The organism is Microbulbifer aggregans, from assembly GCF_020524005.1.
In the GTDB taxonomy this organism is placed as follows: Bacteria; Pseudomonadota; Gammaproteobacteria; order Pseudomonadales; family Cellvibrionaceae; genus Microbulbifer; species Microbulbifer aggregans_A.
This window is the reverse complement of sequence record NZ_JAIVKK010000011.1, coordinates 1-57,671: the sequence shown is the minus strand read 5'-3', so window position 1 is coordinate 57,671 and position 57,671 is coordinate 1. Positions and strand designations below refer to the sequence as shown.

General features: G+C 56.2%; 47 protein-coding genes and 1 rRNA gene. 22 read left to right on the top strand and 26 right to left on the bottom strand.

Annotated features, from left to right (window positions below; translation table 11 throughout):
* Window positions 1-234: 234 nt before the first annotated feature.
* Complete coding sequence (locus LC093_RS17390) at window positions 235-1,302, bottom strand: branched-chain amino acid aminotransferase (RefSeq protein ID WP_226667846.1); 1,068 nt, start codon at window positions 1,300-1,302, stop codon at window positions 235-237.
* A 721-nt stretch (window positions 1,303-2,023) separates the two neighbouring features.
* On the opposite strand from LC093_RS17390, the gene LC093_RS17385 reads away from it, so the two are divergent.
* Window positions 2,024-3,340 carry a tetratricopeptide repeat protein gene (locus LC093_RS17385; protein ID WP_226667845.1) on the top strand — a complete coding sequence of 439 codons (1,317 nt, stop codon included), beginning with the start codon at window positions 2,024-2,026 and terminating at the stop codon, window positions 3,338-3,340.
* A 305-nt stretch (window positions 3,341-3,645) separates the two neighbouring features.
* Here the strand turns inward: LC093_RS17385 and LC093_RS17380 are convergent, their stop codons facing one another.
* Both LC093_RS17380 and LC093_RS17375 read right to left on the bottom strand, forming a co-directional pair.
* Window positions 3,646-3,978 (bottom strand): hypothetical protein, encoded by a 333-nt coding sequence (locus LC093_RS17380; protein ID WP_226667843.1) that lies wholly within the window; start codon window positions 3,976-3,978, stop codon window positions 3,646-3,648.
* Window positions 3,979-3,993: 15 nt separating this feature from the next.
* Entirely contained in the window at window positions 3,994-4,449 is a 456-nt protein-coding gene (locus tag LC093_RS17375; RefSeq protein ID WP_226667841.1) for a hypothetical protein, read from the bottom strand.
* Between LC093_RS17375 and LC093_RS17370 the strand changes: the two genes are divergently transcribed.
* The 13 genes from LC093_RS17370 (at window position 4,397) to glpQ (ending at window position 19,104) form a co-directional block, all read left to right on the top strand.
* Window positions 4,397-4,870, top strand: coding sequence for a hypothetical protein (locus tag LC093_RS17370; RefSeq protein ID WP_226667839.1), 474 nt, complete (start codon window positions 4,397-4,399; stop codon window positions 4,868-4,870). The two genes, LC093_RS17375 and LC093_RS17370, sit on opposite strands and share 53 nt — an antisense overlap.
* A gap of 17 nt (window positions 4,871-4,887) precedes the next feature.
* Window positions 4,888-6,111, top strand: coding sequence for a hypothetical protein (locus LC093_RS17365; protein WP_226667837.1), 1,224 nt, complete (start codon window positions 4,888-4,890; stop codon window positions 6,109-6,111).
* Between the two features lie 77 nt (window positions 6,112-6,188).
* Window positions 6,189-7,757, top strand: a complete 1,569-nt coding sequence (locus LC093_RS17360; RefSeq protein ID WP_226667836.1) for a carboxypeptidase-like regulatory domain-containing protein — start codon at window positions 6,189-6,191, stop codon at window positions 7,755-7,757.
* Window positions 7,758-8,106: 349 nt separating this feature from the next.
* Window positions 8,107-10,197 carry a PEGA domain-containing protein gene (locus tag LC093_RS17355; RefSeq protein ID WP_226667834.1) on the top strand — a complete coding sequence of 697 codons (2,091 nt, stop codon included), beginning with the start codon at window positions 8,107-8,109 and terminating at the stop codon, window positions 10,195-10,197.
* Window positions 10,198-10,219: 22 nt separating this feature from the next.
* Complete coding sequence (locus tag LC093_RS17350; protein ID WP_226667832.1) at window positions 10,220-10,513, top strand: hypothetical protein; 294 nt, start codon at window positions 10,220-10,222, stop codon at window positions 10,511-10,513.
* A gap of 105 nt (window positions 10,514-10,618) precedes the next feature.
* Complete coding sequence (locus tag LC093_RS17345; RefSeq protein WP_226667830.1) at window positions 10,619-11,413, top strand: MotA/TolQ/ExbB proton channel family protein; 795 nt, start codon at window positions 10,619-10,621, stop codon at window positions 11,411-11,413.
* Window positions 11,414-11,478: 65 nt separating this feature from the next.
* Window positions 11,479-12,783 (top strand): hypothetical protein, encoded by a 1,305-nt coding sequence (locus LC093_RS17340; protein ID WP_226667828.1) that lies wholly within the window; start codon window positions 11,479-11,481, stop codon window positions 12,781-12,783.
* Window positions 12,773-13,855 carry a vWA domain-containing protein gene (locus LC093_RS17335; protein ID WP_226667825.1) on the top strand — a complete coding sequence of 361 codons (1,083 nt, stop codon included), beginning with the start codon at window positions 12,773-12,775 and terminating at the stop codon, window positions 13,853-13,855. Before LC093_RS17340 ends, LC093_RS17335 begins: the two co-directional genes overlap by 11 nt.
* A complete protein-coding gene (locus tag LC093_RS17330; protein ID WP_226667822.1) occupies window positions 13,855-14,856 on the top strand; it encodes a vWA domain-containing protein in 1,002 nt (333 codons plus the stop codon). Before LC093_RS17335 ends, LC093_RS17330 begins: the two co-directional genes overlap by 1 nt.
* Window positions 14,857-14,881: 25 nt before the next feature.
* Window positions 14,882-15,538 carry a hypothetical protein gene (locus tag LC093_RS17325; RefSeq protein ID WP_226667819.1) on the top strand — a complete coding sequence of 219 codons (657 nt, stop codon included), beginning with the start codon at window positions 14,882-14,884 and terminating at the stop codon, window positions 15,536-15,538.
* A 49-nt stretch (window positions 15,539-15,587) separates the two neighbouring features.
* Window positions 15,588-16,250 (top strand): hypothetical protein, encoded by a 663-nt coding sequence (locus LC093_RS17320; RefSeq protein ID WP_319004946.1) that lies wholly within the window; start codon window positions 15,588-15,590, stop codon window positions 16,248-16,250.
* A 66-nt stretch (window positions 16,251-16,316) separates the two neighbouring features.
* A complete protein-coding gene (locus LC093_RS17315; protein ID WP_226667817.1) occupies window positions 16,317-17,771 on the top strand; it encodes a M48 family metalloprotease in 1,455 nt (484 codons plus the stop codon).
* Between the two features lie 166 nt (window positions 17,772-17,937).
* On the top strand, window positions 17,938-19,104 hold the full coding sequence (glpQ, locus tag LC093_RS17310) for a glycerophosphodiester phosphodiesterase (protein WP_226667815.1): 1,167 nt from the start codon (window positions 17,938-17,940) through the stop codon (window positions 19,102-19,104).
* Between the two features lie 6 nt (window positions 19,105-19,110).
* Here glpQ and LC093_RS17305 read toward each other — a convergent pair whose 3' ends face one another.
* Both LC093_RS17305 and LC093_RS17300 read right to left on the bottom strand, forming a co-directional pair.
* Window positions 19,111-20,994: a diguanylate cyclase gene (locus LC093_RS17305; protein ID WP_226667813.1), complete on the bottom strand. Its 1,884-nt coding sequence runs from the start codon at window positions 20,992-20,994 to the stop codon at window positions 19,111-19,113.
* A gap of 314 nt (window positions 20,995-21,308) precedes the next feature.
* The gene (locus tag LC093_RS17300; protein WP_226667811.1) at window positions 21,309-22,088 is read right to left on the bottom strand and encodes an enoyl-CoA hydratase; all 780 of its coding nucleotides are present in this window, start codon (window positions 22,086-22,088) and stop codon (window positions 21,309-21,311) included.
* A 410-nt stretch (window positions 22,089-22,498) separates the two neighbouring features.
* Here LC093_RS17300 and LC093_RS17295 point away from each other — a divergent pair, with 410 nt between their 5' ends.
* Entirely contained in the window at window positions 22,499-23,281 is a 783-nt protein-coding gene (locus LC093_RS17295; RefSeq protein WP_226667809.1) for a tryptophan 2,3-dioxygenase, read from the top strand.
* 155 nt (window positions 23,282-23,436) lie between these two features.
* Here the strand turns inward: LC093_RS17295 and LC093_RS17290 are convergent, their stop codons facing one another.
* Both LC093_RS17290 and LC093_RS17285 read right to left on the bottom strand, forming a co-directional pair.
* On the bottom strand, window positions 23,437-23,868 hold the full coding sequence (locus tag LC093_RS17290) for an ExbD/TolR family protein (protein WP_226667806.1): 432 nt from the start codon (window positions 23,866-23,868) through the stop codon (window positions 23,437-23,439).
* Window positions 23,869-24,036: 168 nt separating this feature from the next.
* Entirely contained in the window at window positions 24,037-24,507 is a 471-nt protein-coding gene (locus LC093_RS17285; RefSeq protein WP_226667804.1) for a methylglyoxal synthase, read from the bottom strand.
* Between the two features lie 135 nt (window positions 24,508-24,642).
* On the opposite strand from LC093_RS17285, the gene LC093_RS17280 reads away from it, so the two are divergent.
* A complete protein-coding gene (locus LC093_RS17280; protein ID WP_226667801.1) occupies window positions 24,643-25,047 on the top strand; it encodes a hypothetical protein in 405 nt (134 codons plus the stop codon).
* 138 nt (window positions 25,048-25,185) lie between these two features.
* Here LC093_RS17280 and LC093_RS17275 read toward each other — a convergent pair whose 3' ends face one another.
* On the bottom strand, window positions 25,186-25,764 hold the full coding sequence (locus LC093_RS17275) for a hypothetical protein (RefSeq protein ID WP_226667799.1): 579 nt from the start codon (window positions 25,762-25,764) through the stop codon (window positions 25,186-25,188).
* A gap of 382 nt (window positions 25,765-26,146) precedes the next feature.
* Here LC093_RS17275 and LC093_RS17270 point away from each other — a divergent pair, with 382 nt between their 5' ends.
* The gene (locus tag LC093_RS17270; RefSeq protein ID WP_226667797.1) at window positions 26,147-27,016 is read left to right on the top strand and encodes a hypothetical protein; all 870 of its coding nucleotides are present in this window, start codon (window positions 26,147-26,149) and stop codon (window positions 27,014-27,016) included.
* Window positions 27,017-27,094: 78 nt separating this feature from the next.
* Here LC093_RS17270 and LC093_RS17265 read toward each other — a convergent pair whose 3' ends face one another.
* From LC093_RS17265 to LC093_RS17255, 3 genes are all read right to left on the bottom strand, one after another.
* Window positions 27,095-30,265 carry an efflux RND transporter permease subunit gene (locus tag LC093_RS17265; protein ID WP_226667795.1) on the bottom strand — a complete coding sequence of 1,057 codons (3,171 nt, stop codon included), beginning with the start codon at window positions 30,263-30,265 and terminating at the stop codon, window positions 27,095-27,097.
* The gene (locus tag LC093_RS17260; RefSeq protein ID WP_226667793.1) at window positions 30,262-31,452 is read right to left on the bottom strand and encodes an efflux RND transporter periplasmic adaptor subunit; all 1,191 of its coding nucleotides are present in this window, start codon (window positions 31,450-31,452) and stop codon (window positions 30,262-30,264) included. The genes LC093_RS17265 and LC093_RS17260 overlap by 4 nt, the downstream gene beginning before the upstream one ends.
* 299 nt (window positions 31,453-31,751) lie before the next feature.
* On the bottom strand, window positions 31,752-32,453 hold the full coding sequence (locus LC093_RS17255) for a cyclic nucleotide-binding domain-containing protein (RefSeq protein ID WP_226667791.1): 702 nt from the start codon (window positions 32,451-32,453) through the stop codon (window positions 31,752-31,754).
* Window positions 32,454-32,858: 405 nt separating this feature from the next.
* Between LC093_RS17255 and LC093_RS17250 the strand changes: the two genes are divergently transcribed.
* From LC093_RS17250 to LC093_RS17240, 3 genes are all read left to right on the top strand, one after another.
* Window positions 32,859-34,067: a TonB family protein gene (locus LC093_RS17250; protein ID WP_226667789.1), complete on the top strand. Its 1,209-nt coding sequence runs from the start codon at window positions 32,859-32,861 to the stop codon at window positions 34,065-34,067.
* Window positions 34,068-34,335: 268 nt separating this feature from the next.
* Window positions 34,336-36,414, top strand: coding sequence for a M13 family metallopeptidase (locus LC093_RS17245; protein ID WP_226667786.1), 2,079 nt, complete (start codon window positions 34,336-34,338; stop codon window positions 36,412-36,414).
* 151 nt (window positions 36,415-36,565) lie between these two features.
* Complete coding sequence (locus tag LC093_RS17240) at window positions 36,566-38,452, top strand: MFS transporter (protein ID WP_226667784.1); 1,887 nt, start codon at window positions 36,566-36,568, stop codon at window positions 38,450-38,452.
* A gap of 10 nt (window positions 38,453-38,462) precedes the next feature.
* On the opposite strand, the gene LC093_RS17235 is transcribed toward LC093_RS17240, so the two are convergent.
* The 7 genes from LC093_RS17235 to LC093_RS17205 form a co-directional block, all read right to left on the bottom strand.
* A complete protein-coding gene (locus LC093_RS17235) occupies window positions 38,463-39,293 on the bottom strand; it encodes an MBL fold metallo-hydrolase (RefSeq protein WP_226667782.1) in 831 nt (276 codons plus the stop codon).
* Window positions 39,294-39,502: 209 nt separating this feature from the next.
* The gene (locus tag LC093_RS17230; RefSeq protein WP_226667779.1) at window positions 39,503-40,141 is read right to left on the bottom strand and encodes an RpiB/LacA/LacB family sugar-phosphate isomerase; all 639 of its coding nucleotides are present in this window, start codon (window positions 40,139-40,141) and stop codon (window positions 39,503-39,505) included.
* Window positions 40,142-40,555: 414 nt separating this feature from the next.
* A complete protein-coding gene (locus LC093_RS17225; RefSeq protein ID WP_226667777.1) occupies window positions 40,556-41,962 on the bottom strand; it encodes a M20/M25/M40 family metallo-hydrolase in 1,407 nt (468 codons plus the stop codon).
* A 27-nt stretch (window positions 41,963-41,989) separates the two neighbouring features.
* The gene (locus LC093_RS17220; protein ID WP_226667775.1) at window positions 41,990-42,343 is read right to left on the bottom strand and encodes a hypothetical protein; all 354 of its coding nucleotides are present in this window, start codon (window positions 42,341-42,343) and stop codon (window positions 41,990-41,992) included.
* 3 nt (window positions 42,344-42,346) lie between these two features.
* The gene (locus LC093_RS17215; protein WP_226667774.1) at window positions 42,347-43,114 is read right to left on the bottom strand and encodes a TSUP family transporter; all 768 of its coding nucleotides are present in this window, start codon (window positions 43,112-43,114) and stop codon (window positions 42,347-42,349) included.
* A 17-nt stretch (window positions 43,115-43,131) separates the two neighbouring features.
* A complete protein-coding gene (locus tag LC093_RS17210) occupies window positions 43,132-43,758 on the bottom strand; it encodes a 1-acyl-sn-glycerol-3-phosphate acyltransferase (RefSeq protein WP_226667772.1) in 627 nt (208 codons plus the stop codon).
* A gap of 41 nt (window positions 43,759-43,799) precedes the next feature.
* Window positions 43,800-45,383, bottom strand: a complete 1,584-nt coding sequence (locus LC093_RS17205) for a peptide chain release factor 3 (protein WP_226667771.1) — start codon at window positions 45,381-45,383, stop codon at window positions 43,800-43,802.
* Window positions 45,384-45,695: 312 nt separating this feature from the next.
* Between LC093_RS17205 and LC093_RS17200 the strand changes: the two genes are divergently transcribed.
* On the top strand, window positions 45,696-47,465 hold the full coding sequence (locus LC093_RS17200; protein ID WP_226667768.1) for an aminopeptidase P family protein: 1,770 nt from the start codon (window positions 45,696-45,698) through the stop codon (window positions 47,463-47,465).
* A 70-nt stretch (window positions 47,466-47,535) separates the two neighbouring features.
* Here the strand turns inward: LC093_RS17200 and LC093_RS17195 are convergent, their stop codons facing one another.
* The 7 genes from LC093_RS17195 to LC093_RS17165 form a co-directional block, all read right to left on the bottom strand.
* Window positions 47,536-48,540 carry an alpha/beta fold hydrolase gene (locus LC093_RS17195; RefSeq protein ID WP_226667766.1) on the bottom strand — a complete coding sequence of 335 codons (1,005 nt, stop codon included), beginning with the start codon at window positions 48,538-48,540 and terminating at the stop codon, window positions 47,536-47,538.
* Complete coding sequence (locus LC093_RS17190) at window positions 48,537-49,925, bottom strand: MATE family efflux transporter (protein WP_226667764.1); 1,389 nt, start codon at window positions 49,923-49,925, stop codon at window positions 48,537-48,539. The genes LC093_RS17195 and LC093_RS17190 overlap by 4 nt, the downstream gene beginning before the upstream one ends.
* Before the next feature lie 54 nt (window positions 49,926-49,979).
* On the bottom strand, window positions 49,980-50,459 hold the full coding sequence (rimI, locus tag LC093_RS17185; protein WP_226667762.1) for a ribosomal protein S18-alanine N-acetyltransferase: 480 nt from the start codon (window positions 50,457-50,459) through the stop codon (window positions 49,980-49,982).
* A gap of 47 nt (window positions 50,460-50,506) precedes the next feature.
* On the bottom strand, window positions 50,507-51,310 hold the full coding sequence (locus LC093_RS17180) for a hypothetical protein (RefSeq protein ID WP_226667760.1): 804 nt from the start codon (window positions 51,308-51,310) through the stop codon (window positions 50,507-50,509).
* A 27-nt stretch (window positions 51,311-51,337) separates the two neighbouring features.
* Window positions 51,338-52,873 (bottom strand): 2-isopropylmalate synthase, encoded by a 1,536-nt coding sequence (locus tag LC093_RS17175; protein ID WP_226667757.1) that lies wholly within the window; start codon window positions 52,871-52,873, stop codon window positions 51,338-51,340.
* Between the two features lie 452 nt (window positions 52,874-53,325).
* Window positions 53,326-53,796: a MarR family winged helix-turn-helix transcriptional regulator gene (locus LC093_RS17170; RefSeq protein WP_226667755.1), complete on the bottom strand. Its 471-nt coding sequence runs from the start codon at window positions 53,794-53,796 to the stop codon at window positions 53,326-53,328.
* Entirely contained in the window at window positions 53,796-54,275 is a 480-nt protein-coding gene (locus LC093_RS17165; protein ID WP_226667753.1) for a glutathione peroxidase, read from the bottom strand. The genes LC093_RS17170 and LC093_RS17165 overlap by 1 nt, the downstream gene beginning before the upstream one ends.
* A 161-nt stretch (window positions 54,276-54,436) precedes the next feature.
* On the opposite strand from LC093_RS17165, the gene LC093_RS17160 reads away from it, so the two are divergent.
* Complete coding sequence (locus LC093_RS17160; RefSeq protein ID WP_226667750.1) at window positions 54,437-56,353, top strand: cytochrome c/FTR1 family iron permease; 1,917 nt, start codon at window positions 54,437-54,439, stop codon at window positions 56,351-56,353.
* A gap of 1,003 nt (window positions 56,354-57,356) precedes the next feature.
* Here LC093_RS17160 and rrf read toward each other — a convergent pair.
* Window positions 57,357-57,472 (bottom strand): 5S ribosomal RNA (rrf, locus tag LC093_RS17155).
* Between the last annotated feature and the right edge of the window lie 199 nt (window positions 57,473-57,671).

The following is a 57,671-nucleotide window of genomic DNA, read 5'->3' as shown; positions in this document are numbered from 1 at the left end:
CAAAGTGAGGGATACCGCCCAAGGCATTTCCCAAAGTTCCAGTTTCTTATTATTCGCATTATGAAGTTGTATCACCTCGGTCACCCAAGTCAACGCAATCGCAAAAATTGGCGCGAATAAAAAAACGGCCGTTTCCGAGGGAAACAGCCGCTTTTTCCGAAGTGCTACAAATTCACTCGAAACCAACCACCAGCGTAATCTGTCGCAGCTGAGGCGAGTGATCTCCAGGCAGGGCTATCCGTTCTCCGCGACGTCGACGGTTTGCATCCAGCCAAAACGGTCATCTGCCCGTCCTTCCTGAATATCCAGCAGCGCTGCGCGCAGGCGCTCCGCGACCGGGCCCGGCGCCTGTTTCAGCTTATAACGTTGCTCGCCATCACCCAGCTCGCTTATCGGGCTTACGATGGCCGCAGTGCCACAGGCAAACGCTTCACTGCAGGTTCCGGATTCCACCAGTTTGAGTAAATCATCTACGTCGATTTCTCGCTCGTGCACCTCCAGCCCCAACTCCTTCGCCAGTGTGAGAATGGAATCCCGGGTGATCCCCTCCAGGATGGAACCATTCAGCGCCGGGGTATGCAATGCACCATCCATCACTGCAAAGAAATTCATGCCGGAAAGTTCATCAACGGTATGGCGGTTGCCAGGATTCAGCCACAGTGACTGGTCGTAGCCACGTTCCTTGAGGTGCGAGACACTGAGCAGCGAGGCCGCATAGTTACCACCCACCTTGGCATCGCCGGTGCCTCCGACTGCCGCGCGGGAGTCCTCACGCTCGATCCACAAGCGCATATTGCCTGCGTGGTAAGCCTCGGAGGGGCTCGCTATCACATAGAACTCGTAGGCCCGGCTCGCCGTCACCGACAGGTCTGGTTGGGTGCCGATCAGAAATGGACGGATATAGAGTGACTCGCCGCTACTCGCCGGGATCAAATTGGCGCAGTAGGCAGCGATGGTGCGTACCCCATCGAGAAACAGTGACTCTGTCACTGGCGGCATGCACAGGCGCCTGGCGGAATGCGCCATACGCGCGGCATTGCGCTCGGGGCGGAATAGACGCACCTCGGCGCCTTTACGGTAAGCCTTCATCCCCTCAAAGCAGGTCTGCGCGTAATGCAGCACCTTGGCAGCGGGATCCAGGGCCAGCGGGCCGTAGGGGATCAACTCCCCGTCACTCCAGCGGCCGTCCTGAAACCGGGCGTGAAACATCACCGGGGCCATTACGGTACCGAACCCCAGCCTTTCTGGCAGCTCAAACCCGCGCAAGCTGGCGATGGCTTCCGGTTGTATTTTTATGCTCACTAAAGCTCTCCCAATAACAATGCACAGGAATACTGAAACCTGCGAATTATGGCGCTTATCCGCGCCCAATCCAAACCCTCCGACCAACATAAAGAACATTTACGCAACGTCTGGTAATCCCTGGCGCCATATTTAGGAGAAATATTGCGCAAGACGGACAATGAATCCCCATACAAACACGAGCTCCTCGGCTCAGCGGCCTCAGGCCATCTACAGGCCTCGCACGCCCCTCCCGACGACTAACTTAGTCCGCCCACACGTTTCTTGCGCTGCCGCTTGCTCTAGAAACGCGCCACCCGCTCCGCACGGAAAATTACTGGCACTCAACTGCTCAGGAACTTCCGCCTTTTCATCTCACTCCGTTCACGAGCTGCCACACTTTTCCTTCACAAAAAAACAAACCGTTTTTCATCAGGCGTCGCAGCCATCTCCAATACCCCAAGGCGGAAAATTTCGTTGGCTATACTCAAAAATACACGGACGGTGCTTGCCAAATGCAAGGGAATCCAATGCCAAAACCACGGCTAAAAAAATTCCCGCGTCACCAAAGTCCGGAATACGAACAGACACACCGGTAACCCGGCAGGAAAGTGAACGAACCACACTTCAGGGAGAGAAAAACCGCGCGACTTTTTTCCAGTCGCCGGAACTCGAGCTTGTCCGTACCCCCTAACTGGGGTCGGGGCGGGTCAACACAACATGGAATGGAAGTGGTTCTACCGTGACACAGACAGAAATCAGCAATGCGATAGCGATCGGCTTGATGTTTACAGCCTCAGCTCTGCTGTGTGGCTCTGTATCGGCGCAGGAATTTTCAGCAAATGACTCTGCCAATAACCCTGTAATTCACAATGGTGCGCCGCCAGCGGCCTATATAGAAGCGGCTTCTAAACCACTGGAAAAGCCGAAACGAATACTCGTCCCTTCCCGCGCCGCCGATGACTACCGGCAACGGATCGAAGAAATGGAAGCCGAATACGGCGCGTACGGCGCCGGCCTCGATGAACAACTGATCGGCCTGGGCACAATCCTGCAGCGTTCCGGCAACCACGAAGAAGCGATTTCCCAGTTCCGGCGCGCCATGCTGATAAACCGGGTGAACGAGGGGCTCTATTCACTGAACCAGGTGCCAATGATCGAGCGTATGATCGAAAGCCAGATCGCGCTGAACGAGTGGGAAGAAGCCAACGACAATCACGAATATCTTTTCTGGCTACATGCCAAAAACTACGGCGAAAACGACCCCCGTATGCTGCCGGTCATCAATGAATTGAGTAGCTGGCATCTACAGGCCTATGTGGACGAAAAAGGGGCAACGCTCTTCGAGCATTTAATCAATGCGACAAACCTTTACGCCCTGGCCATCGATATTATTTCGCAGAATTTTGGTGCGAACGATTTGCGCCTGGTCGAAGCACTGAGAGGGCTCAAAGCCACCAACTATTATCTCGCGACCTACTCCGGCGAGCCTCAGGAAGCCGTAGTGATCAATACCAGCTTTGGTGGGTCGGATGTGAGTCCAGAGCGCAGAGCGCAACTGGATCACTATCGTATGAACAGCTTCAGTTCGGGTAAAACCGCCATTACACGCATCATGGATGTGTACCAGAAAAACCCGACTTCCCCCCCGGCTGCGTCAGCCAAGGCCAAAGTGGAGTTGGGCGACTGGTACATGATGTTCAACAAGTGGCATTCCGCCCGGAAAACCTATGGCGAGGCCTATCAGGCACTGTGGGACAACGGCGCCACCAATCAGGAAATAGAGGAAATTTTTGGTCGCCCCGCCGCCCTGCCTACGCTGCCGCTACTCGACGAAGATCGACAGGCGCTGGCAAATTCCTATGTCACGGTTTCCTATGACGTGACCGCCTTCGGCAAGGCCCGTAACGTGCAGATATTAAATGCCGAACCCAGCGATAAAGTCAGTATTCGTTCGCGAGTACGCGATGTATTGAAGCGAGCCAAATTCCGCCCGCGTTTTGAAAATGGCGAGCCGGTGGAAACGACCGGCATTGTGCAGAGATTCGTGTTCGACTGATGTAGAGAAGTTGGTTCAATCCCAAAAAAATGGCGCGCAAACGAAGTCGCCAGAACAACAAGCCGGGAAGCGAACTGTCGAACTTACACCACGCGTTGAATCAGGCCGCCGCGATTTCGCCGCGGCCTGTGAGCGCATCAGGAGAAGCTAATGACATTATGGAAAATCGCCCAGCGGTACAACCACTCTCGCAGCAACGTCACGCAGCGCAGTGTCGCACCCTCAGAAGCCCTGCCAGAAGCACTACGCTGGCGCACCGTGGTATCCGCTCTGGTACTTACTGCCGTGGTCGCTGGCTGTAAAAATCAGCAGACCCAGCAGCAGCCACCTGCGCAGCCGCAGCAATCGTCCAGCTCATCGAGTTCGCAATCGAAGTCGCAGTCACAGTCGTCCAGCAGCTCAAGCAGCTCCAGCCGCTCGCAGTCGAGCCCATCTACTGCCAGCAGCATGCCCTCGCAAAGCTCCCCGAGCAGCCGCAGCCCGAGCATGTCCACGGCCAGCAGCAAGGCGCAGCCGAATTCCTCAATGCCGAGCATTGAATCTGCAGACCGCTCCAGCAAACAGGCAAGTACGGCGTCTGACAGCGGCGAGGAATCCAGCCGCCGCTCACGCTCGCAAAGCAGCGCGGACGACCCCACAGCAAACACCAACAGTCAGTCGACACCGGTGTATAGCGATTCGGACCAGCGACCGGAGGATTCACGTACACCGCCGGATCCCTCGTCCAACAACAGCAATTCCGAACCGCCGGATGACATCGATTTCTCGGAAGAGCAGCAGAGTGCGAGCAGCTCTTCCAGTTCGAGCTCGAGTTCCAGCTCATCGAGCTCGTCCAGTAGCAGCTCCTCGTCCAGCAGTGCCAGCGCCTCGGCATCCAGTAGCGCCCCAAGTAGCGCATCCAGCAGTGCACCGGCAAGCAGCGCCCCATCGTCCAGTGCCTCCCAGGCCAATAGTGGATCGCCTGCCAGCGGTTCACCCGCGTCGGCATCCGCCAGCTCCAGCAGTAGCGCGGGAGCACCTCCGAGCGGTAGTAGTGGTGCGCCCGATGAAGCGCCGATGAGTTCCGCAGAGCGCGTCGCCGAGCTGGAAGGTGAATTCGACTCCACCATGGCCAGCTACGACGGCATGATCCTGCGCGAACGGGACTATGTGCGTAATCGCCCCGCCTCTGCCGAGGAAGAAACAGCAGAGGACGAAGCGCCCCCCGGAGAATCCCTCGAAGACCTGATTGAATCTGCAGAAGCGGAGCTACCGGCTGCACCACCGGCCGGTGGTGGCGAAGGTGGCGGCGGCCCCGAGCAGAACAATTCCAGCGGCCAGGCCACTGGTCCCGGCCTGCCAACGAAAGGGCGCGTTGGCGAATACGATCACACGAATACCGCGGCAGTCGTGCCGGAAAACGTCCCCAGTGGCGATGACGACGACGTTGTGGCCCGGCAGATTCGCGAAGCCGCCATGCGCGAGAAGGATCCCGAGCTGCAAGAGCGGCTCTGGGAGGAATACCGTAAATATAAAAAATCGCAGAAGTAACAGCGGAGGGTTTCTATATGTTTTCGAATCTCAATCGCAAGGCGGCGCCAATAAAACACTTGCGCACAGCCTGCTGCACACTGGTTTTCAGTCTTTTGACACTTGTGGGATGCACCACGACGGAAGTGCGGACTACGGCCTACACGCCGCTTACCGTTGAAGACGCCGCGATTTCGGAAAACCGCCTGCTTGATGTAGGCATTGTCCAGTTCAACGCCGGACTCGACCAGCAGGAAGACGTCGAGGAAGATGATCTGGTATTCCCGGAACTGCGCCGTGCGGAATCCCGTTACATTGCCGTGACGCTGGCCGATGCGATTCAATCCAGCAATGGCTGGGGTGCCGTGCGGGTAATCCCAAGCGAGCGCACCAATATTGATGTCACGGTGAACGGCACCATAGTGCAGTCCGACGGAGAAACCCTGACCGTCGAAGTGACCGTCACGGATTCTCGCGGCCAAAAGTGGTTTACCAAACAGTATACGGAGCAGGCGTCCCACTACGCCTACGACCGCAAGCACCCAACCGAGGGCGATGCCTTCCAGGGTATATACAACCGCGTAGCCAACGACATGCTGATCTACCGCCAGGGGCTGTCAGACCAGTACATTGCTGAGCTGCGTACCATTTCTGAAATCAAATTTGCCCGCAGTTTTTCCCCGGGTGCTTTTGACCGCTACCTGACCGAAGACAACGACGGTCTTTATCAATTAACCGCCCTGCCCGCAGAGAACGACCCCATGCTGATGCGTGTACGCCGTATTCGCGAGCGCGACTACCTGTTTGTGGACACATTGCAGGGCTACTACGACACCTTCGTAAAATCCATGGAAACGCCCTATCAGGAATGGCGCGCCATGAGCTACGAAGAGGTCAAGCAAATGCGCGAACTGAAACGTAAAGCGCGCAACAACACCATCATGGGTGTAGCAGCCATTGTCGGCGGTATTGCCGCGGCTGGAGCCGGGGGTGGCGCAGCACGGCAGGCAGGCAATGTAGCTGTGGCCGGAGGCGGCTACCTGGTGAAAAGCGGCTTCGACCGCCGCTCGGAAGCCAAGATGCACATTGAGGCACTGCAGGAGCTGGGAGACTCGATGGAGGCGGAAGTCGAACCGCGTATCGTCGAACTGGAAGACCGGACAGTGACGCTCTCCGGCTCAGTGGAAAACCAGTACCGGCAGTGGCGTGAGATCCTGAAAGAGATTTATCAGGCAGAAACCGGTCAGGCGGCAGATATCTGACCGCAACTTTCGATCACTCAGGCTGCCGGGCTTGCCCACGGCAGCCATACAATAACAGCAAGCAGTGCGGACTCACTATGCAACACCGCGATTCCTCTTCAGACGAACAGAATTACATACAGCCTGCAGACTTCTCGTTTGCAACAGATGCCAACGCCGACGGGGAGAACACGCGTCGCGCATCCTCGTCGGGCGGCACACTCGCGCCCGATCGCCAACGGCTGATACAGGGGGTTGTGGCCGCCGTGATGTTGGCGGGGCTGGTGGGCGTTTTCTGGATATTACCCAAAACCGTGGAAAAGCCCCGCGTGGTCGCCGCCCCGCCGTCGACAACAAGCACCGCAGATAAAGCAGCGAAAGCATCCCCGGTAAACGAATCACCATTCACCGAAGCCGAAATCACCCAGCAGCGGCGCGAAGTGCAGAAAGTTCTGCAGGAAATACTGCAACTTCAGGAAGAGCTCATTGAACGCAAAGTGGAAACCTGGGCCGCAGAAGACTACTTCGCCGCACGCAGTCTCGCGGAAGAAGCCGATGGTATATATCGCCAGCGGAAATTCCATCAGGCACTGGAGCAGTACCGACAGGTACTGGCCGGCTTGCAAACCTTGCGCGACAGTATTCCTGAGCGCATCGAGCAACATATCGCCGAAGGCAATGAAGCACTGAATACAGGAGACGCGCCCGGAGCACTCAAAGCGTTTGAACTTGTATTGACGATTTCTGAAGGACACCCCCGAGGCCTTAGCGGCAAGGGGCGCGCAGAAATACTTCCGGAAGTCTGGCAACACTTTACCAACGGTCGTGATGCCTTCTCCGCCAACGATCTGGACACGGCAAAATCGGCTCTGGATCAGGCACTGAACAAAGACGCTGAAACGCTTCCCGCCAAAGAGCTCCTTCCCAAAGTTGAAGCGGCCATTCTCGAGCGGGATTACAGTGAAGCGATGTCCGCCGGTTATGCGGCCATTGGCGAAGGAAAGTTCGAACAGGCGAAACAATTCTTCTCCACTGCGCGCACCTTGAAACCCGATGCGGCAGACCCTGGCATTGGCATCGCACAGGCGGAAAACGGCATTGCGCAAGCGCGTATCGATCAACTGTTTGCCAGTGCCACGCGACAAGAGAAACAGGAGCAATGGCACAAAGCGGCGGAAAATTATCGCAAGCTGATAGCCAAAGACAGCAGCCTGGTTCAGGCCCTCACCGGTAAAGCAAGGTCGGAAGCGCGAGCCAAACTCGATGACCAGCTACAAGAACTTCTGCAGGACCCCCTCAGTTTGGGGCAAAGCAAACGCAATCACTATGCGCGCAAAGTACTGGCAGACGCCCGCGCCCTGAACGCGGATACGCCACGCCTGAACAACCAGATAGAGCAGCTGGAGACCGCAATTACGCAGTCATTGATTCCAATTACCGTACGCCTGCAGTCGGATACCAGCACAGACGTGACGATTTACCACGTCGGCAAGCTGGGTAACTTTTCTGAGCGGGAAATCGCCCTCAAGCCCGGACGCTATACCGTGGTAGGCACTCGCAGTGGATACCGGGATGTGCGCCAGGAAATTGTCGTCGATCCCGCCGGCGAGACACCGGTTGTCACCATCCAGTGCGCAGAAAAAATAAACGGTGCCAATAACAGTTGAACCTTTGAACCTCCCTTTCCTCTCCTGATCAAAATGCACACGATTTCGTGTGTGGCTCCAGTGGATCACCCCGGCCATTTTCAGCTGTGAAACTCTGACCGGGGAACCACCTTTCCCTCCGAGAAAGAAGTGGACGGAAGCGGCCAGCCGGTGCTTGGCATTCAAGGTATCTGCCGCCAAAAGCGCCCCGATTCGGGTCGCTTTCGCGAGAGCCAGCTAAGCTGAAATGCGCGGCTCCCCGTCTTTCAAACTGGTCATAAAAATCGACCACTGGCGCTGTAAGCGCCAACCGGGAACCGCAAGCCGCAACGCGAAATATCAATAAGTGCGCAGTAACAGGAAATCATAAATGACAGCGAAGGAAGCGGTAGCCGTTCGCGAGAGCGAACCGTTCAATGAAGATGAATCCATCATCCAGCCAATAGGCTTTACTCCTGCGCCTGTTTCTTCGGGCAGTAAAAAATTGCTGCTGTCACCAAAATCTATCGGCATTGCAGCGTGCCTGTTACTCGGCGCTCTGATGCTGGTGTATTTGCTGGTGGCGCGCTCGCTGATTTTCGAAACCCAGCCCGCCGATGCCGATGTTTCTGTCAGCGGTCTCGCATTGCCGCTGGGCGACGGTCACCTGGTGCTTCCCGGACATTACAGCTATTCCGTCAGTGCCACCGGATACCTACCCCAAAGTGGTGAAGTGGAAGTCAGTAGCGATAGCAACAGCCGCCACGCGATCACGCTGGAACGCCTGCCCGGACATCTACAGGTGGTCACCAATCCCGCTGTAACGGTGCGCATTCTGGTGAACGGTACTGAGATTGAAAGTAACCAGGGGTTGGCGAAATCCATTCCAGCTGGCCGTGCCCGTATCACCGTGCTTACGGATCGCTACCTGCCATTCAGCAAGGAAATCGAAATCGAAGGGCTCGACAATACCCAGACCCTGGAGGCCAACCTGCGTCCAGCGTGGGCCAATGTACACATCACCAGCAACCCCGCTGGCGCCACCGTGAGTGTCGAAGGCGAAGTTTTGGGTACGACGCCCTTGACCACGGAATTGATCCAGGGCGACCGGCTTGTGAACATCTCACTGCCCGATTACAAAACGGCAGAAATTCAGGTGCCAGTTACCGCTGGGGTGGACCAGACACTCGATACGATCGAGCTCGGTGCGGCCGATGGACTGCTCAATCTGGTGACGATCCCGGAAGGGGCCAGCGTTACCGTTGATGGCGAGTTTCGCGGCCGCACCCCAATTGAACTGGACCTTGCCTCAAACAGCCGCCACCAGCTCCGCTTTTTCAAGGATGGCTTCGGCACAGTGGAGCGCAGTATCGACGTGCGCGCCGGTGAGCAGCGGGAAATGACCGTGAACCTTATCGCGGTGTTCGGCAAAGTTTCCATCACCAGCAACCCAAAAGATGCCCAGGTCTTTATCGATGGCAAACTCGCCGGCGTCGCCGGACAGACCTTTACCCTCCCCACCCGCAGCCACAACATTGTCGTGCGTAAGCCCGGCTACGAGGATTACCAGACCACAATCGTTCCCAGCGCCAAGCTGAAGCAGACGGTGCGCGCAGTGCTGCTCACCGGCGAGCAAGCGCGCTGGAGCGGCGTACCGGCAGAAATCAAACACGGCGCAGGCGGTAAAATGTTGCTGATGCGCCCGAACGCACAGTTCACCATGGGATCCTCGCGCCGTGAACAGGGCCGGCGTGCAAATGAAGTTCTGCGTCAGATTTCCCTTACCCGCCCCTTCTACATCGGCACAACCGAAGTCACCAACCGCGAGTTCCGGCGTTACCAGCGCATGCACAGTTCCAGCCACGCGAACGGTGTAAGTCTGGACAATGACCAACTGCCAGTGGTGAACGTCAGCTGGAACGACGCGGCCCTGTTCTGCAACTGGCTGAGCGCCCGCGATGGTTTCAAGGAGGTCTACCGCACGGAACGCGGGCGGGTGATCGGATTTGACGCCAGTGCCAATGGCTACCGCATGCCAACCGAAGCCGAGTGGGCCTGGGTGGCCCGATACGATGGCGGCAACATGCGTAAATTTCCGTGGGGCAACAAACTCCCCGTGGGTAAAAACTCCGGCAACTATGCCGACAACAGCGCCGCCAGCATCGTACCCGCCGTTTTGAGAACCTACAGCGACCGCTATGCAGCGACGGCTCCTGTGGCCAGTTTCCCGCCCAACAGCATGGGGCTGTTTGATCTCGGCGGAAATGTTTCCGAATGGGTACACGATCTTTACACCATCGGCACCGGGCTCTCCATGAAGCGTGAAGAAAACCCCGTGGGACCACCGGAAGGTGATTACCACGCGATTCGCGGCTCCAGTTGGCGTCACGCCGGTTTGACCGAGCTGCGACTCTCCTACCGGGACTACGGCGCAGAAGCTCGCAATGATGTGGGCTTCCGGGTTGCCCGCTGGGTGAACTGAATAACGAACAGGGACACAGGCTATGAAAATTTTCGCCACGATCAGCCCCGGGAAGTTTACGTACTCATGCGCGCTGCTATCACTGGTTTTCTGCGGCGCGCTCGCAGCCCAGAACGCTGCGGAAACCAGCGATGATGCTGCAGTAGAAAAAGAGGCCGTCAGTGCACAACCTGTAGCCGTGGGTACCACCCAGCAACAGAAACAAAAGAAATCCACACCCAAAATCAAGGCGCAAAGTGCAGAAAATGCAGACAGCTATGAAGCCAGTGAGGAAATTTCGGAAGACCTATCAGTTTCCTACCCCGTGGATATCTAGCCCAGAGCCATATCATCCCGGCAGATCGAATAGATCGTTTTGACCACGAGAAACAGACACAGGCAGTGGCCGTAAACAGCGGCAAGACAACAGGCGGGAATGCCCATGAAATTCAAATCTTCAGACTTCGTTTTCCAGTTGTTCGCGCTACTCGGCGCCATCATTCTGGTACACGCCATTTATGTGGCGATCATCCGGCCAAATGCGGATGCCATGATCGAGGAGCAGATGGCCCGCGAAGCCGCAGGCGAAACCTACATACAGCAGCGCTCGCTGTATATCGTGATGCGCGACTACGAGCAGGAGGCCTGCTTCGTACTGATGTTGTGGGCCATGGCGATCATGGGGCTGAAAGCTCGCCGCAGTATTCGCGAGCGCAAACTGCTCGACCAGGCCCTGCTCAATGTGAGCGAAGGCACCCCCATTCTCCCGGAGGATGCGCGAGACCTGTCGCGACCGATACAGGCCTTGCCGGAAGAAGAGCGCAACTTTCTCCTGCCGCGCGCCCTGTTGACCGCCCTGCAGCGCTTCGGCTCCACGCGCAATGTGGCAGCAGTTTCCAACTCGGTGAAAGAGGTCTGCGAAACTGAAGGCGACCGCCTGGATAGCGAGTTGGCCATGGTGCGCTATATCACCTGGGCCATCCCATCCATCGGGTTTATCGGCACCGTGCGCGGTATCGGCGAAGCGCTGGCGCAGGCCCACCGCGCCGTTGAGGGGGATATTGCCGGCGTTACCGTGAGCCTGGGTGTTGCCTTCAACTCCACGTTCGTAGCTCTGGTCATCAGTATCGTCATTATGTTTTTCACCCATCAGCTGCAGCTAATGCAGGAGCGGCTGGTACTCGATACGCAAAACTACTGCGACAACAAGCTGCTGCGGTTCCTGAAAGTAAGCTGAGTATGAATTGAGTAACACCGCGGGTGTTCGACGGAACGAACCCCGGACTTTGAACAGGAGCTCCCATGAGCAAAGGCGTACTGGAAATCAACGATTGTGGTCTGCGTGTATTCACCGGCACAGATGAAGTTTTGGAAAGCCCCGGCGTCGCCATCGTCAACAACCGGGAAATAGTCACCGGCACCCACGCGCTGATGCGTGCACGCAGCCATCCTACCCAGGTCAATCACCAGTTCTGGCGCAGACTCAGTCTCGAATCGGTCAAGTCGGAAAATCCCGGCTGCCGGCATCATGCTGACCTCGCTTTTTTCCACCTGCGGGAGATCGCCGGTTTGTGCGATCTCGCCGACGAGTTCGCACTCGCCGTACCCGGTAACTTTACCCGCGAGCAACTGGCACTGCTGCTGGGCGTCGTTAAAGAAAGCCCATTCAACGTGGTAGCGCTGGTGGATGCCGCTACAGCCTGTATCAGCAGCTGTGCGCCAAGGGGCACACACCTGCACGTGGAATTGCAGCGCCACCAGACGCTGGTCAGCCGTATTGCTGTCCATGAACACGCCACGCTGGATATCGCCGAGACCGTCACCGACGCGGGGTTGCAGCACTTTCAGGATGCGTGGGCCAGAGTATTTACCGATGCCTTCATCATGCAGTGCCGCTTTGACCCGCTGCATTCGGCAGATGCCGAACAACAGCTCTACGACCTGATGCCGCAGTGGATCGCCAGGGCGATGCGCCAGGGTGAAGTCATGGCGGAACTGGATGACCGCACGGCAAAAGTGAGCCTGCGCCAGCTACAGGATGCCAGCACCCCAATCCTCTCCCGCGTACGGGCCATGATCGACAACCTGGGCGACTCAACCAGTGTTTCCTTTGTATCCCACCGCTGGGCCGATATCCCGGGCGGCGCGCAACTCGCTGAGCGCATTCATTTACTGCCGCACAATGCCGTGGCCCAGGCGGCCGAGCAGCGCTGGCAGGAAATGCACAATGACCGCGGCAATCTCCGCCTGATAACGGCGCTCACCGCCGCCCCTGCCACGGAAGTGGCCATTCAGGTTAACGCGGCGGCCGAGGCCGCTGCGACCCACCTACTATTCGGAAACCGTGCCCTGGCCGCCCAGCAGCCGCTGTTCGTGAGCTGGCAGGAAGGCCGCCTGGACCTGACGCCCACGCCACCCAGGCACCCGGCGGCCACGGTAACCAATCATGCCGGGCGCCTCGCCCTGCGGGTAGATGCCGGGGCCGAACTGATGTTGAACGGCGAACAGATATCTGCGCCGGTAAACCTCACTGCCGGCGACAGAATCGGCGCAGCCAATATTGAAGAAGTCATCACTGCAATCAGCGTAGAGCACTATGGCGCGTAAGAATCGGCGTTTTACCACCTTCAGCCTGTCATTTCTGGACATTATGTCCTGTGGCTTCGGGGCGGTAGCCCTGATCTTTTTGATCATCAAGCACGGCTCCGATCACGATATCGAGGCCGAACACCAGGACCTGTCTGCGGAAGTGAACCTGCTGCAGGAAGAAGTCCAGTTTGGTCGCGAGCATCTGGTGCTGGCGCGCAACACCCTGGACACCACCAGTGATGAGCTGGCCAAAACCCAGGGGCTGGCGCGTCGAATACTGGAGCAGATTCAGGAGGTAAAAGGCAATATCGCGGAAGTCGACAGTAATTCTGATGAAATGGATATCGCACGCCTGCAGGAAAAGCTCAAGAAGCTGGAGCAGGCAAAGAAACAGCTGGAAGCCGAAAACAAAAAACTCGGCAACAACGTGCGCAAATTTGTCGGCGAAGGCGACCGCCAGTACCTGACCGGCCTGCGCCTCGGCGGCGACCGAATCCTGGTTCTGCTGGATTCCTCCGCCAGCATGCTGGGTGACGAGCTGATCAAGGTCATCCGCACACGCAACATGTCCGACTCGGTCAAACGCAATACGGAAAAATGGCGCCGGGCCAAGCAAACGGTTTCCTGGCTGGTTTCACAGTTTCCACAAGACAGTCAGTACCAGATCTACACTTTTAATACGGGGTTTCGCGCGGCGATCGTCGGCACCGAAGACCGCTGGTTGAACGTGGATGACCGGGATCAGCTCGACAAAGCGATGAAGGAAATCGATGACATCGTACCCAACGACGGTACGAGTCTTGAGCGTATATTTCAGGCGGTCAACAACATGTCCCCTCTGCCGGACAACATCATTCTGATCACTGACGGCCTGCCTACACAGGGCATGAAAAGACCCAGGGGCAATACCATTTCCGGCAAAGAGCGTCTGAAGCTCTTCCGCGATGCGGTGGATGCATTGCCCAAGAGTATTCCGGTAAACGTGGTTCTGGCGCCGATGGAAGGTGATCCCTTTGCTGCCAGCGAATTCTGGAAACTGGCAATGGAAACCCAGGGCTCGTTCCTCGCACCATCAAAGGACTGGCCATAATGCGTAAACGTAACAAACGCCAACATGAAGAGTTCAGCATTTCGTTTCTCGATGTCATCTGTTGTGGCTTCGGCGCCATTGTTCTGCTGTTAATGATTGCCAAAACAGTTGAACCCGTAGTACTGGAAGAAGCCGAGATTGACCTCGACGGCCAGGTGGAGTTACTGCAGGAACAACTGGCGGAAATCCGCGGCGAAACTACCATTCTCAACCGCGACCTGAATGCCAAAAAAGAACAGCTGGATATCGAAACCAAGCGCATCGCCAAACTCAAGGGCGAACTCGAAACACTGACGGCCATGTATGCGCGCAAGACTGAAGGCGAAAGTGAAGAAGGTAAGTTGAAGGGCGAACTCACCATCGCCCTGCAAACCATGACCGATGAAATGCGCCGGCTGCTCGGGGAAAACTACCAGCGTAAAAACAATGTAATTGGCGGCATCCCGGTCGACAGCGAATACATTCTGTTCATCATCGACACCTCCGGGAGTATGTTCAATTACGGCTGGGACCGCATGATCCAGGAAATGGTCAACACCCTGAACCTTTACCCGAATGTCAAAGGCATCCAGGTAATGAACGATATGGGGGACTATATGTTCTCCAATTATCGCAACAAGTGGATCCCCGACACCCCTGGCCGTCGCAAGGCGGTGCTCGACCGACTGCGTTCATGGAACCCTTTCAGTAATTCCAGCCCGGTGGAAGGTATCCAGAAAGCCGTACGGACGTTTTACGATCCCAATAAAAAAATCAGTATTTATGTTCTCGGGGATGAATTTACCGGCAAGTCGATTCGCAACGTGATGATGGCGGTTGACCGGGTCAATGCCCAACGAGGCGAAAACCAGCGCATGGTGCGTATTCATGCGGTCGGTTTCCCCATCCAGTTTTCGCGCCCGCTACACCTGCAGACTACGGGTCTGCGGTTTGCCGCACTGATGCGTGAACTCACCTACCGCAATGGCGGTACTTTTGTCGGATTGAACGATTTCAGATAGCCCAGACAGTGGGCAGGAGCCAAGGATGAAGTGCTTGCTAGATGGAATGACGGCACCCGGGAAATATTTCCTGATAGTGCTGGCCGTACTCGTTGCGGGCTGCTCGCATACCGTTCGCGTCGACGGCGAGTTTCCCCAACCGATCGGCGACGCCCACCCTCTCACCGTGGGCGTTTACCTGAGTGAAGACTTCCAGAAGTTTACCTACCAGGAGAACCGCGACGATCGCGACGAGTGGAACATCAATACCGGGCGCGCCCAGAAAAACCTGTTTGAAACCGTCCTCGGCTCCATGTTCAAAGAAACCATCAACCTGAATCAGTATCCCACAGACCTCCCCGGTGGCGTCGATCTGGTCATTGTGCCGGAAGTGCGCGAATTGCAGTTCACGATGCCGCGTGAAACCCGGGTGAACATTTTTGAGGTCTGGATCAAGTACGACATGCATGCCTATGACCCGCAGGGCGAGGCCGTAGCCAACTGGGTGATTACCGCCTACGGCAAAACCCCAACCGCATTCCTGAAATCCCAGGAGGCCGCTCTTGCCCAGGCCATCAATGTGGCACTGCGCGATGCCGGCGCCACTTTGTATACCGGCTTTGAGCGAGTCCCCGAACTGCAGGCACTCATCGCCAACAAGCAGCGCGCGCTGACGATGAAGGAAATGGAAACCAGTGAATAGCAGGCCGCCCTGGCGACTGCGATCAAATACAGACATGGAGGTTGTACCGGTGAAACGTCTGATAGTTATGGCTCTGGCGATGCTTGCCAGTGGCTGCACCACGGTTGTTATCGATGAATACCGTCGCAGTAGCGGTGAACTTGCTCTCGGTGATTCCGTGGTCATCCTGGGACGACGCCATTCCAGCGAATATGAGACCGAACCGGATCTCATCGACTGCGTCGGTAAAACCCTGCACAACCCCAAAGCGGGTATCAACATCATTCCGGAACAGCAGTTCGTCAACGCACTCTATCCCTGGTTCGAACCCCGTACCGCACCGATGCATATCAAGTCGCTCGACAAGCTGATGGACAACCCGGAAGTCCGCGATCGTATGGAAAAATACGGTGTGAAGTACATCGTCTGGATTGACGGCTCCACCGAGACTACTGACAGTGCCGGTTCCATCGGCTGCTCCATCGGCACCGCGGGTGCCGGCTGCTTTGGCTTCGGCACCTGGGATAAAGAGTCGGACTACGAAGCTTCGGTATGGGATTTCCGTGACCAGGAGCTTTCCGGAAAAATCAGTGCCGATGCACAGGGCACGTCCTATATGCCCGCCATCGTTGTTCCTATCCCGCTAATTGCCCGGGTGCAGAACAACGCTTGTAAAGGAATGGCCGCGCAGCTGCAGGAGTTTTTACTCCCGCCACAGTCCGCCAGCCGCTAACCCCCTGCTGTAAAACAATAATTCCCTCGGAGTTCGCCACCTCCGAACGATGACAGGAGACACACCATGCACACGCTGAACAAGATTCTGCTTGGCATCCTGCTGGCCACAACCGCCGGGTGCGCATTCAACCCGGCCACCAACCGGCCAGACCTGGTGCTGATGTCAGAGGAAAAGGAAATCAAAATTGGCCGGGAAATGCATGAAAAACTCGTCGCCAGTACGCCGATCTATAACGATCCAATTCTCACTGCCTATGTCGAACATGTTGGGCAGAAAGTCGCAAAGTCCAGCGACCGTCCCGACCTGACCTATCACTTCACGATTATCGACAGCCAGGATATCAATGCGTTTGCGCTGCCCGGCGGCTACGTGTACATCAATCGGGGACTGCTTACCTACCTGCAATCTGAAGCGGAAATGGCCGCGGTACTCGCCCATGAGGTCGGGCATATCACCGCTCGCCATGCGGTGCGTCAGAAAACCGCAGCAACCGGTGCTGGCGTCGCTTCGGTGTTGTCAGTACTGGTTACCGGAAGTGGTGTCGTTGGCGATGTTGCCAACCTCTGGAGTACCGCCGCCGTAAAAGGCTATGGCCGCGATATGGAACTGGAAGCGGATCGCTTCGGCGCCCAGTACATGTACAACGCGGGCTATGACCCTCAAGCCATGATCAATGTCATTGCGCTGCTGAAAGACCAGGAAACCTTTGCCCGCCGCCGCGCCCGTGTCGAGGGCAAAAAACAGCAGACCTATCACGGAGTGTTCTCCTCTCACCCGCGCAATGACGTCCGCTTGCGCGAAGTCGTCGACGCCGCCGGAGAGCTGCCTGAAGACAAGAAGGTCGTCAAAGCCGAGTACTACCGGGAAAAAACCGAGGGTATTGTCTACGGCACCAATGCGCAGGAAAGTGAAAAAAACCGTTTTAATCACAAGAGCCTGGGATTCTCCCTGCTTTTCCCGGATGGCTGGAAAGTCGAAAACCAGCGCTCGGCGATTGTCGGCACCGCGCCCGACCATTCTGCAACCCTCACCATCAAAGTTGACCAGCGGGATGGCAACCAGCCCGCTGATATGGCCCTGCGCGGCGTCTACGATGTACGTAACCTCGAGGAAGACGAGGCACTTAGCCAGTACCGCCTGGAAGGTCATACCGGCAAACTGCCCATTGGCGCGGCCGGTCAGCCCGATCGGGTTGCGATCCTGTTTTATGGCAGCCGCCAGTACATTCTGGAGGGTAAAGTACTGGAAGCACCAGACGGAAAAAAAGATGCCAAAAGCGAGTATGACAACCTGTTCCTTACCAGTATTCGCAGCTTCCGCCCACTGCGTAAAGCCGATGTCATCAAACCGGATATCCGGCGGCTGCGCTATGTAAAGGCCAATGAAAAAACAACCTTCTCCTCCCTGGCCCGACACATGGAAATCGGCGACTACGCGGAAGAACAGCTGCGCCTGCTGAACGGCTACTACCCCCGTGGAGAACCCAAACCCGGCGAATGGATCAAGATCGTCCAGTAACTTCGACGCCCTCTGTCCCATCTGCCCGACCTAATCTTCCCGACCTAATCTCCCGGCCCGGTTATCCGGGCCGCGCCTTCTCTGGACGGGCGTGGTTTTTATTGTCAAATTTACCGGGTAACGTTGCCAGTTGAGGATCCTTTTTGCACCAACTGGCAGGTACCCAATGTTTCGAAGACTTCACAAAACACTTTCGCCAAGCCATTGCTGGTGCGCACTCTTTGCACTGGTACTGGCCATACCACTCTCTTCCCCTGCGGTAGGTAAAAGCCACACAAGCCCAATAGTCATCGCCCACCGCGGGGCTTCAGGCTACCTTCCTGAGCATACACTAGAGGCAAAAGCCCTTGCCTATGGCATGCGTGCCGATTTTATCGAACAGGACCTGGTACTCAGTAAAGATGGCCACCTGATCGTCACACATGATATTTACCTCGATGGCGTAACGGATGTGGCCAGCCGTTTTCCGGAGCGGGTGCGAGACGATGGCCACTTCTATGCCATCGATTTCACTTTGGAGGAGCTCAAGCAATTGCGGGTGAGCGAGACCTTTGCCTCCCACCTCGGGCTGCAAGTGCCCAAGTATCCCGAGCGTTTTCCCCTGTGGAAGTCCAGTTTCCAGTTATCCACCTTCGAGGAAGAGCTCGAATTGATTCAGGGGCTCAACAAATCACTGGGCTACAACACGGGTATCTATCCGGAAATAAAAAAACCGGCTTTCCACCGTCGCGAGGGCCTGGATATTTCGCGCAAAGTGCTCGAGGTGCTGAAACAATATGGCTATATCAATTCACAGCAGAAAGTTTTCCTGCAATGTTTTGACGCCGAGGAACTGCAGCACATTCACGCCACACTGATGCCGGAGCTCGACATGGACCTCCCTCTGGTGCAGCTGATTGCAGAGAGTCAGTGGGGCGAAAAGCGGATCAAGCGGGATGGAAAGTGGGTAAATTACGATTACGACTGGATGCGTACCGAAAAGGGGCTGGAGCGCATCGCGCAATACGCCAGCGGCATAGGCCCCTGGTATCCGATGCTACTGGACTCTTCGGACGGCGCACCTGCAGTGAACGAGCTTACCCGCAAAGCGCACGCTCTGGGCCTGAAGGTACATCCCTATACGTTCCGGGCCGATGCGGGCCAACTGCCGGCAAACGTCACCAGCTTCGACGGGCTGCTGGCCCTTTACATTAATCAGGTGTCGGTAGACGGCCTGTTTACCGATCACCCGGACAAGGTTCGCGCCTACCTGCAACAGCGAGAAAATACCTCGCGTTCGACCAAAGTCACACCCACAAACCAAGCCCCAGAAGACAACTACCCAAAAGACTGACAATAACTAGGCGGGCTCAGGAGCCCCCGCCAGCGCGGGCTTGGGTACCGGGTGTGGCGAGTACTCGCGAACCACATTGCGACCACCTTCCTTCGCGCGATACAGGGCACGGTCCGCCTGCTTCAGCAAATTCTCCACTGCCGCATCGCCGCAGTAGTGGGCAATGCCAATACTGGATGTGAATTGCACCAGGGCCTCACCGCATTCCAGTCGAATCCCGGCGATACAGGCCCGCAAGCGCTCCGCGGTGTGCAGCGCATCCCCCGGAGTCTCCACGATCAACAGGGCAAATTCCTCTCCGCCGAGCCGGCCAAAAATATCCGTCTCACGGATTTTTGTCTGGATTGTCTGGCTGAACAGGCGCAGGGCTTCGTCGCCAATGCCGTGGCCGTGGTTGTCATTGATCGATTTAAAGTGGTCGATATCGAACATAAGCAGGCTCACCGGCAGCGATTTACGTTGTGCCTGCTTGATACAGATATCGGCATCGGAGAGGAAACTACGGCGGTTGCGGATACCGGTCAGGGGGTCTGTGCGCGCCTCGAGTTCTGCGTACTTCTTCGCATTCTCCAACTCTTCCGTGCGCTCCTGCACCAGTGCCTCCAACTCCAGTTTGGACTGCTCAAGGTGACGGCGATACTGCCGCTCAGACTCCATGCTCTGCAGGCGCAGACGGCGTAATCTCATCCCCATTGCCACCATGATGGTGATCATTTCAACAAAGGTACTGAGCGGCGGCAGATAGTAATTTACCAGGTTGTGCTCCACGTACCCGAGGTCTCGCAATGCCTGATAAAAAAGCCCAAACAGAAGCAGTGTCCACCCAATCGCAAATACCGCCGCTTCGCTCGATCCCTGCCGCCAGCGCACCATAGCGATCACCGCGGAAAGCGGGTACAACAGCAGGGCCAGCGTAATCGTGAGTAGCGCCATGGTCTTGAACTGAAAGATCGCGCTCACCAACAGCATGCATGCATTGACGATCATCAACACCAGTACGTAATCCCAACGAGGGGTATATCTGCGGGTTTGCAGGAACAGACGGTCAAATATTACGCCGGAAAGAATACTCACCGCACCGGTCATGGACATATAGGACCAGTGGAAGTTGTCGCGCAGCACATATTGATGGGTAAAGCCAAGAATCGTGCCCCAGGCGACGATCTTGGTTATACCGTACACTGAATAGGCGAAAAAACTCCCCTCTCGCACCGTAATTCCAACGGTCAGCGAAACGATCGCAATCAGGAAAATACCACCAAATAAAAAGGCCAACAGCGCAGTTTCGATGGTGTGGTACTTGCCGAGGTTTTGCGGGCTCCAGATACGCATACTCGGGAAAACATAGCCCGCCTCGTGGGAATCGAAGCGTACCATCAGCTCACGGGATTCCCCGGCTTTCAGAGTCACAGGAAACACGAAACGGTTATGGTGAATCGGCCGCAGGTCAATCGGCTCGCCCATTGCCATTCGCGTGAGTTCAGTGAAGTCCGCCAGGCTCCCGGCTTCGGCTTTCGCGTACGCAGTCAGCCCGATCAACTGGTGATCGACATACTCGATATTCAGCGTGACGGGCATCGCCGCCGGGTTGGACAACACAAAATGGGACCAGAAGGAGCCCTTTTGCAGCCCCGTGGATCCGGCGGACTCGAGTTCGAAGAAAGCCCCCGAGAGGTATGCGGTATACGCTGCGTCCAGATCCGCATCGCCAGTGGGATCGTGCCAGATTTCGCTCTGACCGGTTCTGAGATCGCCCGACTCGGCCAGCCCGACCATGATCGGTTCCTCAACAGCGCGTGATTCAGCGACGGCGCCGCAGGCCAGAAGGATACTCGCCAGAAAAATTGCGATACCGGTAATGCGTTTAAAAAGGCGAAAGCAGATGGTCATCGTTGAATTTAGTTTTTGTTGTCGAGATGCAGCGGGCCGCCGCCTGAATTTATGCCCCAAAACTGCACACTTCACGATTCTTTTCTACTACCGGCAGCAAGACATCCATGTCGGTAATTGTCCGAGTTTACCGGCAACCGAATTGAGAAGCATGTCCCAATTGTGACTCGATCTACTCGACAGACTGAACAATTGACTCCCTTAAACGCCATTCAGACCAAAAATGTCAGAGCTGTGCACACTTTTTCTCTCGAAAATAAAAAAGGCCGCCTGACGGCAGCCTTTTTTCGCAAAGGGGATTTCCAATCTGCGGTTCAACTAAATTTGGAAAAGTCGGCGGGGCGTTTTTCCATAAAAGCCGTAGCCGCCTCACGGAACTCCCCCGATTGCAGGCGGTTTTGGAAATGCCCGGCTTCCTCGCTGATAAATTCCAGCCCGCTGGCATAGGTGCCCTGACGCAGCAATTTTTTGGTCAGCCGTACTGCTTCCGGCGCCTTGGTGGCGACCTCGCGTGCATACTCACGGGCACGCTCCAACGCCTCACCCGCATAGACCACTTCGTTACAAATATTTACATTTGCGGCTGTCTGCGCATCGAATTTCTTACCCAACAGTAAAAGCTCAGAGGCCTTGGCATGCCCCATTATGCGCGGTAACAGGTAGCTAGACGCATACTCCGGGCACAGGCCAAGATTGACGAACGGCATCTGGAACACGGCGTCGTCATCGGCAATTGAGAGGTCACAGTGCAGCAGCATTGTGGTACCGATCCCTACCGCATAACCGCTGACCGCTGCAATGACCGGCTTGGGGAAGTCGTATAACGCCCGCATAAACTGGAATACGGGCGACTCTTCGCCAGATGCCGAGCCCCCGAGAAAATCCGCGAGATCATTGCCGCTCGTGAAAACACCCTTGGTACCGGTCACAATGACCACTCGTACTTCAGGGTTTTCCGACGCTTCCCGCAACAGTTCCGCCATCGCAGAATACATGTCCATGGTCAGCGCATTTTTGCGCTCTGGGCGGTGAATGGAAATTTCCAGGATCCGTTCATATTGACTGACCTGAATTTCTGCACATGTACTCTGCATGATTTTCGCCTGTTTTTGCCTGTTAGTATCTTTGCTTTCAAGTGTGAATGCTCACGGGGCAGGGCTCACCTCCGGAGCTCTTCTCGGCCTCGGACCTCGCCTGAGGGTTGCCAGCCAGGCCGGCACACGCCCTTTACCCAGCCTGTTTCCAAGCCTTCTTTAAGGTACCCAATAGTAGCCATTGCTCGGCGCAACACGAGGTTCAATTCAACCAGAATGCTATACCTATCAGCTGTATACCACAGCAGCTTGCCAACGAGCATCGCCGCCGCAGGGGCTTTTTAACATCCGCTGCCAACACATTATAATACCGCCAACTTTCCGGGTTTCCTGCAAAAGAATTTGCAAATAAGCCAAAGAATCGCAATATTTTTCCACTAGCGGTGGATCAAGAGTAGAGAATCCTAACTATGACCGTAACCTATAGTTCCTACCTGAAAGTGGACGAGCTTCTTCAGTGCCAGCAACCACTTTCTGATGGACCAGAGCACGATGAACTGCTGTTTATCGTTATCCACCAAAGCTATGAACTCTGGTTCAAACAGTTGCTGCACGAACTGGACTTCCTTGTGCGCCTGTTTAACAACGGTGAGCGCAATCGTGCATTGCATACACTCAAGCGTGTCGATGCAATTTACCGGACCCTTATCCAGCAGGTGGACATTCTCGAAACGCTTACGCCACTGGAATTCATGTCATTCCGCGACCGCCTGTCCACCGCCAGCGGCTTCCAGTCATTTCAGTTCCGCGAGCTGGAATTCCTGTACGGAGCTAAAGACCCATCAAAACTGGGGAATTACGAACCGGGCTCAGACCACCACCAGCGCCTGCAAAAGCGGCTGGAAGCGCCGACCTTGTGGGATGCATTTCTGAAATTCCTGTCTATCGAGGGTCACGAGATCCCCACCTCGGAACTGGAGCGTGACTTCAGCCAGAAGGCAGCCCCTTCTACCGCAGTCCAGCATGTACTGATCGATGTATACCGCAACGACCCACTGGTCAGCCAAATTTGTGAAGCCCTTGTGGATATCGACACATCTCTGCAGCAGTGGCGCTACCGCCATGTGAAGATGGTAGAGCGTACTATTGGTAGCAAGATGGGGACGGGTGGTTCCAGCGGCGTCGGCTACCTGCAGAGCACCCTCTTCCAGCCAGTATTTCCAGATCTGTGGGCCATTCGCTCAGAGTTTTAAGCCCCCAGAGTCCAGGGTTTGCAAGCCTCGAAGGATTGAGGCCAGTCTTATCCAGTCCCGGCACGGATCCGCTACTCAAAGAGCAGACACAAAAAAAGCCAGCAATGCTGGCTTTTTTCGCTCCTGTGAGAGGAGTCCCTCCGAAGAGGGTTAAATTAGCGCTTGGAGTCGTCGAACGGTACCAGGGAAACCTGGATGTTCGGGTTGACTGCCTTGGCTGCATCGGCAATGGATACGTAGGTGTCGGCACTGGACTTGTTGTGCGCACGAACAATAACGATCGCCTGCGGGTTTTCTGCGTACAGCTGTGCGATACGGGCGCGTACGGCACGGCTGTCAATACGGCTGGTACCCATCCAGATTTCATCCGCGGAGTTCACGGTCAGCAGGATGTTCTGCTTGTCGGTATCCGGCGGAGTTTCTTGGGTTTGATCAGGATCTGGCACGTTTACATCCAACGCCTTTTCTTTTACGAAGGATGCCGTCACGATGAAGAAGATCAACATGATGAACACGACGTCCAGCATGGGGGTCAGGTCGATATCGGCCTTTTCTTCTTCTACGGCCTTACCGCGTCGTCTACTCATATAACACCGTACTGTTTATAAATTCGAATTACGCCGGTTATACCGGTCTAATCAGGTGGGCAAGAGTGCCGGGAAATGACCAGCAATGCAAGCGCCAGCTGCCAACCAAAAACATAATTCTTTAAAATCAATAAGTTATGGCACGCCCATCCATTCGGAGAGCAACTTTTATACAGCCGTTTCGGTCTTCCTGGAGTCCAGATAGCCCTGATAGTCAGGTACCAGCCGGGAAAAACTGCGCTCCATCAATGCCGAATGGATCATCATATCCGCACTACTGCCATTACAGGCCACCGGGATATTCCATACCGCTGCGATACGCAACAGTGCTTTCACATCCGGGTCGTGGGGCATGGGCTCGAAGGGATCCCAGAAAAAGATCAGGATATCCACCTCGCCCTGGCAGATTTTCGCACCCAACTGCTGATCCCCACCCATCGGACCACTGAACAGCTTTTCAACCACCAGGCCTGTTGCCGCTTCGATTTTGCTACCGGTAGTCCCTGTGCCCAGCAGTTGGTGTTGCTCCAGAACTGCACGGTGCTTCTGGCACCACTCAATCAGGCTCGCCTTGCGATTGTCGTGCGCTACCAGTGCCACCCGTTTCTTTGCCGCTATCGGCTGATCGATATATTCCACGAGATTCCCAGGTCGTTCATCTATAGATGTCGAATTATGCAGAATTACCCCCATGCTATCCACGCCCAGAGTTCTCGGCGCTATAATCACGCCGCAATTTCACAAACTAATGTAACGCCGAGATTAGGGGTATTTATGAGTGTGGGCGCCTGGGAACCAGAGGACCTCGAAAGCAACAAGTCGTCAAGACAAGAGCTCGACAAGGCTATTCTCGAAAAGCTGATCAACGCCATGGGCGAAGAAAGCGAGTCCGTTACCACGCTCGACGCCGAGCTGACGGGTGCCAACTGGCTAGCCGGACTACCAGCACAACAATGGCTGGAAGAAGCGAAAACTATGGACCCAGCCAGTATCTGGGCTCTGATCCGCTTTTTCACCATGGCCGAGATGCAACTTCCGGACTGGCAAGGCGGAGCGGAATCCCCGGTGATCCCTCTGGCAAAGTCTTTGCGCCAGCGTAAATTGCCCCTGAGCCGCGAGCAGCTTTTATGGATCCGGCAGCACTCTGACAATCGCTACCTTCCCTACGGTCCACTCTGAAACCATTCACGCATTCCTCGGCTCCCGCCTCACTCAGACGGGAGCCCCCCAAAAATACGTCCGACTGCCTTCAACAAATGCTCCCGAGCAGGCTCGCGAGCGCGAATGCCTTTTGCCCGGCAACCCTGAGGGCAGCGATTATTCCTCCAGGCGGTAAAGCTGCTCCAGAAATTGCGCACCACTTCCGGGCACCCGATAATTGTCCGGTAAATAACGCCAGACAATATAGCCCTCGGCATCCAGTAGCCAGGTACTTGGACGTACCGCGTCCCTCCCCCACCACCAACGCACAAATGGTGCCCCGCTCGAGGCAATAAAAGGGACGTTTTTTGCCGCATCTCTATCCAACTGCAGGAATAGCCATTTGCCGGGAATATCAGCCTGGGGATCACACCGTAAACGCTCGTACCATTGAGCCCGGGTTTCCATACTGACCAAAACCAGCTTCACTCCTCGCGCATCCAGTTTTTCCTGTGCGCACATCAGTTGCCGTACCTGAATACGACTCTCCGCACAGAAACTTCCCCGCAGGAACAGCAACAGGGCGCCGCCAAAGTTTCCGCATACATCCGCCGCCTGCCAGGATTGATTCCCCTCTACCATCAATTCAGGAAACGACGAATTTACTGCTGGCATCGAAGAGTGACGAACCGCACTCAGGTGGTTCAGATAAATCAGGAATACAAACAGGTTATAAATCGCCAGATATACGGCCATGCCTTTTTTTGTATCTATCAGTAACACCAGGCCCAGCCCGATCAATACCCCGGCAAATGCCGGCGACTCACGCGAGTCTGCAGTAATTCCTGTTGGCTGTATTTGTCTGACGAGAAGCCAAAACGGAAGCGCAAAAGCATTAATACTCACCCCTGCCCATGCAAAATTTCCGCTAGCGAAAAATGCATAGATACTCCCGGCACCACACAGACAGAGCCAGATAATCGCTAAAAACGTAAAAAAAACCTTAAATTTATTCATCGCGGAGCAAAAACACCCTTAAAACACTTGCATTCAAGTATATAAATAAGCTGCAATTAGCGCGATGAATTCCACTCATCCAAGATAACTCTTAAATCAAGATCAGACACAGGGATAATTTATGGCCGCTAGTAAGCAAAAAAAGAAGGCTCCCTCTGCGGTGAGCCCGGTTGCGAAGCTGGAAGCGGAACTTGCCGCTCTTAAAGCTCAACTGGAAAGCGCCCGCAGCACTCAGGAAGCAGGCGCCAAAAAGGTAGCAGACAAACTGGCCAAAGACGCTGACGCCGCTGCCAAAAAACTGGCAACTGCGCAGAACAAGGTTAAAGCCGTACGCGCCAAGAAAAAAACCGCTGCTCAGCAGAAACAGCTGAAAGCTGCTCAGGCCGCCGCCGCCACCGCCAAGAAAGCAGCTACCGCAGCCAAGGCTGCAGCCAGTGACGCCAAAGCCGCCCTGGCAGGCATCGCTGCCGAAAACAAGCTGGCAACCAAAATTGCCAAGGCTGTAGCGAAAGAAGAAAGCGCGATCATCAAGAAGCTGACCGCTGCTGAGAAGAAAAAAGCGGCCGCCGAGAAGAAGAAAGCGGACGCCGCTGCCAAGAAGAAAGCCGCTGCGGATAAGAAGAAAGCCGCTGCTGCTGCGAAGAAGAAAGCTGCTGCTGACAAGAAGAAAGCCGCTGCTGCCAAGAAGAAAGCCGCTGAAGCCGCCAAGAAGAAGGCTGCAGCCGAGAAGAACAAAGCTGCTGCTGCCAAGAAGAAGGCCGCAGAGAAAGCCAAGAAAGCCACTGCAAAAGCCAAGGCTGCTACCAAGAAAAAGCCAGGCCGTCCGGCTAAGAAAGCGGCTGACACCACTGCAGCCAAGAAGCCAGGCCGTCCAGCCAAAGCTGGCGCTGCCAAGAAGAAGCCTGGTCGCCCGGCCAAGAAAGCTGCTGGCACCGCCCCGGCCAAAAAGGCCCCGGGCCGCCGCGGTCGTCCGCCGAAAGCAAAAGCTTGATCACCTGACTTACCGTTAGGATAAAAAAACCCCGGCATGCCGGGGTTTTTTTGTGCCTGTTCATTTAGCGGGTAAGCCCTAGCGCTCTCCGCCCCGCACAGCTCGCTTTAGCCCTTGCGGCACCCACCCAATCAACAGCTCCCGGATACGCCCAGGCAGCGCCAGCATAACCGGGGTGACCAGAAGTGTAAGCAATGTGGAAAAACTGAGCCCATACACGATCGCACTGGCCAACTTCACCCAAAAAGAGGCAATCACCCCGTTAACGACCATTGTGCGCCCAACCATATCCACGCTCACCCCCAGCGCCAGGGGCAGCAGGCCGAGAATGGTTGTGGCGGTAGTCAGAAACACAGGACGCAGCCGTTGCGCCGCAGCCTTGACCGCAGCTTCTCCGGCGCTCAACTCCGGCTCGGCTTTACGCACAAAGTTATAGGTATCGATGAGAACAATGTTGTTGTTCACCACGATACCAGCCAAGGCAACAATCCCGACCCCCGTCATAATCACACTGAAGGTGCTCTGGGTGACGGTCAGACCAAGCATCACTCCCAGGGTCGACATGATGACCGAAGACAGAATAAGTGCGGACTGGTAGAAGCTGTTGAACTGGGTTACCAGCAGAATAAACATCAGGAACAATGACAGCGAAAACGCTACCTGCAGGAACAGCAGGGACTCATTCTGATCCTCATCCGCACCGCGAAAGATCAACTCGACCGAACTGTCCACCGGGTGCGTATCCAACCACTGGCGGATCTCCTTCACCTTGTTATCCGCCAGCACACCATCCACGACGTCAGCTTTCAACTGCATGCGCGTGATACCGTCAATACGCTCTATCTTGTCCACTTTCGGGCGGGCTTCCGTCGTCACGAAGCTGCTGACCGGTACCGCGCCTTGCGGTGTATTGATCCTTAGTTCATCCAGTGCAGTGATTCCACGGGCGTAATCCGGATAGCGAATGCGAATATCCACTTCCTCATCGGAATCGTCCGGACGATATTCCGCCATCCGCACGCCGTTCGTCACCAGCTGCACGGCGCGTCCCACGCCGGTCAGGTCTGCACCGTAAAGAGCGGCCTTTGCGCGATCCACGTTGACTTCCCACTGGATACCGGGCAGCGGCGCCGTACTGACAACATCCCGCAGGCCATCAAATTCGTGGACCATTGCCTGGTTCAACCGGCGGGTTTCTGACAACAGCACATCGTAATCGCGCCCGCGCAGCTCCAGCACAATATCCCGGCCCACTGGCGGGCCACCCTCAAATTCGTTGGCACTGGTTTTGATACCGGCAAAACTCCCGGTGCGCGCGCGAATATCTGCAAAGATCTCGCGGCTCTTGCGCGCTCGCTCCATCGCCGGTCGCAGCTCCACCAGCAGGTTGGCGATCTGATCCGGCGCTTTTTCACTGTTCCCGGAAATTCCCCCGCCGCCAACTGAGGTATAGACGACCCGCACTTCAGGCACATCGAGCACTGCGCGTTCAACCTGCATCGCCAGCGCTTTCTTCTCTTCCAGAGACAAATTGCCCTGGGCCCGGACCTCAACGTTGCCGTATTGCTCTTCCGTTTCAGTAAAGAACTCGACTCCAGGATTAAAGCGAACAAAGGCCGCGAAGATTGCCACCAGTACAAAAATCGTCGCAACAAAAGAGGCCAGGGGATTGCGGACTACAGGCCCCAATATTCGCGCATAGGCGCCGGTAATTCCCGGCAGCGTTGCTGGATCTCCGGACTCCAGCTCTCTCAGGTAGTGCTGGGTCTTCACATCCATCGCACTTTTTCCAAACACCGACCCCAATACCGGCGCAAAGAACAGCGCATACACCAGCGAGCCCGCCAATACAGCAAAGACCGTTACTGGCAGGTAACGCATGAAATCACCGACTACGCCGGGCCAGAATATGATTGGCAGGAAGGCGGCCAGAGTCGTACCCGTGGAGGCGAGTACCGGCCAGAACATACGGCGAACGGAGATCCCGTAGGCAACCCGGGCCGATAAACCTTCCGCCATTTTACGATCTGCAAATTCAGTGATGACGATTGAGCCATCAATCAGCATGCCCAGGGCCAGCAGCATTCCGAACATCACCATGAAGTTAAAGGAATAGCCGAGGTACCAGGTAATGATGGAGCCGAACAACAGGGAAAATGGGATACCCAAACCGACCAGAAGCCCCGAGCGGAACCCCAGAGCCGCCACTACGATGATCATGACCAGCAACATGGCGGTAAGAATATTGCCCTCCATCTCGCTGACCATATCGCGGGCAAACTCGGACATATCAAAGACGAAATCGATCTCGACACCTTGCGGCAAGTACTGCTTTTCTGCATTGACCGCAGCGCGCACCGCATCAGCCAGGTCCACAGCGCTGGCACCGGTGCGCTTTTCCACACTAATCGCCAGGCCCGGCCGGCCGTTGACACTGGTATAAGTAGTGGCATCTTTGAACGTGCGGCGAATATCTGTGACCTGCCCCAGTGTTACCACACCATGTTCCGATTGCTTGAGTGGTATCTGGTACACATCGCTGGCGGTTTCGATAAGGCCGGGGACATTAACCGAAAAATGCCCCTGACTCACATCCATTTCACCGGCGGGAATCAGCAGGTTATTTCCCAAGACCGCATTGATCAGTTCACCGCTGGTGATCTGGTAATGCTCCAGTCGCACCGGGTCAATGGTCGCTTCCACCACTTCTTCGCGGTTACCGGTGATATCCGCACTCAAAACCTCTGCGATACTTTCAATCTTGCGTTTGAGCTGCTGCGCGCTTCTCAGTAATTCGCGCTCACCCATCCCCTCCCCGGCCAGAGTTACCACAATAGCCGGGAATGGCTGTGCAGAAGCCTCCTCGACAACAGGCTCTTCCGCATCCCGCGGCAATTCCGCTTTCGCCCGGTCCACGGCATTGCGTACTTCATCCACTGCATCGTCGATATCGATGGCGGAATCAAATTCGATCACGAGGTACACCAGGGACTCACGCGCCGTGGCCATGACTTCCTCAACCCCTTCGAGAGAGCGCACCTCCTGCTCGATGGGGCGGATCAGCAAGCGTACGCCATCCGCCGGTGAAATCCCCTCGTGCATCACCTGCACGATGACGATAGGTGGATTGACCTCAGGGCTGGATTCGACAGTCATTGCCGACCGCGCTGCGATTCCCATAATGACAATAAGCAGCATCAAACTGATACTGCTGCGAAAGCGGTCGACGGCACCTTCCAGCAAACTCATTGCTGCAGCTCCTCCTCAGTGAAATCCACCGAGTGTCCCACGCCCAGATCTTCGGACGGGACAGCGGTATTCTGCGGTGCTGGCAAATCGCCATGCGCCTCTTCGAGCTCCGCGATCACCCGCTCCCCCTGGCTCACATATTCCTGCCCCACCGTGATAATGGTTGGCTGAGCCGGTAACCCGGTGACCCAGACCCCAGTATTTTCATCACTGACCATCTGCACGTTCACAAGCCGCACGCGCTGCTCTTCATCCAGAATCCGCAGCCCCAGTGCGCCTCGGTCGTCGAGGGTCAGCAGTGAAGCATTGACCCGGTGGGCCATAACCTCTTCCCCCGGCAGTGCCATACGCGCGCTGATACCACTACGCAGCTGCTTGCTGGTGTTGTCTACGGCAACTTCCACCCGGTAGCCCCGGGTCACTGGATGCGCCTCCTGGCTGATATAGCGCAGCTCGCCTTCAACCAGCTGCCCCTGCTGCAGTTTGGCGCTGGCAACACTACCCGGCAGTAAATTGGCCACCTGCGCTTCAGAGACCTCACCCACCAGTACAATCGGGTTCATATCGAGCAACGTGGCGCACTCCTCGCCACGACGAATAAAATCGCCGAGTTCCACCGCCCGACTGTTGACCACACCGGCAAAAGGCGCACGGATCTGCAAATTTGCCACGTCGACCTGCGCCCGTCGGAAATCTGCACGAGCGCTTGCCAGGTTGACTTCCTGCTGAGCCATGGCCGTTTCCGATTGCAGTCCCCGCCCCTTGAGCTTTTCGGCCCCGGAAAAATCCAATTCTGCTTTGCGCAATGCCGCGCGCGCTCTCGCCAGGCGCTCGGGCCGGTCCTCCGCCGCAATCTCGCAGATAACATCTCCCGCCTGCACCCACTCGCCTTCACTAGCCGGCAGTGCCGTAAGGGCCCCATCCAACTCAGCCCGCAATTTCACACTGCGGTTCGCTTCAGTGCGGCTATTGACCAGAACCTGTGTGATATAGGGCTGCGCCTGCAGGCGCCGGGCCTTAACCCGCATGGTCTCAGCTGTCGCCCTACTTGCCTGCGCGGAAGAAGTATTCTCCTCCTCCGCACCACCGCCAAACAGACCGCTCAGCAACCAAAGCAACGAAGCAAGGGTTACGATCAGCGCCACTCGATAATTGCGGTGCCGCCAGAGATTCGCCAGAACATTCATACCAACAGACCTAAACCAGATTCCAGATATTGATGGGGCCAAATAATAATCAGATAAGCCGCGCGCATTTTGGCACAAACTGGTTACCAAGCAGTGGCTAAACCTGTCTGATTACGAAATCCACACGCAGTCGGATCAGACAAGGGATGGGAATACCCGTCCGCGGGGCAGGGTCAAATCAAAACTGCATATATAAAGAAGAAAGAGTACTGGGTAAGCAAGAAGCAAAGGGGCAGGAAACCACCCCTTGTCAGGCGAGCCACCAGTTGAGTAGCCCGCGAGAAGTCAGCACATTGGCATCAGGAAAGAATGGACTCGAGGAAATCTGACATATCGGCCTCTTCCGTAGCCAAGTGACCGCTGCCGAACTCGGCATTCCAGTCGAGCAGAATGCGCGCGAGTGCCCGCGCCTGATCCGCCAGGGCCAATAGCTCTTCCTTGCTGTTCTTCGGCCCCGTATAAAGTTTCAGCTTGCGGTGGCTGTTGGCAAGCTCATGCGTTGGGTACTTGGACCGATACACTTCCAGCTTCCAGCGCAGGGAGTGCGTCATATTGCGATAGAAAACCAGTTTTGTCGGCAGGTGTAGCAGGGAGAAGTCTTCCAGGTCACCAAACAGGGTACAGTCTACAGCCAGCACCTGGATCTCCTGACCACCGGGAGACGCAACAATTGTCGCACTGCGGGGTTCGGCCAATAACATCGACAGATCCCCGAATACCTCTCCCGGCCGGATCACTGCCAGCGGGCGATCGCCGCTTGCAGCTGCGGCGTCATCGACATGCACCTGTAATTCGCCACGCAATAAAAAGTAGACCCACTGATCAACGTCACCCACATGCAGCAGGGGCTCCCCCGCCGACAGGGAAACCAGACGTGATCGCTTCAACAGCACATCGTACTGCCACTCACTGGTAGCACGAATATCGCGAAACAAATGTATGACATTTAAAAGACGATCAACCCCATCTCGCGGGTAATCACTTAATAGTTTGTAATCCATGAAAAACTGAGCTGTAACTTCGGACGGGAAATTTATTCACCATCTTATATTTAATGGTGCATGGCACAAACGTGCGCGCTAACAAACAGTGCATTCTAGGCCTAAAGTGATAGCTATATCCCCCCCTATCCAGAGAATTTGAAAAAACGAGACTTTTTACCCATTTCAGGGTTGAACTCCGTTGCAGTTGCAGTAGAGTTGTGGTCAGTCCTGATTAGTTTTTCCTCTACTCTGAACAAAATTTAATCGTACCAGGGTTACAGAAAAATTAGCGGGACAGGCACCTTTCGGGGGGAGGGTGTTCTCGAAGTGCGTGAAGAATATTCTAGGGTATTTGATTCATTTTTCACCGCTTTAACTGCCGGTTTCTTCCCATCCGGCTTCCAGAAGATACCAATAGCAAAAATGAAAACGACCAAACTTGTCATTGCCCTGCTGCTGTTCGCTGCGGCCCTGACTGCAAATGCGGTCCCACTACTCAATGGACTGGCTCTGGAGCAGCAATTCAATAAAGACCGGTATATCGCAGCTGTCTATTCTGAACGACTCTCGGACAACGTAGGCTCCCTGCTCGATAACAATACGCCGCGCAGCCTTGAAGTGCGCATCATCGCTGAACGTTTATCCGCTCGCCGCTTCCGCAACCAGTGGCTGGAAGGTATCGCCATCAACAACCCTGGCAATACGCTTTCCAGTCAGGCGCAAAACATGGTGACCTTTGCCAACCTGTTCAAGGGCCGCTTTGTGGCCGGCGACCAGTTGCGCATTGACTACGCGGCAGACAGCGGCACAACCTCTGTATCGCTGAATGGCGTTGCCCTCGGAGAGATCCAAGATCGCGAGTTCTTCAACACTCTGCTGCGCGCCTGGATCGGCGCAGTACCGCCGTCCTCCGATTTCCGCGACAACCTGCTGCGCGCAGGCCAGGTCGAATCCGGCCTCCTCGCCAGCTATGAAGGGCTGGCACCTGCCGGCGACCGTATCGCCCAGGTCAAGCAGATGGCCGAAGGGCTGTCGGCCAGCGAAGACGATTCCGCAGTGGCCGCCAGTGAACCCGCCAAGGCGGAGCCTGCACAGGTCGCAGCGACTCCGAAGCCGGACCTGAAGGCCGATATTCCGGCTCCGACACTGGCTGCTCTCGGCACGTCTGCAAGCGCAGCGCCGGCGCCTTCGCGCCCGGAACAGCCTGCAGCAAAACCTGCCGCGAAACAGGTAGCCGCTTCCAAGCCCCAGCCTCTCAAGCCTACGACCACTCGTACACCGGAACCCGACGACGAGTTTGAAGAAGAAGAGGAAGCTCCACTGACCGCAGACATGATCCTGGCGCGTCAGATCTATCACTCCATGCTGATTCGACACACATTCAAAAACATCCGCTATCCCAAGCGTGCCCAAGAGCGCGGCCAGGAAGGCAGTGTACTCCTGAATGTAACCATCGATGCCAAAGGCAAGATCAAAGATGTCACTTCCGTGCAGGAGTCCCGTTATGCCAGCCTCAACCGGGAAGCAGTGGATGCGGTAAATCGCTCCGAGCCCTACCCCGCTACGCCGGCGCAGCTCAGCAAGAAGGACTATCAGTTCTCCCTGCCGATCACCTTCCGCCTGCCGGACTAAGCTCTCAGGTCGGACTAAGCTCTCAGAAAGCCCCGCTTATGCGGGGCTTTTTTTGCCCGCACCAGACTGTCAAAGGAAATTATTCCCCCTGTCCGCTCCGCGCGACACTCACTCGCGAGTACTGCAGCCACCATCCTGTCGAAGTCTGACTACCGCTAACCGCAATGTTACTTGCCGACGATCCGGGGGATGCATACTATCCGGGCATGGTTTACTGAACCTTGTACTCAATTACCCAATCACAAATAACAAGCCCAAAAGGCCCAGAATGAAAAAGCTGCTTTTACCTTTGGCTATCGCCGGCGCCATTGCCGGTTGCTCCCAGTCTGAAAACCCGAAATCTGCCGCAACCGCGGAATCCGCTCCGGTTGCCGCTGAGGTCAGCGCGAACCAGGTCGTGGAACTCGGCTCTGGTATCGACCTTAGCGCCATGGACACCAATGTCCGCCCCCAGGACGATTTTTACGGCTACGTAAACGGCACCTGGATGAAGAACACGGAGATTCCGGCGGACAAATCCCGCTGGGGCGGCTTCAGCATCCTGCGCGACAAGGCCACCGAAGAAGTGAAAGCGCTGATCATGGAAGCCGGCAAAAGCGCCGACAGCGCCGAATCCAAGCAGATCGGTGACCTGTACAATAGCTACATGAATGAAGAGCTGATCGAGAGCAAAGGGCTGTCGGCCATCTCCGGTGAGTTGGCCAAGGTTGATGCCATTCAATCCCTGAAAGACCTCACAGACTTCTTCGCGTATGCCGATACCGTAGGCTACACAACGCCCTTCGGCGCAGGCATCAATCAGGACCTGAAGGATGTAGAAAACTACATCACTTTCATCTGGCAGTCCGGCCTTGGTCTCCCTGATCGCGACTACTACTTTGACGATTCCGAAAAAGGTCAGAAGCTGCAACAAGCCTACCGTGAGTACCTGGTAAAAATTCAGCAGATTGCCGGCCTCGATAAACCTGAGGAATTTGCCAGCACCCTCTTCAACCTGGAAAAAGACCTGGCGGAACACCACCGCACCCGGGTGGAAAACCGCGATCCAGACAAGTACTACAACAAGAAGTCTGCGGCTGAACTGAAAGCGCTGATGCCTGCTGTGGACTGGGACAGCTATCTGCAGCAAGCCCATCTGGAAAAGGCCGAGAACTTCCTCGTTGGCCAGCCGGAATATCTTGAGGCTGCCAACAAGATCATCGCCGATACCGAGCTGGACACCTGGAAGCGCTACCTGAAAATCAAGGTGCTTTCCGCTGCTGCACCTTACATGCACAGCGAGATTGCCCAGGCGAATTTCGATTTCTACAGCACCACTATTCGCGGTGTGGAAGAAATGGAACCGCGCTGGAAGCGTGGTGTGCAGTTCGTCAACGGCTCTGTGGGCGAGCTGGTGGGCCAGCGCTACGTGGAGAAATACTTCCCCCCGGAAGCCAAGGCTCGCATGGTCAAGCTGGTAGACAACCTGAAGGCCGCTTATAAAGAGTCCATCGAATCCCTGGCGTGGATGAGTGAAGACACCAAGAAAGAAGCTCTGACCAAGCTGGCCAACTTCACCACCAAGATCGGCTACCCGGACGAATGGCGTGACTATAGCGAACTGAAGGTCAGTGCAGACGACCTGGTGGGTAACGCTATTGCCGCAACCCTGTTCGACACCCTGCACGAGCGCGATCAGCTGGGCAAACCGCTGGACCGCGGTGCGTGGCACATGAGCCCACAGACAGTGAACGCTTACTACAACCCGCCAATGAACGAGATCGTGTTCCCGGCCGCTATCCTGCAGCCGCCGTTCTTCGATATGAACGCGGAAGATGCGGTGAACTACGGTGGTATCGGCGGTGTAATCGGACACGAGATCGGTCACGGCTTTGACGACAAGGGCAGCAAGTTCGACGGCAAGGGCTACCTGAACAACTGGTGGACCGACTCCGACCGCGAAAACTTCGAAGTTCTTACCGGCAAACTGGTCGCGCAGTACGATGGCTTTGAACCGATCGAAGGCGAACACGTAAACGGCGAGCTGACCCTGGGTGAGAATATCGGTGACCTGTCCGGCCTGGGTATCGCCCACAAGGCCTACCAGATGTCCCTCGACGGCAAAGAGGCTCCGGTGATCGATGGCTTTACCGGTGACCAGCGTGTGTTCCTCGGCTGGGCCCAGGTATGGCGTAGCAAGACGCGCGACGAAGCCCTCAGCGAGCGCCTGAAAACCGACCCGCACTCCCCCGCGGAATACCGTGTGAAGGGTGTCGTCCCCAACATCGATGCGTTCTACAGCGCGTTTGATGTGAAGGAAGGCGATGGTATGTACCTGCCGAAGGAAGAGCGCGTAACCATCTGGTAAGCCTTCACCCCGGAGTCAACTCCGGGTACTTCCTGTAATAAAGCCCTGTCGAAGCGAAGGCATCGACAGGGCTTTTTCATTTCCTCCGGACTGTTCCCTGGCCCGTAATCCCGAGTAATATTGAACTGGATTCAGTCAAAGGAGCTTAGCCATGGACGCAAACAGCCAGTTTCACCTGCTGGGGAGCCGTCGTTTTCTGCCGTTCTTCTGTACACAGTTTCTCGGCGCCTTCAACGACAACGTGTTCAAGAACGCTCTGATCGTGATGATCGCTTTCCGCCTCGCTGCCAGCGAAGCCAATTTCCTGATTAATCTGGCCGCTGGCCTGTTTATCCTGCCGTTTTTCCTGTTCTCCGCGACCGCGGGACAGGTGGCAGACAAGACCGACAAAAGTACACTGATCCGGCGCATCAAACTGGCTGAAATCGGAATCGCCACCTTCGGTGTCGCCGCCCTGTTCAGCGGCAATAACTTTCTCTGCCTGGCCGTCCTGTTTTTGTTGGGCGTGCAGTCGGCATTTTTCGGGCCGGTCAAATACGCGATCCTGCCCCAGCATTTACACAAAACCGAGCTGGTCAGCGGCAATGCCCTGGTAGAAATGGGTACATTCGTTTCAATCTTGCTTGGCACTATTGTCGGCGGACTGTTGGCCGGAAAGACTGGCGAAGGTGAATCCGGCCTACTGTGGATATCTGCCATCCTGATTACCACGGCCTGCATCGGCTACCTCGCCGCACGTGCGATCCCCGGTGCCAAGGCACCGGCTCCGGATCTCAAGATAAATTACAACCCGGTATCCCAGACCTCGAGAATTCTTAAAGAAGCCGCCAAAACCCCCTCGGTGTTTTACGCCATCATCGGCATTTCCTGGTTCTGGCTACTCGGTGCCGCCTACCTGACCCAGATTCCCAGCCTGACCCGCAATGTACTCGGTGGCAGTGAATCGCTGGTAACCCTGCTGCTGTGCTGTTTCACTATCGGTGTCGCCATCGGCTCCATGTTGTGTGGGCGGCTTTCCGGTGGCCGGGTGGAATTGGGACTGGTCCCCATAGGGGCCGCTGGGCTGACCGTGTCCGGTGTCCTGCTCGCGCTTTCCACATCCAGCTATGTGCCGCCTGTGGAGATGGGAATCTCCGCCTTTTGGCACAGCGAAGGCGCGCTCAGTATTCTCGTCAACCTGACACTGATTGGCATCTTCGGTGGCTTTTATATCGTGCCGCTCTATTCGATGATGCAGGAACGTTCCGCTCCGGAAATCCGTGCGCGCATCATCGCGGTGAACAATGTGCTCAATGCTGTATTTATGGTCGTCGCCGCACTACTGGGTATTGTGTTCCTGAATATGCTTGAGGCCAGTATTCCGCAGTTCTTCCTGGTGATTGCGCTGATGAACGCCGCTGTAGCCGTCTTCGTGTTTACCAAAGTACCCGAGTTCGCCATGCGCCTGCTCATCTGGCTGCTGTCACACACCATGTACCGTGTGAAACATCAGGGGTTGGAACAGGTACCGGAAGAAGGCGCGGCCATTATTGCTTGCAACCATGTAAGTTACGTAGATGCGCTATTGCTGGCGGGCGCCGTGCGACGGCCGATCCGTTTCATCATGTACAAGCCCATTTATGAAATCCCGGTGCTGCACTTTATCTTCAAGACCAGCCGCGCCATTCCCATCTGTTCCAGGCAGAAAGATCCCGAAGGCTACGCGCGCGCGTTCGAAGAAATTGAACAGGCTTTAAAAGACGGGGATTTGCTGTGTATTTTCCCTGAGGGGCAGCTGACTCAGGACGGGGAAATGCAACCCTTTAAAGCGGGAATTGAAAAAATCCTGCAACGCACACCGGTACCGGTGATCCCAATGGCACTGCGCGGTTTATGGGGCAGTTTTTTCAGTCACAAGGACGGCCATGCATTTACCACCTGGCCAAAACGCTTCTGGTCCAGTGTCTGTGTAGTGGCCGGAAAACCACTGGAGGCGACTGCGGCAAAAGCAGAGATACTCTACGATCAGGTACTGGGCCTGCGCGGTGAGCGGCGCTGACGAGTTATCCCTAGAGGTTCTTCCCATCGATATCCGGGCGGCGGTCAAAGTAGGAGGCGTCTATCAATGTGCGGTAGACGCCTTCGATATTGAGCGGTAACCACTCCTCGTACATTTTCAAATCGCGATATTCCGGCAACGCAATCTCGGCCTGCAATGTGGCGAGGTTTTTCCCTTCGAGCATGCCGTCACGCACTGCGCCATAGAGTCCCTCCAGATAAGCCAGGTAGTGCTCAACCTCTTTGCGGCCACCAATTTCTGCATGACCACCGACAAACGTATCGAACGGTACTTCCCGCAAAACCTGACGGGTCGAACGGATCATGCCGTGGATGTCGTACCCCGGCAGATCCTGGTATGGCATACGCCCGAGCACAATCCAGTCGACCACATAAAGTACGTTGGCAGGCATAAAATGCATGCTTACCGAACCGCGGCCGTTGTTCGGCCCGTGGTATCGCAACGCCACGTGGCTGCCGCCGAGATTGACCAGCAGTTCATCGGTAAACGTGAGCTCCGGCAGGGCAGTGGGTGCCCGGGTCCATTCCAGGTCTTCCGCCGCGTACTGATGGGCAATCACCGTGACATCCGGCCCATCCAGCACATCGCCCCCCAGGGTGTGATCCACATGATTGTGGCTATAGGCCATATAGCGAATCGGTACTTCAAAGCGTTCAGCTAACGCCCGCTTGAGCCATTGGGCGGCCTCGGGTGAGATTGGGTCGGTGAGGAAAATGCCTTTGTCCGTCACCATAAACGCGGAGTGGTAGTGGCCAGCGGTAAACCGGTAAACATTGTCTTTGACCTGCGTTATTCGGTATTCGCTTTGCGCCTCAGTCATCCCTGATCCCAATAGCGTAACTAGAACCAGCCCAATTCGTTTCACCGCACTCGAAAGTTCCATCTTCTGCAATGCGCCTCCCGCGCCCTGGTTGCCGATACTTCAACACAAAATTAAGCGTAAACGTTTACTCCCGCAAACCGGCGACAATAAAAAACCCCGCGCTTTGGCGGGGCTTTTTTGTCCTGGCGATAATCAAGAAATCCTGATCAGGCGTCCAATACACTGCGAACATACTCAGCCAGCTCAGGCACCTGGCAGTATTCGAAGAAGCAGGCCTGGAAGCGCTCTCCGGAAACCGCGGTTTTCACCAGCTCAGGATCCAGCGTCTTCAGTGCTTCGAGGTAGTCCTTCGCCACTGCTTCTTTAACTTGGGTCAGGATACCCGCATTACGCACCTGGGATTCCTTGCGCTCGGGTGGGTAACCCTGTCCTTTCACGCCGGTAAAGGCTTTCTCGAACATGTAACGGATGTTCAATTCCGCGCCCCAGCCAAAACCCTTGGCAAACGGAATGGCAAGCGCATTGCCATTGTTGATCTGGGCAAACAGGTAGGCATCGGCGGGATCAATGCAATAACCGCAGAATACGCCCGGGTAGGCATTCAGGGACATCAGGGCCCCCTGGCCGGTACCACACCCACTCACCACAAAGTCCACGGCTTTCGAATTCAGCAGCAGGCTGCCCATGATGCCGAGGTGGATATAGGTGAGATAGTGGTCGTTGTCATCAGACATCCCGGTATTGAACACTTCATGGCCCTGCTCGGTGGCCACTTCCTGCAGTTCTTTCAGCACGGTGGCATTCTTGGACGCCTGGCTGAATTCATTCATCAGTGCAATTTTCATTCGTTATCTCCGTCTGATGCTGTTCGTATTCACCGCAGGCAGCTGTACAAATAACAACCGGGGTGCGGCAATGGGAATTGGTCTGTCCGGTAATTATAAACAATTGCCATATGAACTAAACCGGTCAGGCAGGTTTACAGTTTGCTATTCCTACATCGAGGCAGGAATCCCGGAACTCAGACGAAAAAAAACCGCTTTCGCGGCAAGGTTGTTCATTTCGCTAAAGTTGCTGTGAAGGTTCCGATACCGGGTATCACTTTGTGAGACCGTCTGCGGCCAGGACGGCCGCAGCCGAGCCCCCAGGGATGGGTTTACGGCGTGTCTCACAAAGCGATACCCGGTAGCGGGACCGCCTCGGCGCTGTTATTTACCCTGTGTCAGCGCAGTGGCGGGATTGAATTAATGGCGCAAGCCTTACTGCTCAGTCGATACACGTCCGAGAGTCTCTTCCATTTCCGATGCCAGGAAGGACATTACCACCCAGGCTGCCACGTTCTGCTTCAGGTTTTCCGGCTTCACCTTGTCCAGGGTGTCGTTCGGGGTGTGGTGGTAGTCGAAATAGTCGCTGCCATCCTGGAACAGGCCCATAGCGGGTACACCGCGCGCAACAAACACGCTGCTGTCCGGCCCGCCGGAAGACTTGTTGTTGCCACGCTCAATACCCAGCGGGGCCAGCAGCTGCATCATCTGGTCCGCAATGGCGAACTTGCCTTCCGGAATACGGGTATCAAAGCGCCAGATCTTGCCGGCACCGAAGTCGGACTCAGACACCATCACAATCTTGTCGAGATCGCTTGTATGCGCTTCCACGTATTGGCGGGCACCAACCAGGCCGATTTCCTCGGCACCAAACAGCACCACACGCAGGGTGCGGCGGGGGCGCTGTGGCAGTTCGGCGATCAGGCGTGCGGTTTCCATCACGATGGCCACGCCGGCACCGTCATCCAACGCACCGGTACCTTCATCCCAGCTGTCCAGGTGCGCGCCAATCAATACCACCTCTTCCGGCTTTTCTCGGCCGACTACTTCACCAATCACATTGAACGACGGGCCGTCGGCCAGGCGCTCGTTGTGTACGTTCAGTTTTACTTCCACCGGCTTGCCGCGTTCGAGCATGGCTTCCAGCAGGTTCGCATCCGGGGCGGACAGCGCCAGCGCCGGCACCGGGTTTTCCACATCGTCGATGGCCATCATACCGGTGTGGGCAAAGCGGTCGGAGTCGGTACCCACGGAACGCAGCATCAGTGCCGCCGCACCTTTTTCCGCCGCTGCGCGCATACCTTTGCTACGTCCCTGGACAGCCGGGCCGTAACCTTCGCCAGTGCGGGCACGCTCCATACGCTTGTTGATAAAGGCAATTTTGCCTTTCACTTTGCGTGCCGGGGCTTTCAGCAGTGCGTCGAGATCGGCAAACTCGACAATCTCGGCGGTCAGCCCGCCTTCCGGTGTTGCCGCACCATAGCCCAGGGAAGTCACTACCAGCGGCTGCGGGAAAGGCGCCGTTACTTCGGCGTGCGCGTGGCCGCGTGCCCAGCGCTTCACGTCGATCTGTTCGGTATACACCCGGTCGAATCCGAGGGCTTTCATTTTTTCCTGTGCCCAGGCAACCGCACGCTCGTCACCCTTGGTTCCGGCGCGACGCGGTCCCACTTCAACGGTAAGCGATTCAACCAGACTATAAGCGTCAGAGGATTCCAGAGCGCGATCGCGCAATACCTCGGCCACAGACAGGTCTTCCTGTTTCAGCGGCGCGGCCTGGGCGCTGGCGACAAGCAGCGCAGCAGCCAGTCCACCGGTCAGATTCATCAGGGGTTTTATCATGTTCTCCTCCAATACAGCGTGTTGGAATTATTCAGGTTTGGATTCGTCTTCCGGCGGCAACGCCAGGAGTTGTTCGCGCACAGCGCGCAAGCGCGACAGCCCTTTATCGGTAAACAGGTAGGGCGAGCCACCGGTGTATTCATCTTCTTCGATCTTCTGGCACTCCAGGCGCAACCGCTCCAGGGGCGGATCGTGGCGCATGGGGTAGCCGATCAGCACCCGCCACTCGTTGTCGTCCGCCTGGCCGGTGATGGCATCTTCCAGACCATGCAGGAACTGCGCCCGTTCCATTCTGAAGCGCGGCGTGCGCATGTGCATCAGACCCCAAAAAATCAGGGCGAATACGGCAAATGACAGGCATACGGTAATGACGATGGTCACGGGTTATGCCTCCAGTAATAGTTTGAGTGCCACCAGCAAGGTGGCAGCGATAATTACCGGCTTTACCAGGCCGGCTCCACGAGAGATCACGAGGTTGGAGCCTAGCCGGGCGCCGATAAACTGCGCCACCGACATACACAGGGCGAGCCCCAGTAACAGGTGCCCGCCGAGTATGAAAATCACCATCGATGTCGCGTTGGTCGCCAGAACCAGGGGCTTGGTATGCGCGGTGGCGCTACGCATGTTGTACCCGAGCAGCGCCGCAAATGCGAGCGCGTAGAAGGATCCCATTCCCGGGCCAAAGAAGCCACCATAAAAGCCGATACCGCCGCCCACCAGCAGGTTGAACCAGCCATTGGTCATGCGCGGCTTACTATCGATATCGGAGATTCTTGGTGAGAAGGCAAAGTACAGCGAAATGGCCACCAGCAGAATCGGCAGCAAGGTCTGAAGTTGTTCGCCACCGAGCCGGGTGACCGACCAGGTACCGAGGGCGGCGCCAGCGGATGCTGCCAGCAGGCCAGGCCACAGTGAGGCCAGGGACAAATGCCCTTTCTGAAAGAAATTCAGCGCGGATGAAAAGGTGCCGAATACGCTCTGGAATTTGTTGGTACCGAGCGCATCCAGCGGGGGGATGCCGGCCCAGAGCAGTGCCGGCAGGGTAATCATGCCGCCGGCACCGGCAATGGAGCTGATAAACCCCGCGGCAAAAGCCACGGTGGTCAGCACGAGATAGGTTATTGGTGTCAGGTCGCCGGCAATTTCCGTCACTATACGCCTGTAATAATTCAGGCTGCCTCGTTCAGGTCAGTCTGGTTGCTCGGGTTGCGTCCCTTGTATTTATGGAAGCGCTTCTGGATTTCACGCATGTCGGTTTCCAGGTCACCAGTGGGGTGGTATACAGAATCCACACAGATGCTCTTGGAAGGGAAGTCCCAGGCTATCAACAGCACGGGAACATTGGCGGCGTAAGCAATTCGCAGAAAGCCGTTTTTCCAACGTGCGGTTTTCTTGCGTGTGCCTTCCGGCGTGATTGCCACCCACATTTTTTCGTTTTGTTTAAACTGGCTCGCCACCTGCTTGGCCATGCCGCCGGCCGCGCCGCGGTCAGTCGGGATTCCGCCCAGCCACATAAACAGGCCTTTGAACGGGAAAAAGAACGCTTCTTTTTTCATCAGCCAGGAGGCTTTCAAACGCAACGCCATGATAAACGGCATGGCGACCACAAAATCCCAGTTGGACGTGTGCGGAGCCAGAGCCACCATCAGTTTTTTCTCTGGCGGGAACTCCCCCTGAATACGCCATCCCAGCAGTTTGACAATCATCAGCCCGAAATTTTTCGAGAACCAGTTACCTACCCGCGGCATTTCTTCCGGCAGTTGGGCAGGGATAGTCGGTTTCTTGGCAACAGTCACAGTGGCGACCTCTTATTGGTTACTACTTTTTTATCGTCGGATCAGTGTTCCCGAGTCGCGTAGAAACGGACATCCGGATAACGCTCTTCCGCCAGCTGCAGGTTGACCCGCGTCGGCGCCAGATAGGTAAGGTGCCCGGAGCCATCCATAGCCAGGTTGATGCTGGCCTTGCGCTTGAAGTTTTCCAGCTCCTTGGCGCTCTCGCTGTCTACCCAGCGCGCGGTATTCACATTCACATTTTCGTAAATGGCTTCTACCTTGTACTCGTCTTTCAGGCGATAGGCTACCACCTCGAACTGCAGCACCCCCACAGCGCCGACGATAATGTCGTTGTTATCCAGTGGGAAAAAGACCTGTGTGGAACCCTCCTCCGACAACTGCTGCAGGCCTTTTTGCAATTGCTTCAGTTTCAGTGGGTCTTTCAGGCGGATACGGCGAAACAGTTCCGGTGCAAAGTTGGGAATGCCGGTAAATTTCAGGCTCTCGCCTTCGGTGAAGGTATCCCCGATCTGGATAGTACCGTGGTTATGCAGGCCGATAATATCGCCGGCAATCGCCTCTTCCACATGGGTCCGGTCACCGGCCATAAAGGTAACCGCATCGGCAATTTTCACATCTTTGCCGATACGTACATGTTTCATTTTCATACCGCGGCTGTAGGTACCGGAACACACGCGCATAAAGGCAATGCGGTCGCGGTGCTTGGGATCCATATTTGCCTGGATCTTGAAGACAAAACCGCTGAACTTTTCTTCGCTGGGCTGTACTTCGCGTTCGTTGGTCTGACGCGACTGCGGACCCGGCGCCCACTCGACAAAACCATCGAGCATTTCACGCACGCCGAAGTTGCCGAGTGCGGTACCGAAAAATACCGGGGTCAGCTGGCCCGCACGGTATTCATCCACGTCAAACTCGTGGGTCGCGCCACGCACCAGATCAATCTCCTCGCGGATATCATCGGCTTCGTCACCCAGCAGGGCGGTGGCTTCATCCGAGTCCAACCCCTTGATCTGGATATCGTCCGGAATGGTATGGCCCTGCCCCTGCTTGAACACATGGATGGTGTCGGTATAGAGGTTGTACACACCCTTGAAATGCTGGCCGGAACCCAGCGGCCAGTTGATCGGCGCCGCCTTGATGTTCAGTACTTCCTCGATTTCATCCATCACCTCGATCGGGTCGCGGATATCGCGGTCGAGCTTGTTGATGAATGACAGGATCGGCGTGGTGCGCAGACGACAGACGTTCATCAGCTTGATGGTGCGGTCCTCCACACCCTTGGCGCCATCGATCACCATCAACGCGGAGTCCACCGCGGTCAGAACCCGGTAGGTATCTTCCGAGAAGTCTTCGTGTCCCGGGGTATCCAGCAGGTTGACCACCCGCTCTTTGTACGGGAACTGCATGACCGATGAGGTCACGGAGATACCCCGCTCCTGCTCCATGGTCATCCAGTCGGAGCGCGCGTGCGGGCCTTTCTTGCCTTTCACGGAACCCGCCAGCTGGATCAGGTTTCCGAACAGCAGCAACTTCTCGGTCACCGTGGTTTTACCGGCGTCCGGGTGGGAAATAATGGCGAAAGTACGGCGGCCATTGATGCCCGCCAGAGAAGAGGATTGGCCCATAATGCAAAAAATACGGCTGGATAAAAAACAGGCGCGCATTATACACGTCTGCTCGGTGGGAATCGCTGGAATTGGTGATTTAAGGAGCCTAGACTGCCGCACATTATGGATTTTCCCGTGTGCATACGTACGCGGACTTTAATGCTAAGGCGCGGCTGGGGATTGGCCTTTGCGAGACCTTCCGCGAGAGGGACCTCGCGGAAGAGCCCCCAGGGATGAGTTTACAGCGTGTCTCGCAAAGGCCAATCCGCAGTCGGGCCGCCACGGCACCAAGCCAAGTGTTACCGAGCCCCCTAGATATTGAGGTGAATAATGAGTCAGGATCGCCTGGAAGCCCTCCAGCAGGCACTCGAGAATCTTCAGGTACAGGGATTCCTGGTCCCCCGCTGCGATGAATACCAGAACGAGTATGTCCCCGCCGCCGACGAACGCCTCGCCTGGCTCACCGGCTTTGACGGCTCCGCCGGTCTCGCTGCCGTGGCTGGTAACCGCACGGCGCTGTTTGTAGATGGGCGCTATACCCTGCAGGCGCAACAACAAATCGGCAGCCAGCCCATCGAGCAGCAGAACCTCGCCCCGGCCGACATCGCCAACTGGCTGTGTGAAACACTGAATGATGGGGACACCCTGGGCTACGACCCGCGCCTGCACACAGAACCCGGGCTTGCGCCGCTCAAGAAGCGCCTCGACGAGTGCGGTATCCACCTGCGTGCACTGGATGAAAACCCCATCGACAGCATCTGGCGCGACCGCCCCGCCACCCCCAGTGGGGCCGCCCGCCCCCACCCCTTAACGTTCACCGGCGAGGAGTCAGCCAGCAAGCGCCAGCGCATCGCCAAACTGGTCGCCGACAAGAAGCAGGATGCCCTGTGGCTCGCCAACCCGGAAGTCTGCGCCTGGCTGTTCAATATTCGTGGCAGCGATATTCCGCATCTGCCGGTCGCCCTGTGTATGGGATTCCTTTACAGGGACGGCAGCGCCACCCTGTACCTTGCGGAAAGCGCCACCAGCGACGCTCTGCGCCAGCACCTTGGTAACTCAGTGGAATTGGTCAGTGACAAACTGGCCCTGTTCACTGCTGCCGAGCGCCAGCATGTGCAAAAGGTCTGGGCCGATCCCCAACTAAGCAACTGCTGGACCCTGCGCGAACTCAGACACCGCGACATTCAGATCCTGCACGAACGCGATCCGATCACCGGTGCCAAAGCGCGTAAAAACACCGTGGAGCTGGACGGCAGCCGCGCCGCCCACATACGCGACGGCGCCGCCCTGTGTGAATTTCTCGCCGAACTACCGGATGCGGTAACCGGGGACAACTTTGGCGAGCTGGAGGCGGTTCAATTGCTGCGCAGTAAGCGCGAGCAGCGCGAAGGCTTTACCGACGATAGCTTCGACTCCATCTCCGGCTATCGCGGCAACGGCGCGATTGTGCACTATCGTGTGACCCCCGCTTCCAGCCTGCCCATGCACGCCGAAGGGATCTATCTGATCGACTCCGGCGGCCAGTATCCGGACGGCACCACTGACGTCACTCGCACAGTGGCGCTGGGCGAATTTCCGGCGCAGGCCAAAGAACATTTCACACGGGTACTTAAAGGGCATATTGCCATCGCCACCCTGCGCTTCCCTGCTGGAACCTGCGGCGAGCAGATCGATGCCTTCGCGCGCAAATCACTATGGGATGCGGGGCTGGATTACGCCCACGGCACCGGGCATGGCGTCGGCAGCTTTCTCAGCGTGCATGAAGGGCCGCAACGTGTCGGCAAAGCCAGCACCGGTGTCGCCCTGGAGGCAGGCATGATCCTGTCCAACGAGCCCGGTTTCTACCTGACTGGTGAATACGGGATTCGCATCGAGAATCTGGTGTTTGTAAAAGAAAATGCCAGTTATCCGGGCTTTCTGGAATTTGAGGATCTCACCCTGGCGCCCATAGATCGCCAGCTGGTTGAGCCTGCACTGCTGAGCGCCACGGAGTTACAGTGGCTGAATGATTACCACGAAAAAGTCCGCGATACGCTGATGCCCCTGGTGGATGAAAAAACCAAAGCCTGGCTGGAATCAGCGACTCAGCCGATCCGGTAACGGGAACGGGAACGGGAACGGGAACGGCATACTGCCACCCCGCACCAGGGGAAGCAGTATGCTGTTGCCGTTAATCCGCGACCAGCTGATCCGGCGCCTGCAGAAACGGCAACAGGTGTGCGAGTATGCGCTCACTGACCTCAGGCTCCAGTGCGTGTCCCATTTCAGGGATGGCGACAAAGCTGGCCCCTGGAATTTTCTCCGCGGTATCCCGCCCGTGCTCGATGGGTAACAGCGGGTCTTCGCTACCATGGACCACCAGCGTCGGCGCCGTGATCGTCTGCAACAATGGCGAGCGGTCACCGCTGGCCAGGATCGCCTGGAATTGCCGCACCACACCCGGACCATAGGCGCCGCGGTTCAGCACCCGACCCGCCAGTTGTCGCGCGTAACCTTCATTGAAAAACTCCGGCGAACCGATAGTACGGGCAATCGCCACCCGGGTCGCAATATCCTCGCTCCGGCTGGCCCCCGCCTTAGCTCCGCTGGCGAGTGCGGATATGGCTTCCGGCGTCGCCTCTGGCAGTCCTGGCGCCCCGGAGCTCGACATGATGGAGGTCAGGCTCAATACCCGCCGGGGATACTCCGCAGCCAATACCTGCACAATCATGCCGCCCATCGAGGCGCCCATGATATGCGCGCGATCGATGCCTAACACATCGAGCACACCGACAGCGTCGGTGGCCATATCCTGAAGGGTATACGGCGGTTCCGGCGTGAGCCCAACCTTACTGCGCACCAGCGCCCACCATACTGGTGGCGCGGACAGCTGGTAAAACTTCTGCGACAGCCCCGCGTCGCGGTTGTCGAGCAGTACCACGCGATAACCCGCATCGAGCAACCCGCTCACCAGGGTATCTCCCCAATGCAACATCTGCGCGCCCAGCCCCATCACCAGCAAAACCGGCTCCGCACCTTCAGGGCCCATATCCTGATAAGCGATAGCTGTTTCGTTGATGGTCGCAAAGTGGATCGGGTAGCGATCAAATGGGCTTTGCTCCCCCTGTTCCGCCCAGGCCGGCAGACAAATAAATACCAGCGCAATCCACAGCACGCGCATAAAGATCGAATTCATCGAGACACCTCCTGACCTTGTGTCACAGCATCTTCGCCGCCAGTCTGCTCGGCGATATATTTTTTCAGCCACCCGTATGCGACCGCGCCCAGCACGAGGTTGGAAATCACCGTGGCCATAAACAACCCCTGAATGCCCCAGAATTTATTCCCCAGCCACGCCAGAGGTAAATACAAACCGAGTACCCGCAGGAAAGAAATGAGCGTGCCGGGCAATGGATGGCCCAGCCCATTAAATGCCGCATTGGCAGACATCACAAAGCCATACCCGGCATAGCTGAATGGCACCAGACTCAGGTAGGCCACCGCTACAGCCAGCACCTGTGGAGAATCACTGAACAGTGATGCCACCGGACCGCCAATAAAGAACAGGACCAATGCCAGCCCCACACCAAAGGTCACACAAAAACGGGCGAGGATAGACAAGGTCTCCGCCAGGCGACCATGCAGGCCCGCTCCGGCATTTTGCCCCAGAAATGGCCCGACTACGGCCGACAGCGCGTAAAACACGATCAGCGCGACAGGTTCTATACGCATCGCCACACCAAGTCCCGCAACTGCATCAGCCCCATGCACGGCCACAAGCGCCACCACTACACCGCCGGACATCGGGATAATCACGTTCGTTGCCATCGCTGGCAGCCCTACCGCCAGCATGTTGCGCCAGGAATCCCGCACGACCGACCACTGCCAAACCGGCGCCGCCAGGATCTGCTCCTTGCGGGCTAGAAAGTAAAATGCCAGGCAAAAACTGATGGCCCGTGCGGTGACTGTCGCCAGCGCGGCACCTTGCAGTTCAAGGCGCGGAAAGCCGAGCAAGCCGAAGATCAGGATCGGGTCGATGACCAGATTCAGCAGGGCGACGCCAATCATGATACGCCCGGTGAGCGCGCTGTTTCCGATGGCCCTTAATGCTGACAGGGCCACAGTAGGCACCACGGCAAAGATCGCCCCAAGGTACCAGGTCGCCATGTAATCCCGGATGAGCGGTAGCAGGCTGTCCTGTGCCCCCAGCATCCTGAACAGCGGATCTATGGTCGACATCCCTATCACGCTAACGGCGATGGCGATGACCAGCGCAAGCAAAGTTGCATCCGTTACCAACCGTTTGACCCGGGACATATCTCCGGCGCCGTATGCCCGCGCGACGGCGGATGACGTACCGGCTCCCAGGCCAATGGCGAGCGCGTTGACCACCATGACGACAGGAAAGGTAAAACTCATCGCCGCCAGTGGCGCATCCCCAAGCTGGGCAACGAAATAGGTATCCACCACATTGAATGACATGGTGGCGAGGATGCCCCAGACCATCGGCAGGGCGAGACGCTGCAAATGGCCGGCTACAGATCCATCCAGGAGTGAAGGCGTTTTGTGTTTTGATGCCATGAAGAGAAACGAACTATATAAATCGGGAAGTGGGGAGTAACAGATGCGCGTGGCCTAAAGTACCAGACTCATCAGCAGCGCGTCTTCACGGGTACCGTCGGCTTTGGGGTAGTAATTCTTGCGGCGTCCATCCTCTGAAAACCCTAACTTGTGATAAAGCCCGCGTGCCGCGCGGTTGGATGCGCGTACTTCCAGGATCATGCGCGCGGTATCTTCCGGTAATTGCGCAATGATCCGCTGCAACAGACTTTCGCCAACCCCTTTGCGCCGCCACTCGGGGGCAACGGCCACATCCAGGATTTCCACCTCGTCGAACAGGCGACTGGCGACACAACAAGCCGCTATACCCCCGGATTCGGTCCGCAACAACCAGCAGTCGTGCCCCGAAGCCATGCTGTCTCGATACTGGGTAGCTTTCCACGGGTGGCTGTGAGCGCTGCGCGCGAGTTCTGCGAGAGCCGCACTGTCGGTTTCCGAGCCTTTGCAGAAGCGCAGCCCGGCAACCGGGTCAGGATTAGAGTGAGGGACATTCACAGGGGTCAACTTCCGTGTTCGGCGGATGCGGTTAAGTACAGCAGCCTTCAGCGCCGGGTCTGTTCTGGGTACAGCTTGCGCAACAGTTGCCAGAGCGGTCGCTTGCGCTGGGGATCGGTGAGCAGCTCGGTAAGACTCGGCATGGCGATCACCTGAATACCCTGCCATTCATTGACCGTCTCGGCCATTGGCACCGGTGCGCAGAATTCCTGCGCCTGCTGCCCCATCAACCAGATGGACTTCACCGGCTTGCGACCGCAAGCGGCTTCCAGCCAGCTGCTACAGGTTTCACGGGCATCACTGGCTCCGGCGGCCGCAGCAAAAGGGTTCTCCGCAAGTGGCCACTTCAGCTTATCGCGTTCCGTCGCCAGCTGGTGCCAGTCCAGCGCGCGGATAATATTCCCAAACAGGCTTTCGACAGGCAGCGCGGTACCCGGCTCGCGGCTGTCGACGGCCAGGAGCTCTTCCCCCAGCCACCAGCAGTTGAGCACAAACGGATGAACCGTTTTTTCTGGCGCCGCCACGGCAGCCGGTTTGGACGGCGTTGGCGCTATCTTCGCCTCCGCGGTGATACTGCCAATCACCCGGCTGACTTCCGGTGCCGGCGCAGGTTCGGCAGGTGCAACAGGGAACTGCGCCTGGGCAGTTGAGGAAACGGTTTCGGGAACAGCGGCGTCAGCGCCAACTGCAGCCATCAGTGTCGCAGGCGCCGTCGGCGCCTCAGGTACATCGGCCTGCGCCGGCGGCAACAGCGCCTGCACTGGCTCTGGCGCCAGCGGCAGGCAGTACCTGGGCATATAGCTGGTCACCCCGAGTGCGGTGAGGTATTCCGTCCGCTGCAGTTCGTTCACATCTGTCCCCGTCAGGACCAAAGGGCGTTATACGCCCCCGGGTTTGTTGGCTTTACTGGCCAGCAAGTTTAAAGCATCCAGATACGCTTTTGCGGATGCGACGAGAATATCTGTGTCTGCACCCACACCATTGACCAATCGTCCGTCACGCTCCAGGCGCACAGTCACGCTACCCTGGGAATCTGTGCCCTGGGTTACCGCATTAACGGAATAGAGTTTCAAGTCGGCCTTACTCTTCGCAACGGATTCAATCGCCTTGAACGTAGCGTCGACCGGACCACTGCCCTCTGCACTGCAAACGGTTGCCTCACCGTCAATCGAAAGCTCCAGCTGTGCGTAAGGGCTACTGCCGCTTTTGCTGCGGACCTCCAGGTCTTTCAGCTGATAATGCTCCACCGGGTCTGACGCACCGGAAATCAGGGACTGCAGATCTTCGTCGAAAATCTCGTGCTTCTTGTCCGCCAGGTCTTTGAAACGCTGGAACAATACATTGAACTCAGCCGGATCAGAAAAGGTTACACCCAACTCTTCATAGCGGGCTTTCACCGCAGCACGCCCGGAATGTTTGCCCAGCACCAGGCGGTTGTTGCCCCAGCCCACATCTTCGGCGCGCATGATTTCGTAGGTTTCACGGTGTTTCAGCACGCCATCCTGATGGATACCGGACTCGTGGGCGAAGGCATTGGCACCGACGATAGCCTTGTTCGGCTGCACCGGGAAGCCGGTAATCGACGAAACCAAACGTGAGGTCGGTACGATATGCGACGCATCAATACGGGTTTCTACCGGGTACAAATCCTGGCGGGTGCGCACCGCCATAACGATTTCCTCCAGAGCGGCGTTACCGGCGCGCTCACCGAGACCGTTAATGGTGCACTCAACCTGCCGCACACCATTCATAACCGCGGACAACGAGTTCGCTACCGCCAGACCGAGGTCGTTGTGGCAGTGCGTAGAGAAAATAGCCAGATCAGAATTGGGCACATTTTCAATGACCCGCTTGAACATGGCACCGTACTCGGCGGGCTCACCATAGCCAACGGTGTCTGGAATATTGATGGTACCGGCGCCGGCCTTGATCACCGCCTCGATGATACGGTACATGAATTCCGGCTCGGAGCGGCTGCCGTCCTCAAGGGAAAATTCCACATCATCGGTAAACTGGCGTGCAGTTTTCACCGCTTCCACTGCCTGGCGCAGCACATCTTCCGGCTCCATCTGCAACTTGTACTTCATGTGAATCGGTGACGTTGCAATAAAGGTATGGATGCGGGAGGCATTGGCGTTTTTCAGGGCCTCACCAGCGCGGATGATATCCGGGCCCACTGCTCGGGCGAGGCTACATACGCGGGAATCCTTGATGGTTTCCGCCACTGCCTTCACAGCTTCAAAATCACCCTGGCTGGCAATAGCGAATCCCGCTTCAATCACATCCACCCGCATACGCTCCAGCATGCTGGCAATACGGAGTTTTTCTTCCTTGGTCATCGATGCGCCGGGGCTCTGCTCCCCATCGCGCAACGTGGTATCGAAAATGACTAATTTATCTTTATTGGTATTCATCGGGACTTTTCTCCTAGTCTGACCCGAGGCTAAACAGCGCTCACGTCACTGTCTATGCACAGCGCAAATTTGGTATGGAATTCTGTTGGAAAGTGCGGGAATAAAATTATATGCCGCAGTGCGGCAGTCGTAGCAGGCGTGCTAGTAGGTGGGCAGCAGGAAAGGAGGAGCAATGAGGCTCTGTGGAACTCATGGACGAGTTCGTAGGGATATCCAAAAACGGTCCGGTGACTACCGGATACCGGGCTTGCACTATCGGGATAGTGACGGACATATCTGCTGCTTCAAATTTGGGTTGATGACACTAACGCGCACGCCGCGCGATCACTTGTTCAGACTATACGCCGCCACAGCGCCAGAAATCAACAACCATCCTATTTTAAGCAGAAAATCATAAGCAATACGCAAATATTATCCGGAAAGCCGGGCAAAGGAGGAAGGTTCATCCTTAATCACTCCCTGTTCTTAAGCACATCCAACAGCTCCCACAACTCGCGGTGCAGTGCCGAGAGACGCTCGGGTGCAACCGCCAGACCACTCATTGCCTCGTCGCGCCACGCCGAAACTTTGCTCTGTAACTTGCAGCCACTTTGCGTCAGAGATACCAGCGTGACCCGCTCATCCTGCGCCCCACGCCGGCGGCTGATCAGTGCCAGCTTTTCCATCCGTTTCAAAAGCGGCGTCAGAGTACCGGAGTCCAGCATCAACCGTTCACCCAATGCACTTACCGTCCAGTGCTCGGCAGGCTCACCCTCTTTCTCCCACTGCCATAAAAGAAGCAGGACAAGGTACTGGGGATAAGTGATCCCAAACTCACGCAACATGGGTTGGTAAGCCCGAATCATTGCCCGGGATGATGCATACAGCGCAAAGCACAGCTGGCGATCCAGATCCATGCTCGCGCTATCGGAAGTCTTTCCCATCAGAGCAGTTTCTCGATGTCTGCCGCCAGGGATTCAGGTTTGTCTTTCGGCGCGTAGCGATTCACTACCGCTCCGTCACGGTTGACCAGAAACTTGGTGAAGTTCCATTTAATGGCCTGCGTACCCAAAATACCGGGCGCTTCTTTCTTCAAGTGATTAAACAACGGGTGGGCCTGATCTCCGTTCACATCCAGCTTGGCCAGAACCGGGAAACTGACCCCGTAGTTCAACTCACAGAATTCCTGGATTTCGCTGTCATTGCCTGGCTCCTGTTGACCAAACTGGTTGCAGGGAAACCCGAGAATAACCAGACCACGGTCTTTGTACTTCTGATGCAACGCTTCCAGCCCCTGATACTGCGGTGTAAAGCCACACTTGCTGGCCGTATTCACAATCAACAGCACCTTGCCTTTGTACGCATCGAGTGATGTGTCTTTACCTTCGCTGGTCTTAAAGGGAATGGTATACAGATCCGTCATTATGGCTTCTCCTCACATTAATTTTGCACAACTATATTGTACACAACCTAAATTGCAACCTTTTAAAGTGCCAGTACATCTCCCTCCACTCCAGAGCTTGTTGTTAGAATCATTATCAATAGTATTACGCTCTTAACCACCAAGCCTTTTGGATATCATCAATGCGTTATTTATTTCAGTTAATGTCGTCCCTGCTGATCGCTGGTAGCCTGATATCCAGCTCGCTAGCGGCTCCCGCTGATCCACAGGAGCTTCGCCAGCTGATGCAGATGGCGGAATACATCGGCGTCGACTATTCCGAGGCCGTAGCAAACGGTGAAGTGATCAATGCCGACGAATATGCCGAGATGCAGGAATTTTCACAGCTGCTGTTCGAGCGAGGGGCACAGTTGTCCGCGTCAGAAAAAGCGACGGCGATCCAGCAACAGACAAGGGCGCTCAAGCGAGCCATCGATAGTAAGGCAAGTCTCAGTGAGGTCCGTAAACATACCTCCGCACTGCGTCATAGCCTGCTGGCAATCTCCCCCGAGCTATCCGTTCCCTCGCAGCTTCTCCCACAAGAAGAAACGGCAGCCCTCTATCAACAGAACTGTGTCACTTGCCACGGCGTAGAGGGCAAAGGCGATGGTGTCGTTGCCGGGCAACTGGAACCTGCACCCACGAATTTCTACGACCGCGAACGCGCAGACAATCGGTCAGTGCTCGGTCTGTATGACGCCATCAGCAATGGTATCGACGGCACCGCCATGACCGCCTTCCAGTCTCTGGATGACCAGCAGCGTTGGTCCCTGGCTTTTTACGTCGGCGGCAAGGCCTTTGCCGGTGCGGACACCCACGCTAAGCCCGAAGACCTCACTCTGACCCACCTGATCCAATACAGCCCCAACGCGCTGCGCAGTTCCAGGCCGGAAATCAGCGAAGCACAAATCGCCGCACTGCGTGCAAACCCGGATCTCCTGTTTACCGCACCGGAAAGCAGCGCTTCAGCGATAGACACGGCTCGTACCCAGCTTATTTCTGCACTCAATGCATTCCAGGAAGGCAATTACGACGAAGCACGAACCCGGGCAATTAGCGCCTACCTGGACGGCTTCGAACTTGCCGAGAGCAGCCTGGATTCACGCGACCGATCCCTTCGCCTGGCGATCGAACGGGATCTACTGGCCCTGCGTACCCAGCTTAACAACAGCAGTAACCCCGAAGAGGTAACAAAGAACGTAAATGCATTACTCACACAGTTGCAGCAGGCAAAAGAGTTAATCGAAGGTTCCAGTCTTTCCAGCGGTGCGCTGTTCCTTGCCAGTCTTATTATCCTGCTACGGGAGGGGCTCGAAGCACTGCTGGTCGTGATTGCACTGGGAACTGTGCTGGTAAAAACTCAACGTCACGACGCCATTAAGTATCTGCACTTCGGCTGGATCTCGGCTTTTGTCGCAGGCTTCGTAACCTGGTTCATTGCACAGAACCTGATAACCATCAGTGGTGCCAGCCGGGAGGTGATGGAAGGCACCGCGGCTCTTGTCGCGGCTGCAGTGCTTTTCTATGTCGGTTTCTGGATGCACAGCAAAACCCAGGCTCACGAATGGCAGCGTTATATTCACGACAATATCAACAAGCACCTGAGTGCCGGTACGCTCTGGGGTATCGCTGGTCTCTCATTTATCGCCGTGTACCGGGAAATATTCGAAACCATCTTGTTCTATCAATCACTGCTCAGCCAGACCGCAGAAGGTCAAACAGGCTCCCTGTGGGCCGGCCTGGCCGCCGGCGCCGTATTGCTGGCCTTTATTGGCTGGTTCATGGTTCGCTTCTCAACCCGACTCCCTATCGGCAAATTCTTCTCGGCAACAACATTCATCATGCTGGCGCTATCCTTTGTCCTTGCCGGTAAAGCGATCGCCGCACTGCAGGAAGCCGCACTTATTCCGATGAATCACCTTCCGCTGAATCTTACTTTTGAGTGGCTTGGTATCTACCCCACTTGGCAAGGTATCGCCATTCAGGGGCTGGTTCTCATTGCAGCCCTGTATTTAATGCTCAAGGAGTACGGAGGGTCAGGCACGCCCGCTCAGACCTGACATGCCGGTTGATAAACTCCACCATCAAATACCCCGCTATGCGGGGTATTTTTTTGCCATTAACTTTTATGAATTGATTTAACTGACCTTTTCACAGTTATGCACAACCGGTTTACTCACAGAATCACTGGATAGGTCTGTGGATAACCATCCCTGATCGACTGCGAGCGGCATGGTTACTGGCGTCACAAAAATGTATAAAAAAACGCCAATAAATTTTGATGGATCCGCGCCTCAGACACCTCCTCAAGCGACTAACAATTCACTTCCAAGTATTCCTCTCGGCAGGCTTTTGCTTGTTGTTGATAAGGGCGTCGGCGGGAAGTGAGATGGCACACATTCTCGCTGCGTTATCCGGGTGATCTACCTGAAGTTGCTTTTCTACAGGTTATACGTTCCCAGGAATGCACATTAATAAAGCTGACCGACTCTGGATTTATACACAGAGTGATTACTCACAGAAACACTGGACAGAGCTGGGGATAAGTACGGGATATTTGTGCTGAATGGCGTGGTAGCTGGGGCTGGGGAAACGGCTAAAAAAGCGTCTGCCTTACTTTACCCATTAATTGTGACGAAGAGATTAGTCGTCGGGCTTAGTGTGCCGGATCTGGATTGATGTGTAGGAGCCTGCTTGCAGGCGAGCACTCTGGCTAGCTAGGTGATCGAATGTTTGTGAGTGTGAATAAGTAACTTGGACGTTTTGTTGTGGGTGGGGTTGTGGATAGTGTTTGGGGGGAGAAAGCTAAATATAGCCAAATAGAGCGCACTTTCGCTTGTTCGATCAGGCCTGGTGCTATGCGGCAAGAACGATGACCTACAGTGGGTGGCGAGCCGTGCTCGCCATCGCGTTGCGACGCCTGCGGCGCCCTAACCTTTGCACCTGCGGTGCATGGGTTTTCACATGGCAGCGCTGTTGCGCTGCAAGGTAGTGGCAGTAACTCACCGTATCCCAAATAAAAAAAAGGCCACCCGTTTGGGTGGCCTTTTCTTTTATTTAGATGCCTGACGATGACCTACTCTCACATGGGGAAGCCCCACACTACCATCGGCGATGTTGCGTTTCACTTCTGAGTTCGGCAAGGGATCAGGTGGTTCCACAACTCTATTGTCGTCAGGCAAACTGGCTTGGGTTGGTGTTGGTCTTATGAGCGTTGCTCGGCCGTACCTGTTATCGCTGTTTGCCTCGGTCACTCTGATGACCGGCGATAACCCCAAATAAATCGGTAAAACAATCTGTAGTAATACACCGCAAGTTTTGCGCGTCTCTCGATGGGACACAATCCCAATCGTTAGTAACCATCTCTGTTGTATGGTC

Bases quoted from the DNA above. Each gene is read 5' to 3' on its own strand.
- LC093_RS17370 (WP_226667839.1), top strand. From the start codon at position 4,397: ATGAGTTCCGCAGAGCGCGTCGCCGAGCTGGAAGGTGAATTCGACTCC.
- LC093_RS17240 (WP_226667784.1), top strand. From the start codon at position 36,566: ATGGACGCAAACAGCCAGTTTCACCTGCTGGGGAGCCGTCGTTTTCTG.
- LC093_RS17365 (WP_226667837.1), top strand. From the start codon at position 4,888: ATGTTTTCGAATCTCAATCGCAAGGCGGCGCCAATAAAACACTTGCGC.
- LC093_RS17300 (WP_226667811.1), bottom strand. From the start codon at position 22,088: ATGCAGAGTACATGTGCAGAAATTCAGGTCAGTCAATATGAACGGATC.
- LC093_RS17260 (WP_226667793.1), bottom strand. From the start codon at position 31,452: ATGAATGTTCTGGCGAATCTCTGGCGGCACCGCAATTATCGAGTGGCG.
- LC093_RS17345 (WP_226667830.1), top strand. From the start codon at position 10,619: ATGAAATTCAAATCTTCAGACTTCGTTTTCCAGTTGTTCGCGCTACTC.
- LC093_RS17165 (WP_226667753.1), bottom strand. From the start codon at position 54,275: ATGACGGATCTGTATACCATTCCCTTTAAGACCAGCGAAGGTAAAGAC.
- LC093_RS17225 (WP_226667777.1), bottom strand. From the start codon at position 41,962: ATGATAAAACCCCTGATGAATCTGACCGGTGGACTGGCTGCTGCGCTG.
- LC093_RS17245 (WP_226667786.1), top strand. From the start codon at position 34,336: ATGAAAAAGCTGCTTTTACCTTTGGCTATCGCCGGCGCCATTGCCGGT.
- LC093_RS17325 (WP_226667819.1), top strand. From the start codon at position 14,882: ATGAAGTGCTTGCTAGATGGAATGACGGCACCCGGGAAATATTTCCTG.
- LC093_RS17190 (WP_226667764.1), bottom strand. From the start codon at position 49,925: ATGGCATCAAAACACAAAACGCCTTCACTCCTGGATGGATCTGTAGCC.
- LC093_RS17295 (WP_226667809.1), top strand. From the start codon at position 22,499: ATGACCGTAACCTATAGTTCCTACCTGAAAGTGGACGAGCTTCTTCAG.
- LC093_RS17330 (WP_226667822.1), top strand. From the start codon at position 13,855: ATGCGTAAACGTAACAAACGCCAACATGAAGAGTTCAGCATTTCGTTT.
- LC093_RS17360 (WP_226667836.1), top strand. From the start codon at position 6,189: ATGCAACACCGCGATTCCTCTTCAGACGAACAGAATTACATACAGCCT.
- LC093_RS17265 (WP_226667795.1), bottom strand. From the start codon at position 30,265: ATGAGTTTGCTGGAAGGTGCCGTCGACCGCTTTCGCAGCAGTATCAGT.
- LC093_RS17355 (WP_226667834.1), top strand. From the start codon at position 8,107: ATGACAGCGAAGGAAGCGGTAGCCGTTCGCGAGAGCGAACCGTTCAAT.
- LC093_RS17195 (WP_226667766.1), bottom strand. From the start codon at position 48,540: ATGAATTCGATCTTTATGCGCGTGCTGTGGATTGCGCTGGTATTTATT.
- LC093_RS17250 (WP_226667789.1), top strand. From the start codon at position 32,859: ATGAAAACGACCAAACTTGTCATTGCCCTGCTGCTGTTCGCTGCGGCC.
- LC093_RS17350 (WP_226667832.1), top strand. From the start codon at position 10,220: ATGAAAATTTTCGCCACGATCAGCCCCGGGAAGTTTACGTACTCATGC.
- LC093_RS17335 (WP_226667825.1), top strand. From the start codon at position 12,773: ATGGCGCGTAAGAATCGGCGTTTTACCACCTTCAGCCTGTCATTTCTG.
- LC093_RS17235 (WP_226667782.1), bottom strand. From the start codon at position 39,293: ATGACTGAGGCGCAAAGCGAATACCGAATAACGCAGGTCAAAGACAAT.
- LC093_RS17200 (WP_226667768.1), top strand. From the start codon at position 45,696: ATGAGTCAGGATCGCCTGGAAGCCCTCCAGCAGGCACTCGAGAATCTT.
- LC093_RS17275 (WP_226667799.1), bottom strand. From the start codon at position 25,764: ATGGCCGTATATCTGGCGATTTATAACCTGTTTGTATTCCTGATTTAT.
- LC093_RS17230 (WP_226667779.1), bottom strand. From the start codon at position 40,141: ATGAAAATTGCACTGATGAATGAATTCAGCCAGGCGTCCAAGAATGCC.
- LC093_RS17305 (WP_226667813.1), bottom strand. From the start codon at position 20,994: ATGACCATCTGCTTTCGCCTTTTTAAACGCATTACCGGTATCGCAATT.
- LC093_RS17170 (WP_226667755.1), bottom strand. From the start codon at position 53,796: ATGGGAAAGACTTCCGATAGCGCGAGCATGGATCTGGATCGCCAGCTG.
- LC093_RS17175 (WP_226667757.1), bottom strand. From the start codon at position 52,873: ATGAATACCAATAAAGATAAATTAGTCATTTTCGATACCACGTTGCGC.
- LC093_RS17340 (WP_226667828.1), top strand. From the start codon at position 11,479: ATGAGCAAAGGCGTACTGGAAATCAACGATTGTGGTCTGCGTGTATTC.
- glpQ (WP_226667815.1), top strand. From the start codon at position 17,938: ATGTTTCGAAGACTTCACAAAACACTTTCGCCAAGCCATTGCTGGTGC.
- LC093_RS17160 (WP_226667750.1), top strand. From the start codon at position 54,437: ATGCGTTATTTATTTCAGTTAATGTCGTCCCTGCTGATCGCTGGTAGC.
- LC093_RS17290 (WP_226667806.1), bottom strand. From the start codon at position 23,868: ATGAGTAGACGACGCGGTAAGGCCGTAGAAGAAGAAAAGGCCGATATC.
- LC093_RS17255 (WP_226667791.1), bottom strand. From the start codon at position 32,453: ATGGATTACAAACTATTAAGTGATTACCCGCGAGATGGGGTTGATCGT.
- LC093_RS17315 (WP_226667817.1), top strand. From the start codon at position 16,317: ATGCACACGCTGAACAAGATTCTGCTTGGCATCCTGCTGGCCACAACC.
- LC093_RS17270 (WP_226667797.1), top strand. From the start codon at position 26,147: ATGGCCGCTAGTAAGCAAAAAAAGAAGGCTCCCTCTGCGGTGAGCCCG.
- LC093_RS17375 (WP_226667841.1), bottom strand. From the start codon at position 4,449: ATGGTGGAGTCGAATTCACCTTCCAGCTCGGCGACGCGCTCTGCGGAA.
- LC093_RS17205 (WP_226667771.1), bottom strand. From the start codon at position 45,383: ATGGGCCAATCCTCTTCTCTGGCGGGCATCAATGGCCGCCGTACTTTC.
- LC093_RS17280 (WP_226667801.1), top strand. From the start codon at position 24,643: ATGAGTGTGGGCGCCTGGGAACCAGAGGACCTCGAAAGCAACAAGTCG.